Origin of the sequence: Thalassobius sp. Cn5-15, from assembly GCF_022347685.1 — a bacterium.
Classification (GTDB): domain Bacteria; phylum Pseudomonadota; class Alphaproteobacteria; order Rhodobacterales; family Rhodobacteraceae; genus Thalassobius.
Genome location: NZ_JAKRGF010000001.1, coordinates 56,962 through 112,804 on the forward strand (window position 1 = coordinate 56,962; position 55,843 = coordinate 112,804).

Annotated in this window: 53 protein-coding genes, 4 tRNA genes and 1 riboswitch (2 of these 58 running past the window's edge); of the genes, 31 read left to right on the forward strand and 26 right to left on the reverse strand. The window is 57.4% G+C overall.

What is annotated here, in order from left to right; all coding sequences use genetic code 11:
- The 3 genes in view from MHM86_RS00260 to MHM86_RS00270 are tightly spaced (at most 11 nt apart) and all read left to right on the forward strand, a layout consistent with a single transcriptional unit that may run on beyond the window.
- Nucleotides 1–666: the 3' end of a transcriptional regulator gene (locus tag MHM86_RS00260; RefSeq protein ID WP_239194561.1), read on the forward strand. It extends 1,059 nt beyond the left edge of the window; 666 of the gene's 1,725 nt are visible here — the last part of the coding sequence; its start codon lies beyond the left edge, outside the window; it ends in the stop codon at nt 664–666.
- A gap of 11 nt (nt 667–677) precedes the next feature.
- On the forward strand, nt 678–1,565 hold the full coding sequence (locus MHM86_RS00265; RefSeq protein ID WP_239194563.1) for a hypothetical protein: 888 nt from the start codon (nt 678–680) through the stop codon (nt 1,563–1,565).
- Nucleotides 1,565–2,965 carry a S8/S53 family peptidase gene (locus MHM86_RS00270; RefSeq protein ID WP_239194565.1) on the forward strand — a complete coding sequence of 467 codons (1,401 nt, stop codon included), beginning with the start codon at nt 1,565–1,567 and terminating at the stop codon, nt 2,963–2,965. Before MHM86_RS00265 ends, MHM86_RS00270 begins: the two co-directional genes overlap by 1 nt.
- A gap of 245 nt (nt 2,966–3,210) precedes the next feature.
- Here MHM86_RS00270 and hisA read toward each other — a convergent pair whose 3' ends face one another.
- On the reverse strand, nt 3,211–3,933 hold the full coding sequence (hisA, locus tag MHM86_RS00275; RefSeq protein ID WP_239194567.1) for a 1-(5-phosphoribosyl)-5-[(5-phosphoribosylamino)methylideneamino]imidazole-4-carboxamide isomerase: 723 nt from the start codon (nt 3,931–3,933) through the stop codon (nt 3,211–3,213).
- Between the two features lie 143 nt (nt 3,934–4,076).
- Between hisA and MHM86_RS00280 the strand changes: the two genes are divergently transcribed.
- Nucleotides 4,077–4,460: a DUF2147 domain-containing protein gene (locus MHM86_RS00280; protein WP_239194569.1), complete on the forward strand. Its 384-nt coding sequence runs from the start codon at nt 4,077–4,079 to the stop codon at nt 4,458–4,460.
- 88 nt (nt 4,461–4,548) lie between these two features.
- Here MHM86_RS00280 and hisH read toward each other — a convergent pair whose 3' ends face one another.
- From hisH to MHM86_RS00295, 3 genes are all read right to left on the reverse strand, one after another.
- Nucleotides 4,549–5,187 (reverse strand): imidazole glycerol phosphate synthase subunit HisH, encoded by a 639-nt coding sequence (hisH, locus tag MHM86_RS00285; protein ID WP_239194571.1) that lies wholly within the window; start codon nt 5,185–5,187, stop codon nt 4,549–4,551.
- A gap of 181 nt (nt 5,188–5,368) precedes the next feature.
- Entirely contained in the window at nt 5,369–5,956 is a 588-nt protein-coding gene (gene hisB, locus MHM86_RS00290; protein WP_239194574.1) for an imidazoleglycerol-phosphate dehydratase HisB, read from the reverse strand.
- Nucleotides 5,957–6,070: 114 nt separating this feature from the next.
- Nucleotides 6,071–8,767 carry an ATP-binding protein gene (locus MHM86_RS00295; RefSeq protein WP_239194577.1) on the reverse strand — a complete coding sequence of 899 codons (2,697 nt, stop codon included), beginning with the start codon at nt 8,765–8,767 and terminating at the stop codon, nt 6,071–6,073.
- 545 nt (nt 8,768–9,312) lie between these two features.
- Between MHM86_RS00295 and MHM86_RS00300 the strand changes: the two genes are divergently transcribed.
- The 5 genes from MHM86_RS00300 (at nt 9,313) to MHM86_RS00320 (ending at nt 14,198) form a co-directional block, all read left to right on the forward strand.
- A complete protein-coding gene (locus tag MHM86_RS00300) occupies nt 9,313–9,834 on the forward strand; it encodes a CoxG family protein (protein WP_239194580.1) in 522 nt (173 codons plus the stop codon).
- A 60-nt stretch (nt 9,835–9,894) separates the two neighbouring features.
- A complete protein-coding gene (locus MHM86_RS00305; protein WP_239194583.1) occupies nt 9,895–10,380 on the forward strand; it encodes a (2Fe-2S)-binding protein in 486 nt (161 codons plus the stop codon).
- Nucleotides 10,381–10,488: 108 nt separating this feature from the next.
- Complete coding sequence (locus tag MHM86_RS00310; RefSeq protein WP_239194586.1) at nt 10,489–12,864, forward strand: xanthine dehydrogenase family protein molybdopterin-binding subunit; 2,376 nt, start codon at nt 10,489–10,491, stop codon at nt 12,862–12,864.
- 15 nt (nt 12,865–12,879) lie between these two features.
- Entirely contained in the window at nt 12,880–13,665 is a 786-nt protein-coding gene (locus tag MHM86_RS00315; protein WP_239194589.1) for a xanthine dehydrogenase family protein subunit M, read from the forward strand.
- 143 nt (nt 13,666–13,808) lie between these two features.
- The gene (locus MHM86_RS00320; RefSeq protein ID WP_239194592.1) at nt 13,809–14,198 is read left to right on the forward strand and encodes a hypothetical protein; all 390 of its coding nucleotides are present in this window, start codon (nt 13,809–13,811) and stop codon (nt 14,196–14,198) included.
- 7 nt (nt 14,199–14,205) lie between these two features.
- Here MHM86_RS00320 and MHM86_RS00325 read toward each other — a convergent pair whose 3' ends face one another.
- Entirely contained in the window at nt 14,206–14,808 is a 603-nt protein-coding gene (locus MHM86_RS00325) for a cyclopropane-fatty-acyl-phospholipid synthase family protein (RefSeq protein WP_239194595.1), read from the reverse strand.
- A gap of 128 nt (nt 14,809–14,936) precedes the next feature.
- Complete coding sequence (gene infC, locus MHM86_RS00330) at nt 14,937–15,482, reverse strand: translation initiation factor IF-3 (protein ID WP_058317840.1); 546 nt, start codon at nt 15,480–15,482, stop codon at nt 14,937–14,939.
- Between the two features lie 194 nt (nt 15,483–15,676).
- Here infC and MHM86_RS00335 point away from each other — a divergent pair, with 194 nt between their 5' ends.
- Complete coding sequence (locus MHM86_RS00335) at nt 15,677–16,396, forward strand: hypothetical protein (RefSeq protein ID WP_239194598.1); 720 nt, start codon at nt 15,677–15,679, stop codon at nt 16,394–16,396.
- 163 nt (nt 16,397–16,559) lie between these two features.
- On the opposite strand, the gene MHM86_RS00340 is transcribed toward MHM86_RS00335, so the two are convergent.
- The 5 genes from MHM86_RS00340 to MHM86_RS00360 all read right to left on the reverse strand — a co-directional run bounded on the left by MHM86_RS00340 (nt 16,560) and on the right by MHM86_RS00360 (nt 20,675).
- Nucleotides 16,560–17,420 (reverse strand): ferredoxin--NADP reductase, encoded by an 861-nt coding sequence (locus MHM86_RS00340; protein ID WP_239194600.1) that lies wholly within the window; start codon nt 17,418–17,420, stop codon nt 16,560–16,562.
- A gap of 148 nt (nt 17,421–17,568) precedes the next feature.
- Nucleotides 17,569–17,976, reverse strand: coding sequence for a DUF934 domain-containing protein (locus MHM86_RS00345; RefSeq protein ID WP_239194602.1), 408 nt, complete (start codon nt 17,974–17,976; stop codon nt 17,569–17,571).
- Nucleotides 17,973–18,716 carry a phosphoadenylyl-sulfate reductase gene (locus MHM86_RS00350; protein ID WP_239194604.1) on the reverse strand — a complete coding sequence of 248 codons (744 nt, stop codon included), beginning with the start codon at nt 18,714–18,716 and terminating at the stop codon, nt 17,973–17,975. Before MHM86_RS00350 ends, MHM86_RS00345 begins: the two co-directional genes overlap by 4 nt.
- Nucleotides 18,706–20,373: a nitrite/sulfite reductase gene (locus MHM86_RS00355; protein ID WP_239194606.1), complete on the reverse strand. Its 1,668-nt coding sequence runs from the start codon at nt 20,371–20,373 to the stop codon at nt 18,706–18,708. Before MHM86_RS00355 ends, MHM86_RS00350 begins: the two co-directional genes overlap by 11 nt.
- Entirely contained in the window at nt 20,373–20,675 is a 303-nt protein-coding gene (locus MHM86_RS00360; protein ID WP_239194608.1) for a DUF2849 domain-containing protein, read from the reverse strand. Before MHM86_RS00360 ends, MHM86_RS00355 begins: the two co-directional genes overlap by 1 nt.
- Before the next feature lie 141 nt (nt 20,676–20,816).
- Here MHM86_RS00360 and MHM86_RS00365 point away from each other — a divergent pair, with 141 nt between their 5' ends.
- Both MHM86_RS00365 and MHM86_RS00370 read left to right on the forward strand, forming a co-directional pair.
- Nucleotides 20,817–21,278 carry an Lrp/AsnC family transcriptional regulator gene (locus MHM86_RS00365; RefSeq protein ID WP_239194610.1) on the forward strand — a complete coding sequence of 154 codons (462 nt, stop codon included), beginning with the start codon at nt 20,817–20,819 and terminating at the stop codon, nt 21,276–21,278.
- Nucleotides 21,275–21,556 (forward strand): SelT/SelW/SelH family protein, encoded by a 282-nt coding sequence (locus tag MHM86_RS00370; protein ID WP_239194612.1) that lies wholly within the window; start codon nt 21,275–21,277, stop codon nt 21,554–21,556. Before MHM86_RS00365 ends, MHM86_RS00370 begins: the two co-directional genes overlap by 4 nt.
- A 166-nt stretch (nt 21,557–21,722) precedes the next feature.
- Here MHM86_RS00370 and MHM86_RS00375 read toward each other — a convergent pair whose 3' ends face one another.
- Nucleotides 21,723–22,904: a cytochrome P450 gene (locus MHM86_RS00375; protein WP_239194614.1), complete on the reverse strand. Its 1,182-nt coding sequence runs from the start codon at nt 22,902–22,904 to the stop codon at nt 21,723–21,725.
- A gap of 60 nt (nt 22,905–22,964) precedes the next feature.
- Between MHM86_RS00375 and MHM86_RS00380 the strand changes: the two genes are divergently transcribed.
- The 6 genes from MHM86_RS00380 to MHM86_RS00405 all read left to right on the forward strand — a co-directional run bounded on the left by MHM86_RS00380 (nt 22,965) and on the right by MHM86_RS00405 (nt 30,456).
- On the forward strand, nt 22,965–24,764 hold the full coding sequence (locus MHM86_RS00380) for an ATP-binding protein (protein WP_239194616.1): 1,800 nt from the start codon (nt 22,965–22,967) through the stop codon (nt 24,762–24,764).
- The gene (locus MHM86_RS00385; protein WP_239194619.1) at nt 24,761–26,011 is read left to right on the forward strand and encodes a sigma-54 dependent transcriptional regulator; all 1,251 of its coding nucleotides are present in this window, start codon (nt 24,761–24,763) and stop codon (nt 26,009–26,011) included. The genes MHM86_RS00380 and MHM86_RS00385 overlap by 4 nt, the downstream gene beginning before the upstream one ends.
- A gap of 242 nt (nt 26,012–26,253) precedes the next feature.
- Nucleotides 26,254–27,051: a heparin lyase I family protein gene (locus tag MHM86_RS00390; protein ID WP_239194622.1), complete on the forward strand. Its 798-nt coding sequence runs from the start codon at nt 26,254–26,256 to the stop codon at nt 27,049–27,051.
- Nucleotides 27,052–27,302: 251 nt separating this feature from the next.
- Nucleotides 27,303–28,310 carry a DctP family TRAP transporter solute-binding subunit gene (locus MHM86_RS00395; RefSeq protein WP_239194625.1) on the forward strand — a complete coding sequence of 336 codons (1,008 nt, stop codon included), beginning with the start codon at nt 27,303–27,305 and terminating at the stop codon, nt 28,308–28,310.
- A gap of 83 nt (nt 28,311–28,393) precedes the next feature.
- Entirely contained in the window at nt 28,394–29,074 is a 681-nt protein-coding gene (locus MHM86_RS00400) for a TRAP transporter small permease (RefSeq protein ID WP_239194627.1), read from the forward strand.
- Nucleotides 29,075–29,079: 5 nt separating this feature from the next.
- Complete coding sequence (locus MHM86_RS00405; RefSeq protein WP_239194629.1) at nt 29,080–30,456, forward strand: TRAP transporter large permease; 1,377 nt, start codon at nt 29,080–29,082, stop codon at nt 30,454–30,456.
- A 104-nt stretch (nt 30,457–30,560) separates the two neighbouring features.
- On the opposite strand, the gene tpiA is transcribed toward MHM86_RS00405, so the two are convergent.
- The 7 genes from tpiA to MHM86_RS00440 form a co-directional block, all read right to left on the reverse strand.
- Entirely contained in the window at nt 30,561–31,310 is a 750-nt protein-coding gene (gene tpiA, locus MHM86_RS00410) for a triose-phosphate isomerase (protein ID WP_239194631.1), read from the reverse strand.
- Between the two features lie 143 nt (nt 31,311–31,453).
- Nucleotides 31,454–31,804: an iron-sulfur cluster assembly accessory protein gene (locus MHM86_RS00415; protein WP_239194633.1), complete on the reverse strand. Its 351-nt coding sequence runs from the start codon at nt 31,802–31,804 to the stop codon at nt 31,454–31,456.
- A gap of 85 nt (nt 31,805–31,889) precedes the next feature.
- Nucleotides 31,890–32,609, reverse strand: a complete 720-nt coding sequence (locus MHM86_RS00420) for a DUF3307 domain-containing protein (RefSeq protein WP_239194635.1) — start codon at nt 32,607–32,609, stop codon at nt 31,890–31,892.
- Nucleotides 32,602–33,297: a hypothetical protein gene (locus MHM86_RS00425; protein ID WP_239194637.1), complete on the reverse strand. Its 696-nt coding sequence runs from the start codon at nt 33,295–33,297 to the stop codon at nt 32,602–32,604. The genes MHM86_RS00420 and MHM86_RS00425 overlap by 8 nt, the downstream gene beginning before the upstream one ends.
- 99 nt (nt 33,298–33,396) lie before the next feature.
- Nucleotides 33,397–33,759, reverse strand: coding sequence for an SUF system Fe-S cluster assembly protein (locus MHM86_RS00430; RefSeq protein ID WP_239194639.1), 363 nt, complete (start codon nt 33,757–33,759; stop codon nt 33,397–33,399).
- A gap of 83 nt (nt 33,760–33,842) precedes the next feature.
- Nucleotides 33,843–34,109 carry an NfeD family protein gene (locus tag MHM86_RS00435; protein WP_239194641.1) on the reverse strand — a complete coding sequence of 89 codons (267 nt, stop codon included), beginning with the start codon at nt 34,107–34,109 and terminating at the stop codon, nt 33,843–33,845.
- Nucleotides 34,109–35,002 carry an SPFH domain-containing protein gene (locus MHM86_RS00440; RefSeq protein ID WP_239194642.1) on the reverse strand — a complete coding sequence of 298 codons (894 nt, stop codon included), beginning with the start codon at nt 35,000–35,002 and terminating at the stop codon, nt 34,109–34,111. The genes MHM86_RS00435 and MHM86_RS00440 overlap by 1 nt, the downstream gene beginning before the upstream one ends.
- Before the next feature lie 139 nt (nt 35,003–35,141).
- Between MHM86_RS00440 and tgt the strand changes: the two genes are divergently transcribed.
- The 5 genes from tgt to MHM86_RS00465 all read left to right on the forward strand — a co-directional run bounded on the left by tgt (nt 35,142) and on the right by MHM86_RS00465 (nt 41,377).
- Entirely contained in the window at nt 35,142–36,272 is a 1,131-nt protein-coding gene (tgt, locus tag MHM86_RS00445; protein WP_239194645.1) for a tRNA guanosine(34) transglycosylase Tgt, read from the forward strand.
- A gap of 360 nt (nt 36,273–36,632) precedes the next feature.
- Nucleotides 36,633–37,949, forward strand: coding sequence for a PAS domain-containing protein (locus MHM86_RS00450; protein WP_239194648.1), 1,317 nt, complete (start codon nt 36,633–36,635; stop codon nt 37,947–37,949).
- Nucleotides 37,950–38,208: 259 nt separating this feature from the next.
- Complete coding sequence (lon, locus tag MHM86_RS00455) at nt 38,209–40,611, forward strand: endopeptidase La (protein WP_239194650.1); 2,403 nt, start codon at nt 38,209–38,211, stop codon at nt 40,609–40,611.
- Between the two features lie 179 nt (nt 40,612–40,790).
- Entirely contained in the window at nt 40,791–41,282 is a 492-nt protein-coding gene (locus tag MHM86_RS00460) for an HU family DNA-binding protein (protein WP_239194652.1), read from the forward strand.
- A gap of 19 nt (nt 41,283–41,301) precedes the next feature.
- A tRNA-Val gene (locus MHM86_RS00465) sits at nt 41,302–41,377 on the forward strand.
- Between the two features lie 96 nt (nt 41,378–41,473).
- Here MHM86_RS00465 and MHM86_RS00470 read toward each other — a convergent pair.
- Genes MHM86_RS00470 through MHM86_RS00490 form a run of 5 tightly spaced genes read right to left on the reverse strand, consistent with a single transcriptional unit; the run spans nt 41,474 to nt 47,187 of the window.
- A complete protein-coding gene (locus MHM86_RS00470) occupies nt 41,474–42,937 on the reverse strand; it encodes an ABC transporter ATP-binding protein (protein ID WP_239194654.1) in 1,464 nt (487 codons plus the stop codon).
- Nucleotides 42,934–43,818, reverse strand: coding sequence for an ABC transporter permease (locus MHM86_RS00475; RefSeq protein ID WP_239194656.1), 885 nt, complete (start codon nt 43,816–43,818; stop codon nt 42,934–42,936). The genes MHM86_RS00470 and MHM86_RS00475 overlap by 4 nt, the downstream gene beginning before the upstream one ends.
- Entirely contained in the window at nt 43,815–44,810 is a 996-nt protein-coding gene (locus tag MHM86_RS00480; protein ID WP_239194658.1) for an ABC transporter permease, read from the reverse strand. The genes MHM86_RS00475 and MHM86_RS00480 overlap by 4 nt, the downstream gene beginning before the upstream one ends.
- Entirely contained in the window at nt 44,786–46,327 is a 1,542-nt protein-coding gene (locus tag MHM86_RS00485; protein WP_239194660.1) for an ABC transporter substrate-binding protein, read from the reverse strand. Before MHM86_RS00485 ends, MHM86_RS00480 begins: the two co-directional genes overlap by 25 nt.
- Nucleotides 46,324–47,187: a (2Fe-2S) ferredoxin domain-containing protein gene (locus MHM86_RS00490; protein WP_239194662.1), complete on the reverse strand. Its 864-nt coding sequence runs from the start codon at nt 47,185–47,187 to the stop codon at nt 46,324–46,326. The genes MHM86_RS00485 and MHM86_RS00490 overlap by 4 nt, the downstream gene beginning before the upstream one ends.
- 178 nt (nt 47,188–47,365) lie before the next feature.
- Nucleotides 47,366–47,582: riboswitch (cobalamin riboswitch) on the reverse strand.
- A 319-nt stretch (nt 47,583–47,901) separates the two neighbouring features.
- Between MHM86_RS00490 and MHM86_RS00495 the strand changes: the two genes are divergently transcribed.
- The 5 genes from MHM86_RS00495 to MHM86_RS00515 all read left to right on the forward strand — a co-directional run bounded on the left by MHM86_RS00495 (nt 47,902) and on the right by MHM86_RS00515 (nt 50,494).
- A tRNA-Val gene (locus MHM86_RS00495) sits at nt 47,902–47,977 on the forward strand.
- Nucleotides 47,978–48,256: 279 nt separating this feature from the next.
- Complete coding sequence (locus tag MHM86_RS00500; RefSeq protein WP_239194664.1) at nt 48,257–48,997, forward strand: hypothetical protein; 741 nt, start codon at nt 48,257–48,259, stop codon at nt 48,995–48,997.
- Nucleotides 48,998–49,187: 190 nt separating this feature from the next.
- The gene (locus tag MHM86_RS00505; RefSeq protein ID WP_239194667.1) at nt 49,188–50,126 is read left to right on the forward strand and encodes a pirin family protein; all 939 of its coding nucleotides are present in this window, start codon (nt 49,188–49,190) and stop codon (nt 50,124–50,126) included.
- Between the two features lie 182 nt (nt 50,127–50,308).
- Nucleotides 50,309–50,385 (forward strand) — tRNA-Asp (locus MHM86_RS00510).
- A gap of 32 nt (nt 50,386–50,417) precedes the next feature.
- Nucleotides 50,418–50,494 (forward strand) — tRNA-Asp (locus MHM86_RS00515).
- Between the two features lie 134 nt (nt 50,495–50,628).
- Here the strand turns inward: MHM86_RS00515 and MHM86_RS00520 are convergent.
- Nucleotides 50,629–51,402 (reverse strand): hypothetical protein, encoded by a 774-nt coding sequence (locus tag MHM86_RS00520; RefSeq protein WP_239194670.1) that lies wholly within the window; start codon nt 51,400–51,402, stop codon nt 50,629–50,631.
- A 142-nt stretch (nt 51,403–51,544) separates the two neighbouring features.
- Between MHM86_RS00520 and MHM86_RS00525 the strand changes: the two genes are divergently transcribed.
- Nucleotides 51,545–52,420 (forward strand): glycosyltransferase family 2 protein, encoded by an 876-nt coding sequence (locus MHM86_RS00525; RefSeq protein ID WP_239194673.1) that lies wholly within the window; start codon nt 51,545–51,547, stop codon nt 52,418–52,420.
- Nucleotides 52,421–52,498: 78 nt separating this feature from the next.
- Here MHM86_RS00525 and MHM86_RS00530 read toward each other — a convergent pair whose 3' ends face one another.
- Nucleotides 52,499–53,887, reverse strand: coding sequence for a M20/M25/M40 family metallo-hydrolase (locus MHM86_RS00530; protein WP_239194676.1), 1,389 nt, complete (start codon nt 53,885–53,887; stop codon nt 52,499–52,501).
- A gap of 262 nt (nt 53,888–54,149) precedes the next feature.
- Between MHM86_RS00530 and hemA the strand changes: the two genes are divergently transcribed.
- Both hemA and MHM86_RS00540 read left to right on the forward strand, forming a co-directional pair.
- Nucleotides 54,150–55,373: a 5-aminolevulinate synthase gene (gene hemA, locus MHM86_RS00535; RefSeq protein ID WP_239194679.1), complete on the forward strand. Its 1,224-nt coding sequence runs from the start codon at nt 54,150–54,152 to the stop codon at nt 55,371–55,373.
- 108 nt (nt 55,374–55,481) lie between these two features.
- Nucleotides 55,482–55,843, forward strand: partial view of a helix-turn-helix domain-containing protein gene (locus MHM86_RS00540; protein ID WP_239194682.1) — the start only. It continues 802 nt past the right edge of the window; 362 of the gene's 1,164 nt are visible here — the first part of the coding sequence; it begins with the start codon at nt 55,482–55,484; the stop codon falls past the right edge of the window.

A 55,843-nucleotide genomic window follows, 5' to 3' on the forward strand; every position in this document is an offset into this window, starting at 1 on the left:
AAACATCAAACGGGCGCTGATGAAGCCTTGTTTGCGGCGCTACAAACCTACGCCGCCTCTTTCAAGATCGGTGAAAACCTAGGGCATTTGGATTTAGCCACAGCGTCGGATACGGCGCAACTGGCACGCCATGCTTTGAATCAAAATCCATTCAACGCGATCTCTCTGGCCTGTTTGGGGCACACAATGGGCTATGTGTTTCAAGATCATGCACTAGGCGCCGAGCTTCTAGAGCGTGCGCTGAACTTGAACCCAAATCAGGCTTTTGTTTGGGACCATTATGCGCTCAATAAGCTGTATTCCGGGGATTATGATGCAGCACATGATGCGGCCAAGCGGGCGGTCTATTTGGGCAGTTTCAGCCCGATGTGCTTTAGCTATGAAACCACATTGGCGATGACGTCTACGATGCTGGGGCAGCATGGGCCAGCGATCCAGTCTAGTCGGAGTGCACTCCTCAAGCAGCCACGATTTGGGGCGGCGCTGCGGTATTTGCTCGTGAGTCTGACTGCGACGGGGCAAGACGAGGCGGCTGAGGGAACGTATAAAGACATTTTGAAATTTGATGCGGCCTTTGCCGATGATGAGATCCGTAAAGCGCGGTTCCGTATCGCGGACCCGAAATTGGAAACTCAAATTCTAAATAAAATAAGCAACTTCAAATAATAGGACACAATATGATTGACCACGATATCCTTTCCAAACATCGATTTACGGTCACGTCCACTGGATTGGTTTTGGATGATGAGGCGGAAAACCCTGTTGCGGACCCTGCGGTGGGTGCTGCGGCTGGGTCGGCGCTTTCGTTGAATCGGAATAGAAACCGAAATCGGAATCGCAACAGGAACCGCAACCGCAACAGGAACCGAAATCGCAACAGGAACCGCAATAGAAACCGCAACCGGTCCTTGGATGTGGTCGCCAGCGGTGGAATGCTGGAACCCTGGCGGGAGCGCGAGAAATTATACGCTCTGCTTGCGGAATGGAACAACCTGCCGGTACCTTTACCACCATCCCCTGAACAGCTCAGGATTGAGGCAGTCGAATTGCTGCGCAAGCAAGTGTTGCTGCAAACAACAGATCAAAGCCGCCGCATTGATGAAATTTTTCGGGAAGCTGATATTGAGCTTTCGGGGTATTTACGCCCTTTGGGCATTGAGTCTTTGGGTGGATACGAAGCTACGGAAAGTTTATTTTATCTGATCCTCGCGCTCACAGATGAGATCGGTTTGCGCTATAAAGCGCGCTACAATGTGTTGCGCCCAAATCAGGTAGAGCCACGGCTGAGACCTATTTTGGCCAACCCAGCACACCAATCTTATCCATCCAATCATGCGTTCCAATCATTTTCGATTGCCTTTTTGTTCTCGCGCATGCTTCCGGAACATCCGGGAAGCTCGGAACTGTTCAACAGCGCGCGACGCATTGCAGAGAACCGAGAATGGGCTGGATTGCATTATGCCTCTGATACTGAGGCGGGCTATCAACTGGCCCGGATGATTGCCCCTGTTTTGGAAAAAGTAATTAAAGATCAAATGCTTGCTGCTTTGGAGGAGTGGATTTAATGAATACAATTTCTGCAAACCTAACCGGTAACGCGCTTTACCCAAACTACGATGCGCTTTGGCACCTCCATGCAATGGGTATTCTTGATCAGGGCAACGAACCTAAAGGGTGGTCGCTCTCTAAGCCTCAGAAACCAACCCGCGTTGCGGTGATTGATACCTCTGCAGCGATTGAGCATCCTAATCTGCAAGAGGCTATCAACAAAGAATTATCGCTTGATTTGTTTTCAGCGCGTTTGGGGTCATTTCCGTATCGTGGTGAGGGCAAGACCCCGATCGATAATCTAGATCTAAATTGGTCAACGAATATAGCTGACGGCTTGCCGCGTACTGTTCGGCTTTTAGCCGAATTTGTTGATCGGCTCTCACATGGATCCCCGGCGCATTTCTCCGGTGTACAGCCCTGCACGGATCCTGCGTTTTCAAATCATGGCACGAGTATCGCCGGACTGGTTGGTGCACGCGCGTGTATGGCAGAGCAAAAATTGCCAAATGGTTCAACGGCGCCTCTGCCATTGCCGTATTGCGGAGTCGATCCGATGTGCGAAATCGTTCAGATTTCCACGAACTTCGATCCCGATCCGGAAAGCTTGCTGCTTGCTTTTCTCTATGCGGATTTGATCGACGCAGATGTGGTTCTGTTTCCTCGGAATATTGCCGATCCAACGCGTACCGTTCCAGAGCTTGGGGATGAACTTGTTTCAGGCGCGCCGCTTGGTGATGCAATACAACAGATTGCGCCACGGGCGGAGAAAGCCGAGCTTTGGTCTGAGCTTTCGGAGTTGATGGTCACCGTATCCCAGCATCGCCCCGTGGTCTGCGCCGCAGGGAATGCGAATGAAGACAATGCCATTTACCCAGCCAATCTGGCCAGTGAGCACAATGGGATTGTGTCCGTGGGTGCGTTGAATGCCAAGGGCGTGCGCTGCAGCTATTCTGTAAGCCGCAACGTAACGGTCCTGGCGCCAAGTGGCGATGCAGAAGTGTTTGACCGAACGCAGGTCCGGCTAGACGAACAGAACCCGAATTACGATCCGACTGGCGTGCCGACACCAAACGACAATCATCTGTATTCTAGCTTTGATTTGATCAGCACGGATGTACCGGGAAAAGCCGGGTATTCTGGCAGCCCCTTTGACAAGACGCCCACCGATGGCTCTCTGCGAGAGTTTGGTTCTTATTATTCGCGGTTTAGTGGGACCTCGGCGTCTTCTGCATTGGTTGCCGGTTTCCTTTCGTTGGCAAAATCGACCAATGCATTACAAGCAAAGAGTGGTATTGAGGCCAAGGCGTGGTTGCTTGCCAAGAGCGAGGAGATCACTGCGGATGGCGAAACGTTTTTGATGCCTGTTTGGTCGGGAGCGGCCGTTTTTCCAGATAGCTCAACTGAAGTATCTTAATTGGAAAAGCGACGTTGTCTGATTATTTCATTGCCAAAGTGCAAGATGATGAAAGCATTTGAGAAGCTGGTTCGTTCTGGCGTGCATTGAATGAGAACGTTCTCAGCAACTGGCTGGCTGGCATCATGCATGCCGCCAGCTTATCCACGACCTGCAAGGGGGCCTGATGGGCAAAGCCCTCCCTGAAGCAAAAACCGGCCCCCGAAGGCGCCGGTTTGTCACATCTTCTTAGCCTTAGGCGGGTCTCAGCCCTTCAGCACATTCAGTGCCTCGCCTAGATCAATCGCGCCATCATATAGCGCACGGCCAGAAATCGCACCGTCCAGCGCCGCGCCGCAGGCCTTCAGGTTGCGCAGATCGTCAAGCGAGCTGACCCCCCCCGAGGCAATCACCGGAATAGATACGGCGTTGGCCAGATCGGCCGTGGCCTGCACATTCGGGCCCTGCATAGCGCCGTCGCGGTTGATGTCGGTGTAGATGATCGCGGCCACACCTGCATCCTCGAAGGATTTTGCCAGATCTGTGACCATCACATCGGTCTCTTCCGCCCAGCCTTTGGTGGCGACACGGCCGTTGCGCGCATCAATGCCCACGGCGACCTTGCCCGGGAAAGCCTTGGCTGCTTCGCGGACCAGATCAGGGTTTTCTACTGCCACGGTGCCAAGGATCACGCGCGCCAGCCCCTTGTCCAGCCAGCGTTCAATGGTGGCCATATCGCGGGTGCCGCCGCCCAGTTGTGCGGGCACTTTGCACTGTTTCAGGATCTCCTCCACCGGTGCGGCGTTGACCGGCTCACCGGCGAAGGCGCCGTTCAGGTCCACAAGATGCAGCCATTCACAGCCAGCCTCGACAAATTCCAGCGCCTGTGCAGCGGGGTTGTCGTTGAACACGGTGGCTTGGTCCATTTCGCCTTTGTACAGGCGCACGGCATTGCCATCCTTGAGGTCGATCGCGGGGTAGAGGATCATCGGTGGTCCCTTTCAGAAATTGCCCCCGCCTTGTGCCCCCTGACCGGCGAAAAAGCAACGGCGCGCTGCCCCCTGACCCTATGTAAGTCTTGATCGGAATCGCGTCCCACGTTCACAGTGACCCTGTTTAGGGAGGAAACACGATGAAAAAGATGATTTTGGCCGCCGCTTTGACCATTGCGGGCGCGGCTGGGGCTTATGCTGATCCTGTTGAAGGCGTCTGGAAAACCGAGGAAGACGCAGGTGCTTACGCGCATGTGACCATGTCCAAATGCGGTGAGCAGATCTGTGGTGTGATCAGCAGCGCCTTCGATGCCAATGGCGCCGTCACCAGCCCTAATGTCGGCAAGAAGATTGTCTGGGACATGAACCCTGAAGGCAGCGGATCCTACAAAGGTGGCAAGATCTGGCAGCCGTCGACCGGCAAGATCTTCAAATCGAAAATGGCCCTGTCGGGGAACAGCCTGAAGGTTTCGGGCTGTGTTGGTCCGTTCTGCAAAAAACAAACCTGGAGCCGCGTGCAGTAATCACAGGCGTTAAGGTAAAAGAAACGCAGCATTCGTCACCGGATGCTGCGTTTTTGTTGGTCGAAAGGCCGGGCTGACCGAGTGACACTCAGGGTTTCCAGTTGAGGAAGTTCGCGATCAGACGCAGGCCAGTTTTCTGGCTTTTCTCAGGGTGAAACTGCATGCCCAACATGTTTTCGCGGCCCACAATTGCCGTGATCGGTCCGGCGTAATCCACATGGGCCAGCAGATGTGCAGGGTTGGCGACCTTCATGTGATAGCTGTGCACGAAATAGGCGTGATCGCCAGTCTTGATGCCATCAAACACCGGGTGGGGCGTGTCAATCACCAGATCGTTCCAGCCCATGTGTGGCACCTTCAGGCTGGGGTCAGCAGGGCTGATTTTGTCCACGTCGCCGCCGATCCAGTCAAAGCCTGCGGTTTCCTGATATTCCAGGCCACGCGTCGCCAGCATCTGCATGCCGATGCAAATGCCAAGGAAGGGTTGGCCGCCTTTGATCACCACCTCTTCCATTGCCTCAAACACACCGCGATGGTCAAAAAGCGCCTGACGGCAGGCCGGAAAGGCGCCGTCGCCGGGCAGAAGGATACGATCGGCTTTGCGGATCGTGTCAGGATCAGAGGTGACGACAACATCGCCCGCATTCGTTTCAGACGCCATGCGCTGAAAGGCCTTTTCGGCGGAATGCAGGTTGCCGCTTTCGTAATCTACAATCGCTGTCAGCATGGGGTAGGCCTTCTTTCGGGGAGCCAGAGGTCTGGCGAACTTAGATAGGTGGGGCAGGGGAAGGGGGCGCTGCCCCTTTTGGCTCATCAAAGATGCCCAAAGTATCCCCGGCACATTTTCAGACCAGTGAATATACGCACGGCACGAGGCCTTTCAATGATCCTCAAATACTCAAAACAGATCAAAGCGCGCCTTTGGTTGATGGGATCGCATCGGCCTTGCGCGGGTCGGTCTCTACAGCTGTGCGCAGGGCGCGGGCGACGGATTTGAAGGCGGCTTCGGCCACATGGTGGGCATTAAAGCCGTGGATCTGATCAACGTGCAGGGTGATGCCGCCATGAGTACTGAGCGCCTGAAAGAACTCGCGCACCAGTTCGGTGTCGAACGTGCCGATTTTCTGCGCTGCAAACGCGACGTTCCAGATCAAGTAGGGGCGTGCAGAGAGATCGAGCGCGCAGCGGACCTGAGCGTCGTCCATTGCCAGATGGCAATCTGCGTAGCGGTTAATGCCCTTTTTGTCGCCCAGTGCGGCGGTCAGTGCCTGACCGATGGCAATGCCGGTGTCCTCAACAGTGTGGTGGTCATCGATGTGGTAATCACCCTTGGCGCGCACAGTCATGTCGATCAGAGAGTGACGCGACAGCTGGTCCAGCATATGGTCAAAGAAACCCACGCCAGTCTGGTTGTCGTACTGGCCAGTGCCGTCGAGGTTGATCTTGACCGTGATTTCGGTTTCTGCCGTCTGGCGGGTGATGGTTGCGGTCCGCATCTGGGCCTCCGTTAGCTATCGCGCTGCTTATAAGTCGCGGCGCGGCGCAATGAAAGCCTGCTGCGACGGTGGGCGCCAACTTGGGGGCAACCGTTGCGCCTGAGACGCGTGCGCTCAACCGATTTTGTGTTTGGTGCCGCCGCCGTTCAGACGGTTAAGGGATTTTGCCATCAGGTCGGGCAGCTGTTCGATGCGACGGCTGACCTCCACCGTGTCTTTGCCTTTGGCTGCCAGTTCGATGTTGACCAGCATTTCTTGCAGTGGGATCGCACCAAAGACGGCCGCGCTGGAGGCAAACTTGTGACAACGCTCCGCCACCTCTGGCAGCGGCTGTTCATGCTCGACCAGCCATTCCAGCAGGTCCTGCAGCTCTTCGCGCATCTGGGTCAGCAGCATATCATAGGCTTCACCAACGCTTTCACGCAGGGCTTTGTTCACTTCCATGTCGACCAGTTGACGCATCCGGTTCAGCCGCAACAGCGTAGGGCAGGTGTCATTGTTCGCCGCCGCCGCATGGTCGCGGATGATCCGCTGCAGATCGGGACGGAGCAGTGGTTTGGGCAGCACATCCTGCATGCCAAGCCCCAGAAATTCGGTCACGTTTTCCGGCATTACGTGGGCGGTCAGCGCAACGATTGGGCTTTTGGCCGAGGGGCCCTGACCCGCGCGGATTGCACGTGTCGCTTCGCGCCCATCTAGGACCGGCATGGAGATGTCCATCAGGATGAGGTCAAACTCTTCCTCGCTGGCCTTTTCGACGCCGGATTGGCCATTGTGCGCCTCTTCGACCAGATGGCCTTCACGGATCAGCATGGCGCGGACCACATCGCGGTTGATCTGGTTGTCCTCGACCACCAGAACTTTCAGCATATCGGTGGTGTTCTGATCCACCGCATCCTCAACCTGTGGCGCGGGGGGCGTCTCGGCTTCGGGCGCGTCACACTGCAGCATGGGCAGACGAAGGGTGAAGGTGGTGCCTTCGCCAAGGGTGCTTTCAACGCTGATACTGCCGCCTAGCGCTTCGCTGATGCGGCGCACGATGCCGAGGCCCAGACCGGTGCCCTCGGTTTTGCGCGCGAAACTGTCGTCTTGGGTAAAGAAATCCTCGAACACGCGATCCAAAGCGGTTTCCGCAATGCCGATACCGTCGTCCTTGATGTGAATGACCACATCGTCCTGACCCGCCTTGCAGCGCACATCCACCACGATAGAGCCGTGTTCAGTGAATTTGGCCGCGTTCGACAACAAATTCAGCAGCATCTGCTGCACCCGGCCGGGATCGGTCTGCACCCAGCCCAGATCAGGGCCGGAATGGATCAGGGTCAGCGAATTGCCGTTGTCCTCCGCAGGTGGGCGCATGCTTTCGACCGCGCTGTCGATGATTTCGCGCAGGCGGGTCGGGCGGTATTGCACCAACGGTTTGCCGTCTTCGCAGCGGGCGATGTCTAGCACATCATTCACATGACCCAGGAGAATATCACTGGAGCTTTCCATATGTGTCAGATAGCCCTGCTGTTCCTCGGTCAGCTGGGTTTCGCGAAGGAGCGACATGTTGCCAAGGATGCCGTTCATCGGTGTGCGGATCTCATGGCTCATTACTGCCAGAAAGCGCGATTTTGCCTTCTCGCCAGCGCGGGCCTGATCGCGGGCCTCTATCAGGTCACGTTCGGCGCGCACGCGGTAAGAGATGTCGCGCACAAAGGCGATGTACATCAGGTGGCCATGCGTCTCGCTCTTTTGCAGGGCCATTTCAATCGGGAAGTGGCTGCCGTCGGCGCGCATCGCTTCCATCCGCACGCGGCCTTTGCCAACCATATGAAAGCCACCGCCATGGCTGACACGGTGCATGCCGCGATTGTGTGCGTCACGATGTTCTGGCGGCACCAAGAGGGTGGCAACATTTTGGCCCACGGCCTCTTGGTGGGAGAAGCCGAAGGTTTCGGTTGCGGCAGCGTTGAATTCTTCGATGACGCCGTCGGCGTCGCAGACGATCACCGCGTCAAGGGAACTGGCCATCACCGCATGCGTGCGTTCCCCTGCCGCGATCAGGGAAATGCGGCGCGCTTCAGATTGGCGGCGCAATTGATTGAAATAAAATGCTAAAAGAACCAGAGAGGTGGTCAAGATGAAGCCGATAACTCCCATGACCGTCAGTGTGGTCGATAGCGCCAGCTGGTCGTGATCCAGAAGAACGTCCAGATTGGTTTGACCTGCCGCTGCCATCGAACGCACATGCGGCGCCATTGCGACAGCGTGGTTTTCCATCTCGGGCAGGGCGGCGCGCAGGACGTTGTCGGGACTGCGCACGGCGGCGGCGCTGGCCCCAAGGTGGTTTGCCACCGCGTTGATTGCATCCTCAAATCCGGGGGCGGCGCGCAGGGGCTCATAGATCACGCCGTAGCGCAGATCGTCGATACGGTTTTGCAGAATGTCAAATTCGCGCCGCATGGTGACATAGTTGCTCCCAGATCCAAACGCGGCCTGCCGCACGGCGTATTGGTAGGACAGGAACTCCACCTCGGCCTCGTTCAGGGACCATTCTATGTCCTCGATGGTGGACTGGCGCAGCTGGCGGACGTCTTTGATTACCTTCAGCGTCAGCGCGGTCATCAAAATCAGCCCGATCAGCGACAAAAGCCCCAGCAAACGGGGATTGCCGATCACTCGCTGGGCGCTGGTGGGGCGTACGGCGTAAAGCTCTTCGTCGCTGAAATGTTTTGGCTTGGGGTTCGGTGGACCAAAGGCACGCGCCAGGCGGGCCAGCCAAGCAGGGCGGGGGACGGGTTTGGTGATATGCGGATCGATAGACACGGGCGCGACTTTCGCTGCAGTAGAACACAAACAAGTACAGATGGCTCCATTCGCAAAACCCGTGCCAAACGCCTGTGCTGCCCTCAGGCGGCCTGACGTCGAAACTGGAGTCAAACTGGACCCTGCGGCGATCCATGGTGCAGGTGCTCTCGGTGCCTTTGCAGACTACGGGGGGCTGTACCTGAATGCCGCAGGGTCAAGGATAGCCTGTTTTGCCCTTAATTTCTGCGCTGCAAAAGGCGGTCAGGGGGCGCATTTGGATGGATGTGACCTTACCAAGGCAGAAATTTGGGGGCGGTGGACCTCTTTGGTCTGGGTGCCCCCCAAAAAGAGAGCGGTGGTCAATGCTGCTGTGCAGCGGACGCAGAGGCTTGCCAAATTGCGACTCATCCTCCTAGGCTGACTGTACCGCAGGTTGTTGGTGACACGATCGGTTCCGCGTGTTCGGGGCTGGATTTTTTGGCACTGGTTCTTTCTTGGCGGTGACCTAGCTCAATACTCAGCCAGATGCAGCCTCTTGCTGCAGAAACGAAGGACATCACGACATGCAGCTTTCTGACACCCGCGAGATCAAGGCTGATCGCGAAACAGTTTGGACGGGGCTCTTGTCGGCGGAGGTGCTGGGCGCCTGTGTGCCCGGTTGCAAAGAGATGACCGGCAGCGCCGCTGATGGGTTTGAGGCCACAGTGGTGCAGAAGGTTGGGCCCGTGAAGGCAACCTTTAAGGGCGGCGTAACGCTGTCCGATATTGTCGAAGGTCAATCGCTCACTCTGACAGGTGAGGGCAAGGGAGGCGCCGCAGGCTTTGCCAAGGGTGCGGCAAAGGTTATGCTGGAGGATGGGCCAGACGGTGGAACCCGCCTGATCTATGAGGTCGAAGCCAAGGTGGGCGGTAAGCTGGCCCAACTGGGCAGTCGTATCATTGATGGATTTGCCAAAAAGATGGCGGATCAGTTTTTCCAGACCTTTCAGGAGGCGGTTGAAGAGCCTGAAGAAGGTGAGGATGCGGCGGAGGAGGTCGCAGAAGACACCCATAAGAAAGGGTGGTTCAAGAAAATGCTGGGCTAAAGCAGCCCGGTCATAACGCAAGTACCGAAATGCACATTGCAATGCTTTAGGGAGGGCACAATGACGAAACTGACGATGACCGTGAACGGTCGATCCGTGTCAGGAGAGGTTGAGGGCCGCACGCTCTTGTCCACGTTCCTGCGCGAAAATCTGGGGCTGACCGGCACCCATGTGGGGTGTGACACCAGCCAATGCGGCGCCTGCACGGTGCATGTGAACGGGCTGGCAGTGAAATCCTGCACCATGTTCGCACAAGAAGCCGCAGGCGCAGATGTCGCCACCATCGAAGGACAGGCCGCAGCAGACGGCACGCTGAACCGCATCCAACAGGCGTTTCAGGATTACCACGGTCTGCAATGCGGGTTCTGCACGCCCGGCATGGTGATGGCGGCAGCGGCGTTGTTGAAAGACACCCCCAAACCCACCGAGGCCGAGGTGCGCCACCATCTGGAAGGCAACATCTGCCGCTGCACCGGTTATCACAACATCGTCCGCGCCATTATGGCGGCCTCAGGCCAGGACGTGGCGCCGGTGGCGGCGGAATAACCCTAAAACCAAGATCCGCTGCGCCATGTGGCGCGGTTTCATTGAGTATTTTCAGATCATTGAAAGGGAAGGGCAGGAGGAGGCCCGACCGTTTCTAGGGAGGATAATATGCCAAAGGATCAAGGCATTGGCGCGAGCAGCAAGCGGCGCGAAGACGTCAGGTTTCTGACCGGAACCGGCAACTACACAGATGACATTAATCTGATGAACCAAACCTATGCGCATTTCCTGCGCTCTGATGTGGCGCATGGTGTGATCAACGGGATCGACACTGCGGCGGCAGAGGCGATGGAAGGTGTGGTTCGGGTCTTCACTGCGAAGGATTTCGAAGGCGTCGGCGGCATTCCCTGCGGCTGGCAGGTGACAGACCGTCATGGGGAGCCCATGCAAGAGCCGAAGCATCCGGTTCTGGCCGAGGGCAAGGTGCGTCATGTGGGCGATCCGATCGCGGTGGTTATCGCTGAGTCGCCGGAACTGGCCCGCGACGCTGCAGAGGCGATCGATGTTGACATCACCGAACTGCCCGCAGTGATCGATATGAAGGCAGCCGTGGCCGATGGTGCCACGAAGGTGCATGACGATCTGACCTCAAACCTTTGCTATGACTGGGGTTTTGTGGAGGAAAATCGCGAGGCGGTGGATCAGGCGATCCAAAATGCCGCCCATGTCACCACGCTGGAACTGGTGAACAACCGTCTGGTTGCCAACCCGATGGAGCCGCGTGTGGCGGTTGGCGATTACAACCGCGCCAATGATGAGCACACGCTTTACACCACCTCGCAAAACCCGCATGTGATCCGCCTGTTGATGGGGGCCTTTGTGCTGGGTATTCCTGAACACAAACTGCGCGTTGTGGCGCCTGATGTGGGCGGGGGCTTTGGGACCAAGATCTTCCACTACGCGGAAGAGGCCTTTGTTACCTTCGCAGCCAAGGCGATCAATCGTCCGGTCAAATGGACTGCCTCACGGTCGGAGGCGTTTATTTCCGATGCCCATGGCCGGGATCACGTGACCAAGATCGAACTGGCGCTGGATGCAGAGCATAAATTTGTCGCTCTGCGCACCGACACCTATGCCAATATGGGCGCGTATTTGTCGACTTTCGCACCTTCGGTCCCCACGTGGTTGCACGGCACCTTGATGGCGGGGAACTATATCACGCCTTTGGTTTATGTGAACGTGAAGGCGGTCTTTACCAACACCGTGCCAGTGGATGCCTATCGCGGTGCCGGTCGGCCTGAGGCGACGTTCCAATTGGAACGCGTTGTGGATAAGGCTGCGCGCGAATTGGGCATGGATCCGGCAGAGCTGCGGCGGCTGAACTTTATTAAACCCGAACAGTTCCCCTATGACACACCCGTTGCCGTCACCTATGACACCGGCAACTACCACGCGACGCTGGACAAGGCGCTGGCGCTGACTGATTACGCCAGTTTTGACGCCCGCGCGGCAGAGAGTAAGGCGCGCGGCAAGCTACGCGGCTTCGGCATTGCGCACTATATCGAAGCGTGCGGCATTGCGCCTTCTAACCTTGTTGGGCAGTTGGGTGCGCGTGCGGGTCTTTATGAATCGGCCACGGTACGGGTCAATGCCACCGGGTCCATCGCGGTGATGACCGGCAGCCACAGTCATGGGCAGGGGCATGAAACGACCTTTGCTCAGGTGGTGGCGGATATGATCGGCATTGACGAAGCCCAGGTTGATATCGTCCACGGCGATACTGCGCGAACCCCGATGGGCATGGGCACCTACGGCTCCCGCTCTATCGCGGTGGGCGGATCGGCGATGGTGCGTGCGGCTGAAAAGGTCATCAACAAGGCCAAGAAAATCGCCGCTCACCTGATGGAAGCCGCAGATGCGGATATTGAGCTGAAGGATGGACAGTTTTCGGTCGCGGGCACGGATAAATCCGTGGCCTGGGGCGACGTCTGTCTGGCCGCATACGTGCCGCACAACTACCCGCTGGAAGAGATCGAGCCGGGGCTTGAGGAAACCGCGTTCTATGATCCGGCAAACTTCACCTATCCCTCCGGTGCTTACTTCTGCGAGGTAGAGGTGGACCCCGGCACTGGCAAGGTAGAGATCGTGGGGTTCACCGCTGCAGATGATTTCGGCAATGTTATCAACCCAATGATCGTCGAAGGTCAGGTACATGGTGGTGTCGCTCAAGGTATCGGTCAGGCGATGCTGGAAAGCTGCGTCTATGACGACAACGGCCAGCTGCTCAGCGGGTCCTATATGGATTACGCCATGCCACGGGCCAGTGACCTGCCAATGTTTGAGGTGGATCATTCCTGTCAGACACCCTGTACGCACAACCCTCTTGGGGTGAAAGGCTGTGGTGAAGCAGGTGCAATCGGTTCGCCCCCCGCATTGGTCAACGCAGTGATCGATGCCCTGCACCGTGGTGGCTACCCTGTAGACCATATCGATATGCCGCTGTCGCCATCGCGTGTGTGGAACGCGATGCAGTCGGTCAAGTGAGAGAGGACAGTCAGAATGTATAACTTTGACTTTGAACAGCCTGCGAACATCGAAGAGGCGGTTGCCGCCCTGAAGGATGAAGACGCACTGGCATTGTCCGGTGGCCAAACTCTCATCCCGTCGATGAAACAACGCCTGAATGCGCCAACGAAACTGGTCAGCCTGACCGCGATTGATGCGCTGAAGGGTGTGTGCCCTGACGGCGGTCAAATCGCCATTGGTGCCGCAACAACCCACGCCACAGTCGCGGCAGAGGCGACGGATTATCCTGCGCTGGCCGCTCTGGCTGGTGGCATTGGCGATCCGGCGGTGCGCAACCGCGGTACCATTGGGGGATCACTGGCCAACAATGATCCGGCCGCGTGCTATCCGGCGGCGGTGTTGGCGTCAGGGGCAACCGTCGTAACCAACGCGCGCGAAATCGCGGCGGATGCATTTTTTGACGGCATGTTCACCACTGCGCTGCAGGAGGGGGAGATCATCACCGATGTCCGCTTTCCCATTCCCGAAAAGGCCAGCTATCAGAAGTTCGAACAACCCGCTTCGCGCTTCGCATTGACCGGTGTCTTTGTTGCCAAATATCGCGATGGCGTGCGTGTCGCAGTCACTGGCGCATCCGAGGATGGCGTGATGCGCTGGGCAGAGGCAGAGGCGGCGCTTGGGACGACCTTCTCCGCAGCGGCGCTGGATGATCTGTCTGTCAGTGCTGATGGGTTGATCCACGACCTGCATGGCACACCAGCGTATCGGGCCAATTTGATCAAGGTTTTGGCCCAGCGAGCGGTCGAGGCAGCCCTGTAAACACAACGCTGTAAATATGGCGATTTGATGAATCGGCCACACAGACGTAAAATTATTATCACAGGTTAACCCCCGGCTCTTGTCGCTGGGGGTTTTCATCTCCTAATCAGCGCGATCGTACACGCTATTTGGAGCACCAAACAATGATCATCGAAATCTGGCAGAGTTTCCGCCGCACCCCTCTGTGGGTTCAGATCTGGGTTGGCCTGATCCTGATACCTATGAACCTTCTGCCGCTGGCCTTTCTGGATCAACCGAACGCCGGCCTGATCGCAGCCCTGTCCATCGGTGGAATGCTGCCCAACATGCTGATTATGGCGCTGGATCGCGGTATCTCCAAGGCGATGTCTATCTCGCACCTGCTCTTCTGGATCCCACTTGTTGTGATCGTGTCCAAAGAGCTGGCCATGGGAGAGCTCACCCCAGTTTATACTGCATTTTTGGGCATTCTGCTGATGGTGGACCTGGTGTCGCTGGGGCTGGACATCCCTGAGAGTATTAAGTGGCTGCGTGGTGAGCGCGCGATCGCCTGAGGGCAGGTCAATCCACAGGTTTGCGGGCGATCAGGTCAATCAGCGCTGACATGCCGGAATGACCGCGCCCTTCCTGTACCTCACGCTCATAGTCGTTGAGTGTTACAATGTCCCAGCCTGCGAAGGCGGCGCGCAGCATTTCAGGCGTGTAGAGGTTTTCGACAAACGGCGGCCCGCCGGTGCCGTGTTCTAGCTGTTTCGGTGTGTAGCCGTGCAACATGACGATGCCACCGGGTTTGGTCGCCTCTTTCATGCGCTCGAGCTGCAGCGCGCGCTCCTCGGGGCCGACAAACTGGATAAAGATGCCCGCAACGATGTCAAACTGCGCCTCTGGCCAAGGGTCGCGCAAGATATCGCATTGTTGAAAGGTGACATCGACGGCACGCTCATCCGCCAGCATCTCTGCCCGAGCGATGGCAGTGGGGGCAAACTCCAGCGCCGTCACCTCAAGGCCGCGTTCCGCCATAAAGACCGAATTACGCCCCTCACCATCGGCGACAGCCAGTGCGGTCTGACCTGCGACCAGATGATCTAAATGATCGCGCAGAAACTGCGCCGGCGCGGTGCCGAATAGGTAATCGTTTGTGCCTGAGTAGCGTTGTTCCCACATGTGCCTCATCCTTTCGGTGCGTGGTCCTGATAAATGCGGTCGTGCGCAGGCAATCAAGGGGCCGCAATAAAAAACGCCCCCGCAACTGTGGCAGGGGCGTTTTTAAATGCGTCTGATCCGGATCAGGCTTACTTGTTCAGCGGGCCGATCATCATGATCATTTGGCGGCCTTCCATCTTGGGCATGTTTTCAACCTTGCCCAATTCTTTGATGTCTTCGGCAACTCGCAGTAGCAACTCACGGCCCAAGTTCTGGTGCGCCATTTCACGGCCACGGAAACGCAGGGTGACCTTCACCTTGTCGCCTTTTTCCAGGAACTTGATCACGTTACGCATCTTGACCTCATAGTCGTGCGTATCGGTGTTGGGGCGGAATTTCACCTCCTTCACCTCGATGATCTTCTGCTTTTTACGGGCCTCGGATTCCCGTTTCTGCTGTTCGTACTTGAACTTACCATAGTCCATGATTTTGCAGACGGGAGGCTTCGCGTTCGGCGAGATTTCCACCAGGTCTAGGCCTGCCTCTTCGGCCATTGCCATGGCTTTGGCGGGCGAGACAACGCCGACATTTTCACCTTCTGCTCCAATCAGGCGCACTTCGGTGGCGCGGATGCGCTCGTTGGTGCGTGGGCCGGTGTCGCGTGTCGGGGGCGCGTTATGAGGTCTGCGGGCTATGGGTTCAATCCTTCAATCGTTGGCAAATTTGCGGGAGCAAACTTATCCCCGTCGCGACCAGTCTTCAAGCGGCAATAATGAAACTAGGGGGCAAATCTGTGTCTTTTCCCCCTAGAATGTCCCCGGGCGATGCGCTTTTTACAGGGCAATTCACAGGGCGGGTCATGCCGCTGCATTATATAAGGATTGATGTGATGAAATTTGTGATTGGTGTGGTGGTTGCTGCGGTTGCAGTTGTTGCGGGGTATTTGGCGCTGACCAGCCCGAACGACGAACAGGTGGCCGAAGTGCCTTCAGCAGAAGAGATTGCCGTTGAGGTGCAGGAAATTGCTGAAGAGGCGCCGCAGACCGCAGTGGACGAGGCTGTAGAAGCGGTACAAACCGCCGCAGAAGACGCCGTAGAAGGTGCCGCAGAGGCCGTTCAAGAGGTGGCAGAGACCGCCGTAGAAGGCGCACAGGAAGCTGCAGAGGCAGTGGCGGAAACTGTGACCGAAACCGTGACAGAGACCGTGGGTGAGGTTGCAGGCGACGTTGCCAGCGCCGCTGGTGAAGCCGCGACCGATGCCGTCAGTGATAGCCTGGCCGCTGTGAAGGGTGTGGTTGAAGGCGCGGGTGAGGTTGCCAGCGATGTGGCTGGTGATGCTGTTGAAGCGGTAACTGAAAATGCTGTTGTTGATGCGGCTAAGGATATGACCGGTGCGGTGACAGAAAAAGCGGTTGCTGTTGGGTCCAGTGCGGCAGAATTGTTTACTGTCGAAGGTTTTGATTTCGATAAAGCATCCGATTTCATCGCTGACTCGGAACTGAATGCGCTGGCACAGGTTGCCCTGACCAAAGGTCTGGAAACGGCCCGCGACAACCCGGAAATGCTGTCGGTTGCGCTTGAAAAAGCACGCATGCAGCTGGGCCTGTAATACCGCAACCATTCTGTTCGGTATCAAATCGCTGCCGCGTCCCATTGGGGCGCGGTTTTTGTTTCACAATCCATCTGCGCACTGGATCAGCTGGCATCCCGCCAAAGAAAAACCGCACCCGAAAGGATGCGGTTTTCGATGTTGCAGCGATCCCGACAGGTGATCAGTCGAGGAAGGCTTTCTCAACCACGAAATGCGCAGGCTTGGAGTTGGCGCCTTCTTCCAGACCGTAGGTGTTTTCAAACAGGTCTTTCAGTTCCAGGTTAAACGCCAGATTGCCACAGATCATCGCGCGGTCGCTTTCAGGGTTCAGCGGCGGTACACCCAGATCGGCAAACGCTTCACCAGAACGCATCAGGTCGGTGATCCGGCCCATCTTGGCGCTCTCTTCGCGGGTTGTGGTGGGGTAGTATTTGATCTTCTTCCAGAAGCCTTCACCAATCACCTCGTTCAGCAGTTCGTCGTCCTTCAGGCCTTCGATCAGTTCACGACCATAGGTCAGCTCACCCGCTTCGCGGCAGGTGTGGGTGATGATCACCTCATCATAGTCCTCATAGGTCTGCGGTTCGCGCAGCAGCGAAGCGAAGGGCGCAAAGCCGGTGCCGGTGGCAAAGAACCAAATGCGTTTGCCGGGGAGCAGTGCGTCATGCACCAGCGTGCCGACTGGTTTCGGGCGCAGGATGATTTCGTCGCCCACTTTGATGTGCTGCAGCTTAGAGGTCAGCGGGCCGTCCTGTACCTTGATCGAGTAGAACTCCATCTCTTCATCCCACGACGGAGAGGCGATGGAATAGGCACGCAGCAGCGGCTTTTGTTTGCCAGTCTTGGGATTCACATCGCCCATCAGACCGATCATCACAAACTCACCAGATCGGAAGCGCAGTGACGCCGGGCGTGTGCAGCGGAAAGAGAACAGGCGGTCGGTCCAATGCTTGACCTCGGTTACAGTCTGGGCATCGGGGAGGGCGGGCGCCTTGGGCGCTTTTACGTCAGCAGCTTCGGTCACGGTTGATGTCTCTGTCATATGCGGTTTAGCCGATATTTAAACCGGCATCCTTTATCTATCTTTGATCCATGTCAGATGAAAGGCAGGATCAGATGGGGTCAGGCAACCGTCGCGGGCAGGGGCAGCATGCAGGTGACATGCGGCCAGCTGGCGGGTTGCCTGCTATTTAACCTGTGCGCAGGCGATTTTGGTAGTCGTTTGCCCGCCAGTCAGCGCGGAAGTTCCATTCGCCTTCGGGCTGACGCGCGGCCAGTTCGTCGCTGATTTCCACCTCGTCAAAGCCGCTGCGGCGGGCCATGGCGTATTGGTCGGAAATCACGTGACCTTTGGCACGCAGACGACCGGTGTAGCCCAGCAGGCGCAGGTGACGGGCGATGGTGAAACCGCGGCCATCAGCAAAGCTGGGGAAATCCACACGGACCAGCTGGATCGAATTCAGACGGTCCTGCAGCAGGGTGGGATCATCATCTGACGCCAGATCCACTGCAATTGCGTTTTCAGACTCTTCCAGTGCTGCAATCGGACCAACCCAGTCATCGTTGGCAAAGCCTTTATCGCTTACGATCACGCTCATTGTTGCGCTCCAATTCTTACCATTTTGCCGTCCACCATGTGGATTCCGCATTCTTCTTTTTCACTGCCGCGCCAGCGGCCTGCACGTTCATCTTCGCCCGGTTTCACCTTCGAGGTACAGGGCCGGCAGCCGATCGACGGGTAACCTTGGGCGATCAGCGGGTGCTTGGGCAGGCGGTTGTTGATCAGGTAGTCCTGAACGTCCTGCTTTTCCCAATGCGCCAGCGGGTTCACCTTGATACGCTTATCCTCTTCGTTCTCAAAGAACTCAAGGGCGGCGCGGCTGCCTGCCTGAAACCGTTTACGTCCTGTGATCCACGCGTCAAACCCGCCAAGAGCCTTTTCCAAAGGCCGGGTTTTACGCAGATCGCAGCACGCGTCAGTGTCGCGTAGGTGCAATGCGCCAAAAGGGTCCTGTTCGGCCACCTCCCCGGCGTCGGCGTGGATCACGCGCACATCGGTGAGGCCCAGTTTTTCTGCCACATCACGCTGATAGTCCAGCGTTTCAGGGAACAGCATCTGGGTGTCAATGAACAGCACCGGCGTGGTGGGGTCCACCATCGCCACAAGGTGCAGCAACACGACGCTTTCAGCGCCAAAAGACGAAACCATAGCGATGCGACCCACCTGCGGGTCTGTCATCGCCCGTTTTAACACCGCGCTGGCCGCATGGTGCTGATAGCGCTGGTTCAGGTGTTCAACCCGTTCCGAAACGCGTTGCAGGGGGGCCTCAAGCGGCATTTTTCTTCGCGGCCTCCGGATAGAGCGCGGCTTTAAACGGATCCGGACCCAGACGACGGTAGGCGTCGAGGAAGGTTTCGTTTTCATCTTCGCGCTGCGCGAGATAGGTGGTGATGATGGTCTCAATCGCCGTCACAACCTGATCATAGGCGAAACCGGGGCCGACACGCTGACCGATCACCGCATCCTCAGTGCCGTCACCACCCAGCGTGATCTGGTAGTTTTCGACGCCAGCACGGTCGAGGCCAAGGATACCGATGTGTCCCACGTGGTGATGACCACAGGCGTTGATGCAGCCCGAGATTTTGATCTTCAGCGGGCCGATCTCATGCTCCAGCTTCAGCTCCTCGAAGCGTTCTGCAATCTCTTGCGCAACGGGGATCGAGCGGGCGGTTGCCAGCGCGCAGTAATCCATGCCGGGGCAGGCGATGATATCGCTGATCAGACCGATGTTGGCGGTGGCCAGACCGGCCTCTTTCAGTGCGGCGTGTACGCGGGGCAGGTCTGCCTTGTGTACATGCGGCAGGATCACGTTCTGCTCGTGGCTGATACGCAGTTCGCCGTGACCGTATTTCTCGGCCAGATCGGCCATGACGCGCATCTGATCGCTGGTCGCGTCGCCGGGCGTTTGGCCATGCGCCTTGATCGAGATCGATGCGATGGCATAGCCGTCCGCTTTGTGTGCTGACAGGTTGGTGTCAGCCCAGGCGCGGAATACCGGATCGTTGGCGTAGGCCTGATCATAGGGTGCGACGTCTTTGCTGACAAACTCGGGCGCAGCAAAATGCGCCTCAATTGATTTCAGCATCTCTTGATCAACCCCCGCAAACAGCGGACGGATCGCGGCAAACCTTTCCTCAACACGGGCGCGCACCTCATCCAGACCGTTTTCATTCACGGTGATCTTGATGCGGGCCTTGTACTTGTTATCACGGCGTCCCAATGTGTTGTAGACCGACACAATCGCCTCGAGGTAGGGCAGCAGGTCCGCCTGCGGCAGGAACTCATTGATGACCTTGCCCACAACCGGCGTGCGGCCCAGACCGCCACCCACGATCACCTCATAGCCTGCAACACCGTCGCGCTCCACCATGCGCAGACCGATGTCATGGGCACGGGTCACAGCGCGGTCGTTTGGGGAACCGGTGATGGCGATTTTGAACTTACGCGGCAGGAACTGGAATTCCGGGTGATCGGTGGACCACTGACGGATCAGTTCAGCCACAGGACGCGGATCGGCGATTTCATCAGCAGCGGCACCGGCGAAATGGTCGGCGGTCACGTTGCGGATGGTGTTGCCCGAGGTTTGGATCGCGTGCAGGTTCACTTCTGCCAGACTGTCGAGGATATCCGGCACGTCCGGCAGTTTCGGCCAATTGTACTGGATATTCTGGCGGGTGGTGAAGTGGCCATAGCCCTTGTCCCACTTGTCCGCAACCAGTGCCAGCTGACGCATCTGGTCGCTGGACAGGGTGCCATAAGGGATCGCCACGCGCAGCATATAGGCGTGCAGCTGCAGATAAAGGCCGTTCATCAGGCGCAACGGTTTGAACTCATCCTCAGTGAGGGCGCCGGAGATGCGGCGTTCCACCTGTGCGCGAAACTGGGCGTTGCGCTGTGCCAGAAAGGCATCGTCGAAGTCGTTATAGCGATACATTAGTGCACCTCTGCCTGTTTGCCGTGAAAGTAGTTGGACGGGCCAGTACGGCGGAAGTCCTCACGGAAGTGGGTGGGTTCGGGGCCTTGTTCGCCCGGCTTTACGTCTGCCAGATAGGCACCGACGATGACGTCTTGTTGACGCGATGCTTCGATCAGACGGACCTCGGCATGGGCCTGGTCTTCCAGTACCTCAGCCTCACACATTTCGCGCGACCAGCTGTCCTGGGCGGTGAAATATACGACATCGCCTTCCAAAAGGGCGTTCGCGGTGATGACTTTGGGTGTGAAGGGACGGGGCATCTGCCTTCTCCTTAAGTTGACTTGGTCTGTATATAGAAAAAAATCCCCTCATTACGCTATTGGCCGGAACAAATAAGGACTTTATCCAGAGCGTCAGATCAAATACGAATACGCTGTTCTAAAAAATCAGGTGGGACCGAAATGACAGTTCGCTTGGATCAGACCGATCGCAAAATCCTGGCAGAGTTGCAGAGTGATGCAGGTCAATCGCTGGATGAAATCGCCCGTAAGGTGGGGTCTTCCAAGACGCCGGTGTGGAATCGCATTCGCAAGATGCGCGAAGCGGGCGTTCTGGGTCAGCAGACTGTGGTTCTGGATGCGGAAAAACTGGGTTTTGATGCCTGTTTCTTTGTGCTGATCCGTACCTCAGAACATGAGGCAGAATGGCAGCAGAAATTCCTGACCGCGCTGCAAAACCGCCCCGAGGTGCAGGAAGCGCACCGTCTGGCCGGTGACATCGACTATATCCTGAAGGTGCGGGTGCAGAACGCGCGGGCCTATGACGAATTTTATCAGGCGCTGATTTCCGAAGTGAAGGTGCATAACGTCACCGCGCTGTTGTCGATGGAAGAGATTAAATCAACGACGGAGTTGCCGCTGTGAGTGATGCGAAACCAGTCGTGACGATTGAGTACTGCACCGGCTGCAACTGGCTACTGCGCGCTGGCTGGATGGCGCAGGAGTTGTTGCAAAGCTTTGGTGAGGATCTGGGCGGCGTGACCTTGGTGCCGGGCTATGGTGGCACCTATGAGGTGCGGGTGGATGGGCATCTGCTTTGGGAACGCAAACGCGACGGCGGGTTTCCAGAGGCCAAGGAGCTGAAAAAGCGCCTGCGCGATCAGATCGACCCCGAACGGGATATGGGGCATCTGGATCGGTAACCTGTCGCCTGAGACACCGCGCTTACTATTAAGCGCCCGCCCAACAGGCACTGTTGGGCCGCGCCGAACCGCCCCCACGGGGCGGCGCGATTGCGCCTCCCCTCGGTTCGGGGCTAAGGTTCAAACCGTGGAATGTCTCAGGGTAGGAGGCAGTTCGTCTTTGGTTTCAATACGTCACCCGCAACCCGCTCAGCCCGTGAAAATGGTAGACATCCCCGTACTGTGGCGCACCGTCCAGTTTCAGACCAGGCAGCCGTTCAAACAGGATCGGCAGCGCGATCTTCAACTCCAGCCGTGCCAGTGGCGCGCCGACGCAGAAATGCACACCACTGCCGAAGGCCACATTGGTGGCGACGGGACGGGCAGGATTGAACACCTCTGGATCATCCCACTTACCCGGATCACGGTTTGCCGCCCCTAACAGAAGCGCCACCTGATCGCCGCGCTTAAACGTATGGCCTGCCACCTCTACCTCTTCATAGGCGTAGCGAGTGAACATATGTAACGGCGGATCGAAACGCAGCGATTCCTCGATGGTGCCGTCAATCGCCGCGTTCGATAGGACATCCAGCGGGGTTTTCTGTTCCAGCAGTGTCTTCACCGCGATGCCCAGCGAATGCACCGTCGCCTCATGGCCTGCATTCAACAGTAGAATACAGGTGGTGATCAGCTCATCCGTGCTCAGCTTCTCGCCACCTTCTTCGGCCTCAATCAGGCTGGTGATCAGATCATCACCCGGCTCACTGCGACGTTGGTCGATGTAGCGGATCATAAAGTTCCGAAACGCGGTCGAGGCGCGCATCGCCGCATCTTCAATCGCACGCGTGCGACGGGCCTGATACATCGCCACCATCGCATTGGACCACGCCAACAGATCATCCGCCATGGTCTCCGGCACGCCCAAGAGACGGCAGATCACCACGACCGGGACGCGGGTGCAATAAGCTTCCAGCAGGTCACATCCCTCCACAGGGAGGTCGTCAATCAATTGATGGCACAGCGCCTCAATCTCTGGCCCCATCGCTGCAATCCGGCGCGAGGTGAACGCGCGCAGCACCAGCGAACGCAGGCGTTTGTGGCGCGGTCCGTCCAGCTCCAGCATCGAATGCGCCTCAATATCATAGAAAGGACGCAGACGATCGGGGATTTCGGAGGCAAATTCTGGCGGGCATTCGCGACCGAACCGGCGATCCTTGAACAGCATCATCACCACCGCATAGGACGTTGCGCAGATCAGGTTATAATCCTCCCAGAAGACCAGCGGCCCTGCATCACGGGCGCGGTCATAAAAAGGGTAGGGGTTTTGCACAAAGTCGGGATCGGTTGGCGATTGGCTGATGTGTTTCATGACGTGTTGCTAGTCCAAGCCCTCTGGCCTTTGCAAGCCTGTGCGGGCTAAGTTCGCCGCATGAAACTGATTTCCAATCCTTTCGCCCTGCGCCGGTGGCTGATCATTGTGTTGTTCCTGCTGGCTGTCGTGGCCATTTCGGGTGGGGTTTGGCGCTATGGCTATGTGCAGGCGTTGGGGCAATTGGCGCAGCGCGGGCGTGTCGATCTGGCGCTGGCGACGGACCGGTTGACGGGGCAGTTGCAGCAATACCAACAGCTGGCCGTCCTGACCGCCGATCATCCGGTGGTGCGCGATGTGCTGGCTGGCGCGGGGCCTGAACGGGCAGAACAGCTGTTGTTGAAAGCGGCCGATAAAACCGCCGCGCTGGATCTGGTGGTGGTGGATCCGAACGGCTTTGTGATCGTTTCTGCCAACAATTTAACTGCACGTAATTTGTCGGATCGCGCCCACTGGCGCCGAGCGCTTCAGGGGGCGATGGGCGAAGAACACGGTGTCATCAACGCCACCGGCCAGCGTACTTATTCGTTTGCTGCGCCTGTTTTCAGTGCGGATAATGCGGACAAGGGCAAGGTGCAGGGCGCTCTTATCGTGGTCGCTAACATTGATCGGATCGAGGAAGAATGGCGGGGGGCGCGGCCTTCTATCTTTTTCACCAATACGGGTACAGACACAGGCGCAGGTACAGGCGGCGAGGTTTTTATCACCAACCGCTCTGAACTTCTTTACTGGCGGCGGCAGGCGGATGGGCAATTGATCCCCAACACTGGCGTCAGCACCTCTTTCGGGGCGCGCAACGTCGGCGGGTATGAATTGTGGTTGACCGATTGGTCGGCCTATGTGCCCGCGCGTGGCCTGCATCTGGAACAGGATCTGCCTGCGATTGCTATGCGGGCGGAGGCCTTGATTGATGTGGATCCTGCCCGCCGTCTGGCAGGGTTGCAGGCGGCGGTGGTGGCGGCGGTTTTTCTGACCTTCGGGGCGCTGACGTTGATTGCCACCACACGGCGCGATGCGCTGGCGCAGGCCAACGCTGTCTTGGAAGATCGCGTTGCTGCCCGCACCAAAGAATTGTCGCAAGCCAATGACAGCCTGCGCGGTGAAGTGTCCGAACGGATCGCGGCAGAAGGGGCGTTGAAAAAGGCGCAGGATGATCTGGTGCAGGCGGGTAAATTGTCGGCGCTGGGCCAGATGTCCGCAGGGATCAGTCATGAGCTGAACCAGCCCTTGATGGCCATCCGTCAATATGCCGAAAACGGCAGTGCCTTTATGGAACGTGGTCGGCCGGAGCGGGCGGAGGAAAACCTGTCGCGCATTGCCGACATGGCCGCGCGCATGGCGCGGATCATCAAAAACCTGCGCGCCTTTGCCCGCAATGAGAGTGAACCTGTCGGGCAGATCGATTTGCTGCACGTGGTGAACACTGCAGTAGAGTTGACAGAGGCGCGGCTGAAGGCGGATGAGGTGACGCTCAACTGGGATGCAGGCGCTACGGACAGCCCTCTGTGGGTCCGCGCCGGTGATGTACGGCTGACGCAGGTACTGGTGAACCTGATCAACAATGCCGCCGATGCGATGCTGGATCAGTCCGAGCGGCGGGTGGATATCGAAATCACAGCACAGCCGCGCCCAACCATTACGGTGCGCGATATCGGTCCCGGACTGAAAGAGCCTGACAAAGTTTTTGAGCCGTTTTATTCCACCAAAACGGTCGGCAGTTCCGAAGGGATGGGGCTGGGGCTGTCGATCTCTTATGGTTTGGTGCAAAGCTTTGGCGGCAGGATCCGGGGCAGCAATGGCGCAACGGGGGCGATGTTCACGGTAGAGCTGGAGCCGTGGGGTGAAGGGAATACAGGATGACAGAAGCCACAACCATTCGCCGCGTACTGGTGGTCGACGACGATGCTGCGGTGCGCGATGCACTGGCACAAACGCTGGAACTGGCAGATCTGGACCCGCTGCCGGTGGGGTCCTTTATCGAGGCGAAAGATCACATCGCCGCCGATTTTGCCGGTGTGGTGTTGTCGGACATCCGCATGCCGGGGCGTGACGGGTTTCACCTGTTGACGCACACCCAGACGATTGATGCGGAATTGCCGGTGATCTTGCTGACGGGCGAAGGCGATATTCCGATGGCGGTGCAGGCGATGCGGCAGGGGGCATTTGGTTTTCTGGAAAAACCCTGCGCCACCGCCGATCTGTTGGCGGCATTGGAGCGGGCGTTAAAAACCCGTGAAATGGTACTGGAAAACCGCCGGATGAAGGCGCAGTTGGAAACCGGTGATGCGGCGGCGCGGATGATCTACGGTCAATCCGATCTGTCAGAGGGCTTGCGCAACCGTGCCCGTCTGGCAGCACGGGCTGGCACGGATGTGCTGGTCAGCGGAGCGCCGGGGTCAGGTATCTATAAGGTGGCAGAGGTCATTCACCTGACCTCCGCGCAGGCCAAAGGCCCGTTTGTGAAACGTGCAGCCCCCACGCTGGACCGTGCAGCGTTGAGTGATGTGGTGGCGGCGGCGCAGGGCGGGACATTGTTCCTTGATGATTTGGGCGGTCTGGCGCTGGACGTGCAAAGCGCCCTGATCGAGGCGCTGGAGGAGGGCGATTTGCGCCTCATTGGCGGCACCACGCAGGATCTGAGCGCCGCGGTAGAGGCGGGTCATCTATTGGCGGATCTCTATTACCGGATTGAGGTGATGAAAGTGCGGGTGCCGTCGCTGAAGGAAAGGCCCGAAGATATTCCAGTGCTGTTTAGACGTTACGTGGCACAGGCGGCGGAACAATCGGGATTACTGGCGCCTGAAGTGTCCTCAGACCTTTTGGCGGATTTGATGGCCCGCGATTGGCCCGGCAATGCCCGCGCATTGATGAGTGCTGCGATGCGTTTTGTCCTTGGGGAGGAAACCGGCACAGGCGAGGACAGTGTCGATCTGGGGCTGGCCGAACAGATGGCGCGGGTGGAACGATCGCTGTTGATCGCCGCCCTGCGTCGGGCGGAGGGACGCGCCAGCGCGGCGGCCAAGGCGTTGAAGCTACCGCGCAAGACTTTCTATGACAAACTGGCCCGATACGGCCTGAAACCGGAACAGTTTCGCGCCGAGGGCTAATCAGCCTGACAGTCAGCATACAGTCACCATAAATTTCGATCATCCCAAGGGTGTGTCGGGCTTTGTCTCTGTCTATCGGCGGTTTTCTTCCTATCTGTGTTACAGTGCCATAATCATCTTTGTGATTTCGCTGTCATCCGTGATGTTGGCGCTCTTTCCGACTGCAACGCTTTTCACTGGCGCGCTGTGCCCGTGCCGTATGCTTGCAGGCGGAGGGGCGTAAATGTGAGAGAGGTGAGCAAATGAAACAAATGATAAAAACAGCAGCGTTGTCCGGCGGTATTATCCTGGCAGCGACCTTGACGGCAGCTGTCGGCGTTCAGGCTGAATGGGCAAAGCCCAAGGTTTTTTCTAGTGGATCCCAATTGGTGTTTTCGGATTCACAATGGGAGAATATCCGTATTTATGACAACTGCAGCATGAAGCGTAAAATCCGGATGTCCAAACGTCTGGAGAAAGCAGAGCAAGCAGATGGCCGCCGCTATCTACGCTTTACTTTGCGCGATGGGGACAAGGGCGCCTGCGGCGCAGATAATAAGCCCAATGATATGTCGCCGTTCCGTGAGCGGGTGGAGTTGAAGCAAAAGGAAATCCTTGCCCGCAATGCCCGGTATAGCGCCAGCTTTGATGTGCGCTTTATGGACGGATTTGATGGTCATCGCGAAACCTTTTGGCAGCTGCACAGTTGGGATAGATCATGCAAATCGAAACCGCCGATGCGGTTCATGTTCCGCGACGGTTTGTTGTCGATGCAGCCACTATTGGATGGCAAATACAAAGCACCGGCGCCAACAGCCATTCATCTGGACGAGTTGAAGGGCCGTTGGCAGCGGTTCCGGGTGGAGTTTGACACCGCTGACAGGGGGATGATGCAGCTGTTTGTCAATGATACATTGGTTGCGGACACGCCCTTTGAAATGGCCGACTGCGCTGTGCCGCATATGAAGTTCGGCATCTACCGTCATGCAGCCGCAGAGGGGACAGAGAACCCGACATCGGTTGTTGATTTCTCCTATCTCAAGGTGCAGCGGTTGAAGTAATACCAACGGATCTGTGCGGATTTTCGCACAAACACGGATTAAGGCTGTGCGGGAAACCGCACAGCTTTTTTGTTTTTGGGGTATTCGGCGGCTGCGCGGGAATAAAAAGCCGTTTTTTGACAGTACTTTGAACGAAAATATCCCGCCCCGCTCACTTTTCCTTGAGACAAGACTGTCGATTGGAAATTCTAGCCCCGTCGCACCCGGAGGGGGTGCTTACGACTTCAGATGATCTCTCGGGAGGAGATACAATGAAATATTTTACCACCGCTGCGGCCGCGCTGGCCCTGTCTGTTTCTGCTTCGGCTGTGTTTGCAGCAGGCGCCTGTGATGACGGTGAAATCGTCATCAAGTTCAGCCACGTCACCAACACCGACAAGCACCCCAAAGGCATCGCGGCATCGCTGCTTGAAAAGCGTGTGAACGAGGAAATGAACGGCAAGGCCTGCCTTGAAGTGTTCCCGAACTCGACCCTTTACAACGACAACCAGGTTCTGGAAGCCATGCTGCAGGGCGACGTGCAGCTGGCCGCGCCGTCGCTGTCGAAGTTCGAGCAGTTCACCAAACAATTCCGCATTTTCGATCTGCCGTTCATGTTTAAGAACGTCGACGCAGTTGATGAATTCCAGAACTCCGCCAACGGTCAGGCGATGAAGGAATCGATGACACGTCGTGGTCTGCTGGGTCTGGCGTTCTGGCACAACGGCATGAAGCAGATGTCGGCGAACAAGCCGCTGGAACTGCCCACCGATGCATCTGGCCTGAAATTCCGCGTTCAGAACTCCGAAGTGCTGAAAGCGCAGATGGCGGCGCTGGGCGGCAGCCCGCAGCCGATGGCCTTCTCCGAAGTATACGGCGCGCTGCAAACCGGCGTTGTGGACGGTCAGGAAAACACCTGGTCCAACATCTACGGCAAGAAGTTCTTCGAGGTGCAGGACGGCGTGACCGAAACCAACCACGGCATTCTGGACTATCTGGTTGTGACCTCGACCGATTTCTGGGACTCGCTGCCGGATGATGTGCGCGACCAGCTGGCCACCATCATCTCTGAGGTGACCGAGGTACGTAACGCAGAATCCACCGTTGTGAACGCAGCGGCGAAACAGTCGGTGATTGACGCAGGCGGCACCGTGCGTGCGCTGAGCGATGACCAGCGCGCTGTTTGGGTCGAAGCGATGAAGCCGGTTTGGGAACAGTTCAAAGGTGACGTTGGCGAAGACAACATCGCAGCAGCCCAAGCGATCAACGCCAAACACTAAGCGTTAGCAACAATCTGAAAACCCGGTCCGCAGGTATCGGGCCGGGTTTTCTATATCCGAAATTCCGAAGGAAGGGGCGGGACATGTCGGGACATTACACACCCAAATCCGCATTTTCGCGGTTTGTGCACGAGTTTGAGGAAACCTTTATCGCGATCATTCTGGGGCTGATGACCATCATCACCTTTATCAACGTGATCCTGCGCTATGGGTTTAACACCGGTTTGATCTGGGGGCTGGAGGCAACGGCGTTTTTGTTTGCCTGGCTGGTTCTCTTTGGCATGAGCTACGCGGTGAAAGTGACCGCGCATCTTGGCGTGGATGCGGTGCTGAATGCAGTGCCGTCGCGCGTGCGCCGTATTATGGGGCTGATCACTGTGGCGATCTGCATCGCCTATGCGTTCCTGCTGCTGAAAGGCGCATGGGACTATTGGGCACCGTTTGCGGGCTTTGATGCCACCACGGGGCGCTGGTTTCCTACCGGTTTTGCCAACAGCCGTGATCAGGCCTGGTATGAGGTCGGCGACATCTACATGGTCGACTGGCTGCGCTTTATCGAGCCGATTTTCAACGCGGGCGAAGCTTATGAGAAGCTGCCGCGTTTCATTCCCTACGTGATGCTGCCCATTGGTGCTGCGCTGTTGTTTTTCCGTGTGCTTCAGGCCTCTTGGCGCCTGATCAGCGGTCAGCAGGACAGCCTGATCGTCAGCCACGAAGCCGAAGACGCGGTCGAAGATGTCCGCCACCACAACGCTGAGGACTGAGTCAGATGGAAGTTCTTGTTCTCTTTTCTATGATCGTCGGCCTGTTGCTGATCGGTGTTCCGATCGCCATTTCGCTGGGTTTTTCGTCGATCATTTTCTTGCTGGTTCTGTCCGACACCTCACTGGCGTCAATCGCACAGACCATGTTTCAGGCGATGGCGGGGCATTATACCCTGCTGGCGATCCCGTTCTTCATCCTTGCCTCCAGCTTTATGTCGACCGGTGGCGTGGCGAAACGGATCATCCGCTTTTCGATCGCCATTGTCGGCCACTTCCCCGGTGGTCTGGCCATTGCGGGCGTCTTTGCCTGTATGCTGTTTGCAGCGCTGTCGGGGTCGTCGCCTGCAACGGTTGTCGCGATCGGGTCGATCGTAATCGCGGGCATGCGTCAGGTTGGCTATTCCAAAGACTTCGCCGCTGGTGTGATTGCCAACGCGGGCACGCTGGGCATCCTGATCCCGCCGTCCATCGTGATGGTTGTTTACGCTTCGGCGGTTGAGGTGTCCGTTGGCCGGATGTTCCTTGCAGGTGTGATCCCCGGTCTGATGGCAGGGTCGATGTTGATGATCACCATCTATGTGATCGCCCGTATCCGCAACCTGCCCAAAGGTGACTGGCAGGGCTGGGGTGAGGTCTTTGCCTCTGGCATGGACGCGATCTGGGGGCTGTTCCTGATCGTAATCATTCTGGGCGGCATCTACGGTGGTATCTTCACCCCGACCGAAGCGGCTGCTGTGGCCGCGGTCTATGCCTTCCTGATCTCCAGCTTTGTTTACCGCGACATGGGACCGCTCAGCCGTCCTGAGGGGCAGGCAAACCTGACGCTGTTGCAGAAACCGCTTGCGCTGATTACCGCGTTTTTCCACCGCGACACCAAGAACACCCTGTTCGAGGCAGGCAAGCTGACAGTCACGCTGATGTTTATCATCGCCAATGCGCTGATCCTGAAGCACGTGCTGACCGATGAACAGATCCCGCAGCAGCTGGCCAGCGCTATGCTGGACGCAGGTCTGGGGCCGGTGATGTTCCTGGTGATCGTGAACGTGATCCTGCTGATCGGCGGTCAGTTTATGGAGCCATCGGGCCTCTTGGTCATCGTGGCACCGCTGGTGTTCCCGATCGCGATTGAACTGGGCATCGACCCGATTCATCTGGGCATCATCATGGTGGTGAACATGGAAATCGGTATGATCACCCCGCCGGTTGGTCTGAACCTCTTCGTCACCTCTGGCGTTGCTGGCATGCCGATGATGCGGGTGGTGAAGGCGGCGCTGCCGTTCCTTGCGGTGCTCTTCGTCTTCCTGATTATGGTGACCTATATCCCTGCGATCTCGACCTTCCTGCCCAACCATTTCATGGGACCGGAAATCATTACCAAATGATCTTGGTCGATATGACAGAAACGAAAACGGCGCCCTGTGTGGCGCCGTTTTTATTAAGTCGTTGGGGATCATTGAAAGGACGGTTGTTGCCTTTCTCAGGCCGTTCAACTGGCCTCTAGCGCGGTGATAATGCCGCTGAAATCCTCAGCCTTCAGGCTGGCGCCACCAACCAGTGCGCCGTCGACGTTGGAAACGGCAAAAATCTCTTCGGCGTTCGTCGGCTTCACCGAACCACCGTAAAGCAGGCGGATTTTATCGGCGAAATCGGCGCCGAAGCGGGCGGTCAGCTCAGCACGGATGAAATCATGGACTTCCGCTATTTCTGCCAGCGTGGGAATCTTGCCAGTGCCGATGGCCCAAACTGGCTCATAGGCGACAACCAGCGTGTCAGCCGCCGCGTCAGCGGGGATGGAGCCGGCGAGCTGTGCTTTGATCACGTTGAGGGTTTCGCCACCCTCGCGCTGTGCCAGCGTTTCGCCGATGCAGACCACGGCGATCAGGCCTGCGGCCTGCACGGTTGTGGTTTTGGCGGCAACCAGCGCGTCCTCTTCGCCGTGGTCCTCGCGCCGTTCAGAATGGCCAAGGATCACCGCACCGGCACCCGAGTCTCCCAGCATTTCAGCAGAAATATCACCGGTGTGGGCGCCAGAGGTTGCCGTGTGGCAATCCTGGCCGCCAATCATCAGGGGGGTGCCGGCGGTTGCGGTTGCAGCCGCGCCAACCAGCGTGGCGGGGGGGCAGATCAGCAGATCAACGGTCGGGGCAGGGTGGCGGTTGATCAGATCGTTCAATACCTCGATCTGGGCAGAAAGCCCGTTCATTTTCCAGTTCCCGGCAGCCAGTTTGCGACGCATAGATATTCCCCTCAACAACAGTTTCTTTTGGTTCACCACGCGTTTTTCACAGGCGCGTGAACAGTGCTGTCAGTTGCACCAACTGGCAGGTCCAAGGCAAGGGCCGAGGGCGCTAACAATGGGGTATTTCTATAGGGACTGCGTTACATCCCGGCAAATTTGATGGATTCGCCGCAGCCACAGGCCTCTGTTACATTGGGGTTATTGAATTTGAACCCCGCTTCCAGCAGCGAAACCTCATAGTCGATCTCGGTCCCGAAGAGGAACATCTGCGCCATCGGCGCGATCATCACGCGGGCGCCGTCCTGTTCGACGATCTCATCGTTGGGGTCGATGGTTTCGGCGTAATCCATGGTGTATTCCATGCCTGCACAACCGCCCTTTTTGACGCCGATGCGCAGCCCCTGATGGCCGTCTTTTTCCATCAGTTTGGCGATCTGTGCCGCCGCTTTCGGGGTCAGGGTGACAGCCTGTTTGCCGGGGATCGAGAACATGGATGGGGTCCTTCGGGGTGGTTCGCGCGTTTATCTGATCTTTATGTAGGTGGAATGATCTGCGATCTCAAGCATCTCGGCCAGATCAGAGCTGGCTGAGCAATGCTTTCACCGCAATTGCGACCACCAGCGCCCAGCCGAAACTGAACAATGTGCCGATGATCACATATTCTGTTGCCTTGCGATCACCAGACACGGTGCCAAAGCGCAGGATGGACTTTGCTGCCACCAGAAAGCCGATGCCGCCCAGTTCTCCAAGCAGCACAAGCAGGTAAATCAGCCCCCGTTCCAACACCCCGATGCGTTGACCGGCTCCGGGCAGGCCGCTCTCTGCTGTTTGGCTCATTGCGGTATCATAGGGTTTCATCATCAGCGCGGTGGCAAAGCCGCCAGCGCGGGTGGCCAACACGGCGCCTGCGATCAGGATCATGGTAGATGGCAGGGTATTAGGGGCGGGGAGGGGCGGTGCCTGCATCGCCCAAAAGCCAGTTTGCCACAAATCCGGTGCAATCCATGCCACGGTGGCCAGTATGATGAGGTGTGCGCCCTGATCGGTCAGAAAGCCCGCCAGCCCGCTGAAGTCGCCATAGGTTTTGATCGCGTCGATGGCGAAATGCGTTGCTGCCAGTGCCAAAAGAGGCCATGCGGTGACGTGCCCGAGACAGAGCTGTGCGGTGATCAGCACCACCAGCCCATGCAGTATCAGCACAGGGAACTGCCGTTTTCGTGCTGCCATCCAATTGGTCTGCAATACAAAATCCGCCAGAACATGGGCCAGCAGCAGGGCGGCGAAGGTTTCAATCATCTGCGCGCTCCGCGTGTTCAGCCTGTTTAACGAGGGGGAGAGTTTCAATCATCTGCAACGCCTCTGACAAGGTGGGATACCCCGCGGCCCAGAGCGCTTTGTTCACCGACTGCCGGCTGACACCCAGCGTTGCGGCAATATCAGCACGCTTGGGGGCATGGGGCGGCAGTTGCAGACACAGGCTGCGGGCCTGTGCAACTGTCCAGCTTTGGACAATGTGATCGGCCAGCACTGTTGCGGCGCCCAATGCGCCGCCGCCCCAATGCAGAGTGCTGTCGCCTTTCATGGCCTCCAACTGGCGCCCAGAGGTGACATAGACCGGGCCGCGCGAGGTGTTGGGGTTATCATCCTGCGGCCAGTCATCTGTTCCCGCAGCAATGGCAATGCGGCTGTCATGTGATTTGCCCAGCGCGCGCAGCGCGGCGCGCAGCATCAGCGCTGCACGTAATCCCAGCGGGGCAGGGGACAGCGCCATTTGCCAGCCATCGCCACCGCGTACGGCAAAGCTGACGCGGCAGTTGGGCCAGTTTGCGATTTGTTGCGCGGTCTCTTCCAGACACGCCATCGCCGCCTGCTGTTGATCCGTACTGAGCGTGGTGGAGGCGATTAGGTCGCCGGTTAGAACGGCAATTTCTGGTCTCTCGGTTTGCATGTGTTCAAAGAAGCTATATTTGACTTCTTTTGTCAATAGAACCTTATTGGGGGTTCTTTGTGAAGGGGAGGGATGGCGTAAATGCAAAAGGCAGACGCTGTGGCCTGCCTTCTCATGCTATAATGTCGATGTGGTTTACATAAAGCCCAGCTCAAGGCGGGCTTCATCGCTCATCATTTCCATACCCCACGGCGGTTCCCACGTCAGGTCTACCTCAACATGCTGAATGCCATCAAGCGGTTCAATCGCGTCTACAATCCAGCCGGGCATGTCGCCCGCCACCGGACATCCCGGCGCGGTCAGTGTCATGATTACCGAAACGCGGTTATCATCGGAAATCTGGATCGTATAGATCAAACCCAGGTCGTAGATGTTCACCGGAATTTCGGGGTCATACACGGTGCGGCAGGCCTCTACGACCTTGTCATACATCGGGTGAGAGACGCTGGAAGGCGCGATCAGCGGGGTGCCTTCAAGCGGTTCAGCATTATCGTTCATGGCGTTCGTCCATTTTAACCTGAGCGAAGATATAAGGTTTGCCGCCCCCAAGGTCCAGTGCCAAGGCGGCGGCACTATATCGGTTAGTCGTTGATGTCGTGATCAAAGACTTTGGCTTTCGCACCGCGAAAGCCAAAAACGCGGCGCATGAAGAACCAGCTAATCAGCGACAACACTGCAAAAGCGACCGCCAGTTGTGGCACGCTCAGGCTGGTCCATGCCGCCAAGGGCGCGGTCAGCGCCGCGCCTGCGGCGAAGCCGACAAAGATCGAGCCGGGCAAGAACACCTCTGCCGTCGCCAACGCAAGCCCGAGTATCAGCCAGACCCACCAGATGCTGAACAGATCCATCACTTGCCCCCTTTCAGCAGTTTGAAGGCATCGCCAAACGCCTCCACCGCGTGGGCGGGCAACACGATGGTTTGTTTGCCCTCACCGGCACCAAGCGCATTGAGCGCCTCCACCTGTTTCAGCGCCACCTGATACTGCGCAGCCTCCAGCCCGTTTTCGGCAATCGCTTTGGCGACCACACCGGTTGCATAGGCCTCGGCGTCGGCCTGAATGCGGCGGGCTTTGGCGCTTTGCTCGGCTGCATACAGCTCGGCATCGGCGGAGAGTTCTACAGCGCGCTTTTCCCCCTCTGCCTCGGTCACTTGGGCGCGGCGGGCGCGTTCGGCGTTCAGCTGTTGCAGCATTGCGTCGCGGGTCGCTTGATCAAGGTTCACGTCCAGAATTTCGGCGCGTGTCACTTCGATCCCCCAGTCATCCACGGCATCCTCTACCAGCGATTGGATTTGGTTGATCAACTGGGCGCGGTTCGATTGCACCTCGTCCAGATCCATCTTGCCGATTTCGGCCCGCACGATACCGGCCACAGTGGTGGAAATGGCGCCATCGACATCGCGGATGCGGTAGACAGTCTTTTCCGGTTCCAGAATGCGGTAAAAGACCGAGGTGTCGATTTGCACCAGCACGTTGTCTTTGGTGATCGCATCTTGGCTGGCGTTCGGCAATTGTCGTTCAAGAATCGAGATTTGATGCGCCACCTTATCCAGAAACGGCACGATCAAGTTGATGCCCGGCCCAAGCACCGCGTGCAGGCGGCCGAAGCGTTCCACGACGAATTTCTGCGATTGAGGGACTATGCGTACCCCTTTGAAAATGATCGAGATAATGAATCCAGCGATCAGCAGCCAGATGATGGTCATTGGATTGTTGGCCAGAATATCAAAGAAAATGTCCATATTTACTGTCCCAAACTATGTTTAACAGATTTTTTGTGCCCTCTAGATAGGCATTTCGGCCTTTGCCTTCTAGTGGCAAAGGAGTAAGCAACGCCGGATGCGCCGGTATCGGCAGGATGCGCAAGAGATGAGATGTGGTATGGAAAAGACGTTTTCTTTTGAAAAGCTGGGTCAGGATGGCAAGGCCCGTACCGGGGTCATTCATACAACGCGCGGGGATATTCGCACGCCCGCCTTTATGCCGGTGGGCACCGCCGCCACGGTGAAGGCCATGATGCCAGAAAGCGTTGCAGCCACTGGCGCCGATATTCTGTTGGGCAACACCTACCACCTGATGCTGCGTCCCACGGCCGAACGCATTGACCGGCTGGGTGGCCTGCACAAGTTTATGAACTGGGACAAACCGATCCTGACCGACTCGGGCGGGTTTCAGGTGATGTCGTTGTCCGATTTGCGCAAGCTGACGGAAAAAGGCGTGACCTTTAAATCCCACATCGACGGGTCCCGTCATGAGCTGACGCCGGAACGGTCGATGGAAATCCAGCGCCTGCTGGGATCCGACATTGTGATGTGTTTTGACGAATGCCCCGCACTGCCTGCGGATCGTGATGCAATTGCCAAATCCATGCGTTTGTCGATGCGGTGGGCCGATCGGTCGCGTGAGGCGTTTGGGGATCGTCCGGGGCATGCGTTGTTCGGCATTCAGCAGGGCGGTTTGGAACAGGATTTCCGTCAGGAAAGCGCTGAAGCACTGCGTAACATTGGTTTTGATGGTTACGCGGTGGGCGGTCTGGCTGTGGGCGAGGGGCAGGAGGCGATGTTTGGCTGCCTGGATTTCGCGCCCGACATGTTGCCAGAGGACAAGCCGCGCTACCTGATGGGGGTAGGCAAGCCTGACGATATCGTCGGCGCCGTGGCGCGTGGTATTGATATGATGGATTGCGTTCTACCCTCACGCTCTGGCCGCACGGGGCAGGCGTTTACCCGTCATGGCGTGGTCAATATCAAGAACGTCCGCCACAAGGACGACCCGCGCCCGCTGGATGAAAACTGCACCTGTCCGGCCTGTAGCAACTACTCTCGCGCCTATCTGCATCATGTCTATCGCAGTCAGGAAATGATTTCCGGCATGCTGCTGACCTGGCACAATCTGCATTACTTCCAAGAGTTGATGCAGGGCATGCGTGATGCGATTGCCGCGGGCCGTTTTGAGGCGTTCCAGAAAACCTTCCACGAAACACGCGCAAATGGGGATATCGAACGCCTTTGATCGCGCGATGCATGTGAACATGTTGAACAGCCGTCTGTCCACGCAGGCGGCTGTTTTTTGTGAAAGAGAAGTGGCGCGCAAAATGTCGCAGCCCCTATAAGGTGTATTTGGGAGTCAAATTCCAACCCGCTGAAAAGCATAAGGTTTTTTGCATATCTTTGGATCATCCAACTGATGCCAAAGAACTTTTTTCCGAAATGCCGTATTTTTCCGTCTAAAAGCCGACCCCAAGCCGCCGTTTTCGAGACTGAGAATAACAGTTGTCCTGATGGCAGGTTTGGTCGCCCGCTGCCGGAAGACGCGCCACCCGATCGGGTGCACGAAGGACCCCCTACAGCGGCCGATAGAATGGAAAAACCCATGAACCGGATTCCAACCGACCCTTTCACCGTGGACCATGATGAAATTAAACCTGTTGAGCAAAAGGCCGCCAAACCCGCGACAGGTCTGCGTTCGGTGCCTGAGGTCAACGTAGAAGAACCCTTTGCCATCGAAGACTTGTTCTTCTCGCGCACAGACAAGCGCGGGGTGATTGAGGCTTATAACGAGGTCTTCGTGCGCATCGCCGGTTTCGGTGGCAGTGAACTGCAGGGTGCGCCCCACAACATCATCCGCCATTCTGACATGCCGAAGGCGGTGTTCTGGTTGCTGTGGAACGGATTGAAAAACGGCACTCCTGTTGGCGCCTATGTGAAAAACAAGACCAAATCAGGCAAATACTACTGGGTTTTCGCTATTGCCTCGCCACTTGGTAACGGTGATTTCCTGTCGGTGCGTTTGAAACCGACGAGCCCGCTTTTGGGGGTTGTATCTGACCTTTACGGTGAAATTCTGCACGCCGAAAAGTCAGAGGCCCTCAGCCCTGAAGACAGCGCCAATCGCATGATGGGCCGCATTCAGGAACTGGGGTTCCAGACCTATGCGATGTTCCAGGCTCACGCCCTGTTCGAAGAGTTCGAAGCGCGTCGCAAGACCATGGGCACAAAACAGTTTTCCGATTTGTCCAACATCCACACGATTTCGGAAAACGCATCGCACTTGCGCCATGAGATTGCTTTGCTGTCGACCCGTTTCGACGAGGCCGCGTTGCTGATCGCCAACATGAAGATCTTTGCTGCCAAGCTGCCCGAAGGTCGTTCCACCATCAACGAGATCGCCAAAAATTATGATCTGATGCTGCGTGATATTCGTAATCACTTGAAAACACTAGATATCCAAGAAAGCTTCGACGGCATCTGGGAAGCGTCGCGCGATCAGAATTCTTTCTTCATGCTGTGCACCTCGCACCTGCTCGAAGAGATGTGCAAAAACTTCAAGGATGAGGGCTGTCTGGGTGGTAAAACCAGCAAAGAGGATGAGACCCATGTCCTCAACAAGTTGCGCAACACGTATAACACCAAATCCATTTCGGCCGTGGTGCACGGCATACAGTCGACAATGGTGATCCAGCGCCGCGTAGATTTCCTGCGGCGGATGATCCTTGGTCTGTCGACCATCCGTATTGCCTGTCGGGTCGAAGCAGGGACGCTGCGCGATACGGCCAAGGGCCTAGATAACATTGTGGCGCGTCTTGATGACTTCCACGATGAGATCGAAGAGCAGCTGGAAAAAATCCAAGGCGCGGTCAACGCCATTCTGAAAGGGGTGGACCGGTCTATCTTGGGCGAATCTGAATAATTGCGGTCCTGCACCCCCTAGAATTTTAGGGGAATGACCATGTTTGGCCCAAAAATTGCGCCTGTGTTTCGAACAAATCGGGGCACAGGCGATTTCGCGCCTTGCTCATCCCTGCCGCTCACGGCACATTGAATTTTCGGGAAGTGACCATGCGGTTGAAATCGGGGTTTCACCCCCCACATTGAATCGCAGGAAACGGAGAAGGCCGAGGCTGCCAAAAATGGGGCCAGCGCCTTCTTGCTAAGAACAAGGAAACCCTATGCAAGAGCCACTCAACGCATCCTATCCAGTCCTGCCGCTGCGCGACATCGTGGTATTTCCCCACATGATCGTGCCGCTGTTTGTCGGCCGTGAAAAATCGGTCCGCGCGCTGGAAGAGGTGATGCAGGACGATAAGCAGATTCTGCTGTCCAGTCAGGTTGATCCCGCAGAGGACGATCCCCAGACCGATGGCATCTATGAAAATGGCGTGCTGGCCAATGTGCTGCAGCTGCTGAAGCTGCCCGATGGCACCGTGAAGGTGCTTGTCGAAGGTCAGGCACGTGTGAAAATCACCGAATACCTTGAAAACGATGACTTCTTTGAGGCCAGCGCGGAATACCTCGAAGAGGCTCTCGGTGACGAGGCCACGATTGAGGCGCTGCTGCGCACCGTCGGCGCGGAGTTTGAGCGTTACGCCAAGGTCAAGAAAAACATCCCCGAAGAGGCGCTGGTCACCGTGTCGGAAACTTCCGATCCTGCGAAGCTTGCCGATTTGGTTGCCGGTCATCTGGGCATTGAGGTGGCGCAGAAACAGGAACTGCTGGAGACCCTGTCTGTCAGCGAACGCCTGGAGAAGGTCTACGGGTTGATGCAGGGCGAAATGTCCGTTCTGCAGGTCGAGAAGAAGATCAAAACCCGCGTGAAATCCCAGATGGAGCGCACCCAGCGTGAATACTACCTGAATGAGCAGATGAAAGCCATTCAGAAAGAGCTGGGCGATGGTGAAGACGGGTCCAACGAAATCAGCGAACTGGAAGAGAAAATCTCCAAGCTGAAGCTGTCCAAAGAGGCCAAAGAAAAGGTCGATGGCGAGCTGAAGAAACTGAAATCAATGTCCCCGATGAGCGCCGAGGCGACCGTTGTGCGCAACTACCTTGACTGGATCCTGTCGATCCCGTGGGGCGTGAAATCGCGCGTCAAAAAGGATCTGGGTCGCGCACAGGACATTCTGGACAAGGATCACTATGGCCTTGAAAAGGTCAAAGAGCGGATTGTTGAATATCTGGCGGTGCAACAGCGTAGCCAGAAGCTGAAAGGTCCGATCCTGTGTCTTGTTGGGCCTCCGGGCGTTGGTAAAACCTCGCTTGGAAAATCTGTGGCCAAGGCGACGGGCCGTGAATTTATCCGCATCTCCCTTGGTGGTGTGCGGGACGAATCCGAAATCCGTGGCCACCGTCGCACTTACATCGGCTCCATGCCGGGTAAAATTATTCAGGCGCTGAAAAAGGCGAAAACCACCAACCCGCTGATCCTGTTGGATGAGATCGACAAAATGGGTCAGGACTTCCGTGGTGATCCGGCATCTGCGATGCTGGAAGTGCTGGACCCTGAACAGAACGGTACGTTCGTGGACCACTATCTTGAGGTGGAATATGACCTGTCGAACGTCATGTTCCTGACCACCTCGAACAGTTACAACATGCCAGGGCCGCTTTTGGACCGGATGGAGATTATTCCGCTGGCAGGCTATACTGAAGACGAAAAGCTGGAGATCGCCAAACAGCATCTGGTGCCCAAGCAGATCAAAAACCACGGTCTGAAAAAGGGCGAATTCGAGGTCGCTGACAGCGCCCTGACCGAAGTTGTGCGTCACTACACCCGCGAAGCGGGTGTGCGGAACATGGAACGCGAGGTTGGCAAGATCGCCCGTAAAGCGATCACCAAGATCGTGAAGGGGGAAGCAGAAACCATCAAGGTGGATGCAGACAACATCGATGATTTCCTCGGCGTGAAAAAATTCCGCTACGGTCTGGCCGAGAAAGAGGATCAAATCGGTGTTGTGACTGGTCTGGCCTATACCTCGGTCGGTGGTGACTTGCTGCACATCGAAGCGCTGAAATTGCCAGGCAAGGGGCGGATGAAGACCACAGGCAAGCTGGGCGACGTGATGAAGGAATCCATCGATGCGGCGTCCTCTTACGTGCGTTCGGTCGCACCTCAGATCGGGGTGAAGCCGCCGCAATTTGAAAAGTGGGACATTCACGTCCACGTTCCCGATGGTGCCACGCCCAAAGACGGCCCCTCGGCGGGCTTGGCAATGGTGACCTCCATCGTGTCCGTGCTGACAGGTATTCCGGTGCGCAAGGACATTGCGATGACCGGTGAGGTTTCTTTGCGCGGCAACGCCATGCCGATTGGCGGGTTGAAGGAAAAACTGCTGGCCGCGCTGCGTGGCGGGATCAAAACTGTTCTCATTCCCGAAGAGAACGAAAAAGATCTGGCAGATATTCCCGACAACGTGAAGGCAGGTCTGGACATCATCCCGGTCACCCATGTGACCGAGGTGTTGAAGCTGGCGCTGACCGACACGCCCGAGGCCATCGAATGGGACGAAGCCGCGGAAGAGGCCGCCGCAGCGGCGTTGAAAGCGTCCAGCGGGGCAGGGGCCACCGCGCATTAACCATCCACAATAGATTACACGCAAACACCCCCGGATCCGTCCGGGGGTGTTTGTTTATAGGCACATGGTTTTGGAATTATTGCCGTTTTCGACCCAAATCCGGCGGGTGCACTGGATTAATGGCGTGATTTGTTGCTATTATCGAAACAATAACACTCATAAATGGGGCGCAGGAACACATGGCACGTAGTACGACCACCAAAACGACTACCCGCAAAACCGCCGCGAAACCCGCCAGCACACCGGCGAAAACCGCAGCCAAATCCACCACCAAATCCACCACCAAAGCAACCGCAAAGGTACCGTTGCCGCGCACCCGTAAAAAGGCGACGCCAGCAACCGCAGCGGCTGATGCGCCGGAAGCCGTCGTGGTTACGGAAACCAAACCCGTTTCCAGTCAGGAAGAGATGAAAAAGCCTGAGCTGATCGACATGATTGTCGAAAAAACGGGTGTTAAAAAGCGTGACGTCAAACCGGCCATCGAAGCGGCGCTGGATATTCTGGGCGAAGCACTGGCAGAGGGGCGCGAGTTGAACCTGCAACCCTTCGGCAAGGTGCGCATTAACCGCCTGAAAGAGCTGTCTGGCGCCCGCGTTATGAACCTGAAGGTGCGGCAGAAAATAAAGATTGAAGAAGATGTAAAAGACCCCCTTGCGGAACCCGCCGAGTGAGTCTAAAAGCCGCTCTACCGGGTGATTAGCTCAGTTGGTAGAGCGCTTCGTTTACACCGAAGATGTCGGGAGTTCGAGTCTCTCATCACCCACCATTTTTCCCTTAAATCTCTGATCTGGCGCAAATAATTTTCTGCGAATTGGGCTGCCTTTTTGTCCGGTCGCGCGTCGGGGCGGGGATGGCTGCTGGGTCAGTCTTGTGTGTGCCCTGATGTAGTGGCCTGTAAATTTTTCGCGTCCAAAGTGACCGTGCGATCTGCCAATCGGGCCAGCAACCCCTGATCATGGCTGACCACCAGCAGGGCTGCGCCGTGATCGGCGGCCTGTCGCAGCAGCGTGCTGACATGCTGGATTGAAGGGCTGTCCAGCGCACTGGTGGGTTCGTCGGCGACGATCAAGGCGGGTCGGGTGATGGTGGCGCGGGCAATGGCGACGCGCTGGCATTGACCAAGTGATAATTCCGCAGGACGGGCATGGGGGTCTACCAGCTCCAGTCCAACCGACTGCATCGCTTCTGCCGCGCGGGCTTTTAGTTGCTGTTTACTCAGCCTTGGCTGGCCGCGGGCGGTGAGCGGTTCACTGATGGACCGCCAGATCGGCCAATGGGGCACCAGACTGGCAAGTGGGCCCTGAAAGACCGGTAGAATGGCGCCGGGGCGCTGCAGAATAGGATCCCGCCAGATGGTGCCGGTGCTGGGGGTCTCCAACCCCATGACCAGTCGTAGCAAGGTGGATTTTCCCGACCCTGACGGGCCTTGCAGTCCGACAATTTCGCCTGCGCCGATGCTGAGGTTTGTTGCCGGTAACGCCTGAATGCGACCACGTTTGTAGCTGACACCTGCGGCCTCCAGCCGGATCAACGGTGAGGGGGAGGTGGCTTTGCGGCGGGGGGGCAACGGAGCGAGGGCCGCGAGCAATCGCTTGGTCGCCGGATGGCGGGGGCGGCTGCGCAGGTCTGATGGCGTGGCGACCTCAACCAGTTCGCCCTGATCCAGCACCCCGATACGATCCGCGTTTCGCAGAACCAGATCTATGTCATGGCTGATCAGTAGGATGGCCGACCCGGCGCTTTTTAGCGCCTGAATCACCGATTGGGCGCGGTCTGCATCCAATGCGCTGGTAGGTTCATCGGCAACCAGAATAGGCGGTGTGAGCGCAGTTGCGGCGCTGATTGCGGCGCGTTGCAGCATGCCACCGCTCCAGGTGTGGGGAGGGGCATGGATCCGCACGGCCGCCTCCGGCACGCCAAGGCGGTCAAGCCGCGCGACAATCTCTGCCCAACGGACGGGCAGGCCGTGGCAGCGCCAGGCTTCGGCTACATGATCTCCTACGGGGCGCAGGGGATCGCAGCTGACCCAAGGATTCTGCGCCACAAACCCGATCTTGTGACCGCGTATGCGGCGCCAATCCGCCTTGCTGGCTTGTGCCATATCGACGCCATCCAGTTGCAGGCTGCCGCCAATTCTGCTGCCTCCGCCGTGCAGTCCCAGAAGGGCACGGGCGATGGTGGATTTTCCGGTGCCAGAGCCGCCCAAAAGTGCAAAGCATTCTCCCGCGGCTACCGAAAAGCTGACGTTGCGCACCGGCATGCTGCCGTTGGGATAGCGAACCGAAAGCCCGCTGCACGACAGGGCGGGTTTTGCGAGCGATGTCATGACTGTTCGTCCTTTGCGCCTGCGACGTCGCGCAGGGCATTGCCGATCAGGTTGGCGCTCAACACAGACAGGAAGATCAAGCCCGCCGGCGCGATGAGCAGCCAGAGTGCCACGGTAAAGTATAGCCGTGCCTCAGATAGCATAGCCCCCCATTCCGCGTGTGGCGGCTGTACCCCCAGTCCAAGAAAAGAAAACCCAGAGATCGCGCCGATCATCCCGCCAAGCGCCAGACTGGCAACAATGCCCAGCTGCAGGGCCACATCCGGCAGAATATGGCCGCAAATGATACGCCAGTTCGGCACACCGGCAAGGCGGGCGGCGATCACATGTGGCTGATGGCGCGCGTTCAGCGAAAGCGATCGCGCGAGCCGTGCATACCACGCCCAATCGGCGATGATCAGCGCCAGCAGCAGATTCAGGAAACCCGGCCCCAGAATGCCTAAAACGGCAAAGGCCAGCACCAGTCCCGGCAGGGTCATCGCGATATCGGCGGTGCGCATCAGCACGGTGTCAACAACGCCGCCCAGCAGCCCGGCGGTGGTGCCGATGAGCAGCCCGATCACAAACACCGCCGCCAGGACCAGTGTCGCCGCGCCCAGTGATCTGTGGGCGGCGTCCAGACTGCGGCTGAACATATCGCGCCCCGTTGCATCGGTGCCAAAGGGATGGGCCAACTGTGGTGGTTTCAGCGCGTTGATGTAGTTTGGCTGGTTGGGATCCGCTGGAGTCCAGACCGCGCCGACCATCGCAAAGAGGCACAGCGCAAGGCCAAGGATCAGCCCCAGCCGCCCACTGCGGTGGTGCCACAGTTTCGCCAGCAGGCGCCGCGGCACTTGGCGGGGCAGGGGGGCGGGGCGGGTTAAGGTGAACGAGGTGGTCATTTCGATGGGTCCCTCAATCGCGGGTCCAGCAGGATGGCCGCCAGATCAACCAGTAGGGCGGCGGCCACATATGACAGGGCTGCGATCAGCACATAGGCCTGAATCACTGGATAGTTGCGGGCTGAGAGTGCTTCGAGAACGTAGGCACCAAGGCCCGGCCAGGTAAAAATCGCTTCGATCAACGGGGCGCCGCCAATCAGCGCGCCGATGCTGACGCCAATGGCAGTCAGAAAGGGGAGGATCGCATTGGGCAGCGCATGGCGCAGCAGGATGCGCCCTTCTGATGCACCACGGGTGCGGGCCACGTCGGCATAGCCGCTGGCCATCGCCTGCAGCAGACCTGCGCGCAACAGTTGCGTCCAGCTGGCGGCACGGTCCAGCCCGATGATAAAGGCAGGGATCAGCGCCGCCTGCCATGTCACATCTGCCAGAACCTGCCCCATCTGAAAGCCGACAATCAGAAAAGTCAGGGCCAGTAGCGCAAACACAAAGGTTGGGAAGGCCGCACCGATCTGGGTGTAGATGCGGATCAGGTGATCCGGCCAGCGATCACGAAATCCGGCGGCGATCAGTGCAAAGCTTAGCGAAAACACAATCGAAAACCCCAGCGCCAATCCCAGTAGGATCAGCGTTGCGGGCAAACGTTCCAAAATTTCCTGTGTGACAGAGGCCTGACTGGTAAAGCTGAGGCCGAAGTCGCCCTGCATTACATTGCCAAGCCAGTTGATAAACTGCACCGGCATCGGATCATAAAGGCCCAGTTCCACCCGGGTGGCCTCAATCTCGGCCGGCGTGGGCGTTTCGACGCCCCGCGCCAACAGAACGCGGTTCGCAGGATCGCCCGGTGCAAGTGGCAACAGGGCAAAGACGATGACACAGGCCGCCAGTGCGGTCAGCGCAGCCTGTCCCAGCCGTATCAACGCGGCGAACATCAGTCCGCCGCGCCGTTTTATTTGATCAGAACTGATCACTTGTTCGGGGCCGTGTCCCATTTGATGTGGTTCCAGGCCACAGCGGGGACGTAGTTGGACCATGCGTCGCTGACCAGCGCACGTTCTTTCAGGATGGTCAGGTTGAAGATGTAGGGATCGTCTTCGGCCACGATCATCTGGATTTTGCGCAGCATCTCGTTGCGGGCCTCTTCGTCCACGGTGACGTCCAGTTTTTCGATCAGCGCCTGCGCCTCTGCGTTGCAGTAGCCGCCGTAGTTGCGATCCCCCCCACAGGCCACATAGCGGTTCAGGAAACCACTGACCGATCCGACGGTGGCGGTGCCGGTGGCCGACAGGGCAATGTCCCATTCCACCAGATCGTTCATCGCCGCCTCACGTACACTGTCGACGGATACCACTTCGGAAGCGATGCCAACTGCGGATAGATAGGTCTGCATCGCGCTGGACAGCGGCGCCAAATCGGGCTGCTGCGGATAGATCATGATGGTGACCGAAAGGGTTTCACCGTCCTTGGTACGGGTGTCGCCCGATCGGACCCAACCAGCATCGTCCAGCAGCGTGTTCGCGGCGGCCATATCATATTTGTAGTTCTTCAGCGCGTAGGCGAAGTTGGGGTTATAAAGGCCGGTCGCCGGTGCCTTGGCGCCATGAAAGACGGAATTGGCAATCTCTTCATAGTTCATCGCCAGCATGGCTGCGCGGCGTACTGCTTTTTCCTCAAACGTCCCGTTGGTCACATCCATAAAGCCGACAAAACCACCGGTGGACAGCGGTCCCAGTGCCAGATTGAGGTTCGGCGTTGCTTTGAACACTGGCGCGGCGGCGATGGGCGGGTAAAGGGCAATGTCCACCTCACCGTTCTGCACCGCGAGGATGCGGGCATTGGCGTCAGAGACAAAGCGCAGCTCAACCCCTTCCATCACCGGTTTACCCTGCCAGTAGTCCTCATAGCGTTCGGCGATCATTTTCTGATCGTCGAGGCTGATCAGTTTGAACGGACCGGTGTGAATGCCCGCGCCTTCCAGTTTCTCAAAGTCATCGCCCGCGGCCAGAACCGTTTCGACGTCGATGATCATCAGGCGGCTTTCATGGGCCAGAATGTTGGGCAGTTCGGGGGTTGGAACGCCGGTGTTCACGGTGATCTCACGCGGGCCAGTCTTTTCAAACGTGGCCTCGGCTGGCACCACCGCCTGTGTGCCAGAGCTGTTTTCGCGGAAATAGGCGATGGAGGCCAGCACCGCGTCCACATCCATCGCTTTGCCGTTCTGGAAGGTGACGCCATCGCGGATGGTGATCACCCAGGTGGTGTCATCTTTGCGGGTCAGACTCTCGGCCAGCCAGGGCGTGATGTCGCCGTTGGGCTGGAATTTCATCAGCAATTCACCTTGACCAAATTCCTGCATCCAGAAACCTTGCTTGACCGGATCCATGCTGCGGATCTGAAAGCTGGTGGCCATGTTGATGATCTTGTCCTCTGCCAATGCAGGGGCGGCGGTCAGGGCAGGCAGTGCGGCCATTACCAGAGCGCTGGACAGCATCAGTGATTTCAATGTCATACGAGTAACTCCTTTTGGGATTTGGGTATTTGAGGGGAAGGGGCGTGGTCTGAAACGGTGTTTTCTGTTGCGGTCTCTGCTGCGTCGCGCACGGCGCGCGCGGTGTGAAAACGCAGGTCATCGGCGCTGCCGCCTGCAACCAGCACTTCACGGACAAAGCGGCGAGTGGCGGCCACGTCAGGCAAGCGGTACCAATGCCCTTGCGGGTATAGCGCCAGCACGGGACCTTTGTTGCAGGGGTAAATGCAGCCGGTGCGGGTGGTCAGGCAACGGTCCGAAACACCTGCCGCGACCAGTTCCTCTTTCAGCATATGGGTGAAAGAGGCGGCGCCGTGAACCGCGCAGCGCGGGCCAGTGCAGACCAGCAGATGAAAATCGAAGTCCGGCGGCATGTTCCAGCCGGGTTTGCCCAGTCGTGGCTTAACCGTTGCGATCGGTTTTGCTGTGTCTGGCTGGGCCAGCAGGCTGGCGGCATGGGCCATCAGGGCGGCGGGATCGCGGGCAGGGTCGGGCCCCATGGCCAGATGGGTGTCTGCGTTTTCGCCCCGCGTGCGCCAATCCGCCAGGACGCCGGGGATCCATGTCAGCAGGCTTTCAGGGAAGGGATAGCCAAAGGGCTGCACCTTGATCCGGCGATGCCCTTCGGCACGCATCTCATCAAGCGCGTTGATCAGGCTGGGTCCTGTTTCTTCCAGCCGGATCAGTCGCGTCGGCTGTGAGGTTGCGGCGGCCACCGCGTCCTGCATGCGTGTCAGCGCACCCTTGCTGAGCGTATAGGCCGAAACAACAAACAGGACCGCCCCGGCGGCGGATGTGTCTGCGGTGTCTATCTGGTGTGTTTGGGTGTCATCTGTCTGCATCGTCCCCTCCGCACTAACGCGTGCGGGTGTGCAGGAACGGTCATGTTACAGGCCAGCCCTAAGACTGTTTCACAAACTGGATCACAGATTGCACTATGGGTCTCACATAGGGACCTTGCCAGTATTACCATCATCATTTCCCCCCGGAACACCCCGCCCGGATCAGTTTCAACATCAGCGCTGAAGCGCCTTTGATGGCAGGTCTCCTGACTTGCGGGTCAACATGGATCTGCGCCTTCCCGGATCAGTTGATCCAGTGGCCTCTGGCAGTCCACTACCGCTTACAGTTGCGGGGGCAGTCACGGAATTGGCGCCTCTAGGCTTTTCCTCACCGTGTTCCCTATTAAGCCTCAGAGAATGCAGATCCCTAAGGCACCATCTGGGGCTGTGTTTGCAGAAAGTAGAATTAAACCGCAAGTGTTTTTTGTCATGTGTACATTGGGCATGACAGTGGTGCGCCGCGTTTCAGCCCGGATCCGGCGGTGTGGTTGGTTGTGTGCTCAGGCAGGCGAAACCGTTCTCCCGACCGATGTTCAGTGGTGTCTTGGTCCAGGCTAAGGCATTGGAAGTATGATCAAAACGGGCGGCTGTTTTTGTGATCTATGTAGTGTAACATCCGGAAACTGGGGCAAAAACCTACGGACTCATTTTTTGTCACGAAAATGCAAAACACCTCTTGCACCTCTCATGGGCATTATATAAACTCCGCCTCACGGGTGATTAGCTCAGTTGGTAGAGCGCTTCGTTTACACCGAAGATGTCGGGAGTTCGAGTCTCTCATCACCCACCATCCTTCCTCAAAATATGTTAAAAGCACCCCCACCTCTCACGGCTATCGCGGTTAGATCTTCGCGGTCTTTTGCGCTATGGCGGGCTGACGGCGGATTGCTATGAGCATGATCGTTGCGGCGCGTGGACTGAATGCGCGAATGCTGACTGATAACGCCTAGGCGCTAACTTTAATGTGATCTTTCGTTCTATGGTGTTGCATGCTACTGCAAAGTGCAGTGTGAAAAGGCGATTGAGGCCATCCGCACGCGCATCGATACTCAAAAACGCGAAAGATCCAATGAATAAAATTCTGGCCGCTTTTCTGGCCCTTTCAACCGTCGCGCAGCCCCTCTATGCCAACACCAGCGCGGCGGAGATTCCGTCGGGTGACGCTCTGGTGGAACTGGTTTTGGGCAAGCATGTTTCCCCCGAAAACGGGCCCAAGGGCCAGATCGCGTCGTTCCTTGAAGGCGGCGTATTCAAGCAGCGTTCCCCCAGCGGATCAGCGCGCGAGTTCAACTGGCGCGTTGATGGTCGCCAGATCTGTCTGGGCGTGGGTGATCAGGGCGAGTGCTTTGAGGTTATCTCGGCCGGTGGGGACCACATCACGTTGAAGGCGTTGGTTGGTAACCGTAAGGAAAACATCAAGAAAATGATGTTTGTGACCGCTGACGGGGAGCCGATCGGCAAAGTGGTTGTGCCGAACACTGGCGCTGCGCTCAACTTGGTTGGGCGTGTGATCACGGTCGAAGAGGTCAACGCACCCTCCAGCATGAAAGGCAACAAAACTGTATTTGCCTTCACCTCCGCGGACGAAGTGGATATGTCCTTCGTTGATGCCAGCGGCGATCCGGTTCTGGGTGGGGGGCTGGACGATGTGTTGCCCTATACAACAAGCGGCGACACTCTGTGTCTGGTGATCGGCGAAAACCGTGAACGCTGCGTTCAGATGATGATCAAAGGAAGTGATGTGCGTCTGGTTCCGATCAAAAAGGGCGTTCTGCAAGAAGATGACGCCATGATTGGCATGATCAAGTAAATGCTGTTTTCGGTATTTAGGCCCGCATCTTTTTAGTTCGGGTGAAGCGCCTCGGATCGCATATGATCCGGGGCGTTTTTATTTGGTGATTTGGCGCCACCTCTGCATTCCTGCACACCCCCTGTCATCCGCATGGCATTTATGAATCGATTGGATCGCTTATCTTTCCTTCATCAGGAGGTGCTACAAGATGAGCTGGAATCCCTTATTCGACACAACCGTTCCCATTGGTGATCAGGTTGATCAACTGGAGACGCTGATTGTTCCCCGCGCGCGCGACCTTGGTGGCTTTGAGGTGCGTCGCGCTCTGCCGCACGCACGGCGGCAAATGGTCGGGCCGTTCATCTTTTTTGACCAGATGGGACCGGCTGAATTTCTGACAGGGCAGGGCGTTGATGTGCGCCCACACCCTCATATTGGTCTCGGCACGGTGACCTACCTTTATCAGGGGCGACTGCACCATCGGGATTCGCTAGGCACCGATCAGTGGATTGAACCTGGTGCCGTGAACTGGATGAAGGCGGGCTATGGCATCACCCATTCCGAACGCACCGATGAGGGGATGCGCGATGTGCCCTTCAATATGTTCGGTATCCAGACATGGCTGGCCCTGCCAGAGGGGCATGAAGATGACGCGCCGCTGTTTCATCATAGTCCAAAAGCGGATCTGCCCATTCTGGAAGGTGAGGGTAAGAAAATGCGCCTGATTTTGGGCCGCGCCTACGGCGTCGAGGCGCCCGTGCCGATGCCGTTTGAGGTGTTTTATGGCGATGCTAAACTGGAAGCGGGCGCGCAGATGCCATTACCGGATGATCATGAGGATCGCGCGGTCTATGTAATTGATGGCAGCGTTTCGCAAGGCGGGCAAAGCTACGAGGCGGGTCAAATGCTGATCTTCCGCCCTGGTGACGCGATTTCGATAAAGGCAGGGGAGGCCGGTGCACGGATCCTGATTCTGGGCGGTGAAACCCTGTCTGGCCCGCGTCATATCTGGTGGAATTTCGTTGCCTCCAGCAAGGAAAGGATTGAGGCCGCAAAAGAAGCCTGGCGGGCAGGGGACTGGGCGCATGGGCGATTCCAGTTGCCTGCGGGCGACGACCGCGAATTTATCCCATTGCCTGCGCGCTAACCGCTGTCCCTGACAGGTAAATAACTGATGGGGCGAAAGTTTTTTCCGCCCCATTTCCCAATGAAAAAAGGCGCTGCAGTGGGTGCGCGAAACTTTTGTGTTTTTTGTGTCATGATCCGCTTGACCTCCCCCGTGGCTCAGCATAAACACCCCACACGCTCAAGACGATGAGCGAACAGTGAGCGGTTGTAGCTCAGTTGGTTAGAGTACCGGCCTGTCACGCCGGGGGTCGCGGGTTCGAGTCCCGTCAACCGCGCCACCACTGTTCAATTCGTCGGAGTGCCAGATTGCGCGGTTGTAGCTCAGTTGGTTAGAGTACCGGCCTGTCACGCCGGGGGTCGCGGGTTCGAGCCCCGTCAACCGCGCCACTTCTCCTTCGGGAGAAACAAAACACCCTTCGGGGTGTTTTTGTGTTCTTAGGGCTCTCTCCATGTGGTGGGACATGAACGTGGTGGGGTATTAAATGGGCCTGTTACCCCGGCCCTGTCTGCTGCCGAACTGCTTAGGATTTATCGTAATGATATCCTAGGCTTGCCTCTTGCTCTAGATCCAGCTTCGACAGCATATAGGCGCGGTCCTCTGGTGACAGGACGACTGGCGTTTCGCCACGTTCTTCTAATGACACAGACAAGTTGAACCGGTTGCCAAGGCGGCGATTGACTGGTTTGAAGAACGGGCGCCGCATCGACAGATCAAGGTTGGTTTTCACCCACTCGATGAAGGCTTCGGGGTCGTTCTGCACCGTTTCCGCACGCACCAGCAGTATGTTGCAATCGCGGTTCAGCATGCCCAGCAGCGTGGCCATTTTCACGTTGCGCAGATCAAACAGGTTCTCAAACGCGCGGCCAGTGATGGGGTGGCGGTCAAATTGTAATTCCAGCCCCTCAGTCTGGCCTGTCATCTCGCCCACCACTTCTTCGAAATCCGCTTCGCGGTCGACGATCCCGCGCCACTGAGAGCGCAGGAAGGTACCGAAAGTGTAGGCTTGGTTCTGCGGGTCCAGATGCCATGGACGTTTGTGCATCGACAGCGCCCAGGGTTCGGCATTGCGCACCACGGCGACCATCAGAAAATCGCGCGGGATCGCCACCATATGAGGTGCGGCATGTTTCCAGCCCAGCGATTCCGTGCGCACGATGTTGAGGTTTTTGTCGATCAACTTGCGCACCAGATTGGTTGCTGACGCGCGTTCGCCAAAGACCTGAAAATGCGTCAGTGGCACGTCATGTGCGCGTTGGAAAAACAGGCCGGTTTCCCGAAAGCTATCAGGGATCATCTGCGCAAACTCCTCAATCAAATCAGGGCTGTGCGTCGCCCTGTTGCGGTGATCATATTTTATTTCTCAAATTGCATCAAACGGGTTAGACCTTGGGGTCATAAAGGTCGCGCCTGTGCGGCAAATATATCGGGTAGAGAGTATGCAATCGACAGCCGCCATCGTCACCATGGTGCGGGACGACCATTTTTTTCTGAAAGCATGGCTGCGCCACTACGGCCCAATTTTTGGCCGCGAAAACCTATACATCATCAATCACGGCCGTGGTCGCGGGGTGGAAGAGCTGGCCGAAGGCTGCAACATCATCGGTATTCCGGGTGACCCTCATAAAAACTTCGATATGAAGCGTTGGCGGCTGCTCAATAACCTCGTGATGGGCCTGCGCAGCTACTACAATCATGTGATCGTCGGCGATGTGGACGAACTGGTGGTGATTGATCCCGAAGAGGGTAAAAATCTGCTGGAGTATCTGGAAGAGCAACCGATCCGGCGTGTGTTGACGCCGCTAGGGTTGGAGGTGATCCACCGCATTGATGAAGAACCGGACGCGATCACCGATAAAATCCTCGGTCCCCGCCGCCACGTCCGTCTGGCGCCGCATTATTCCAAACCTTGTGTGATCTCCGCCGGGACTAAAATCGCCCGTGGGGGACATTTCACTCAGTACGGTAAACTGTTTACGCCCGACTGCCTTTACCTGATGCACCTGAAGTTCTGCGACTTCCCCGAATACTCGGCGGCGATGGATCGTCGCAATGCCGTGACGGGTGAGATCGGTGATGATGTGAAAGAGATTTCCATCGGCCGCCACTGGTTCGCCGAAGCCCGTGGCGAGGATCGTGCAACCTTTGAGGCATTTGCAGATCTGGAAATGGTCGATGGGTTCGATATGCGCCTTTACCGGCGCAAGATGCAGCGCACGTTCGGTCCGCGTGGCGACACTGGTTTTTACAACTTCGCCCGTCCAGATTATCAGCTGCAATTCAAACTGCCAGAACGCTTTTCCGGTATTTTCTAGGCGTTCCGCGTGCTGCAGGGCGGCGACGAAGGGGCAGTTATGAAGGGGGCAGCGCCCCCTTCCTTTCGTTTCGGAGGATTATTTTGCCAGTGCATCCATAATCCGGGCCCAGCTGCGGATGCCTTTGTGAAAGCTTTTCATGTCATACTTCTCATTAGGGGAGTGGATGGCATCATCGTCGTTGGCGTAGCCCACCAGCATAGAATCAAGACCCAGCACGCTGTTGAAGTAGCCCACCACCGGGATCGATCCGCCCATGCCGGTGAATACCGCTTCGCGTTCCCACTCATCCGACAGGGCGCCGCGGGCAGCCTCGAACTCTGGCCGGTCGAGGTTCATCACTGAGGCAGGCGAGCCTTCCATATCGTTGTCCCAGGTGACGGTGATGTCGGTGGACAGCCGCTCCTCGACGTGCTTGCGGATTTTGTCGCGCAGCGCGTCGGGGTCCATATCGCCAACCAGTCGACAGGTGATTTTACAGTGGGCTTTCGACGGCAGAACGGTTTTTGAACCGACACCGTTATAGCCCCCCCACAGACCGTTCACTTCCAGCGTCGGGCGCGACCATTGTTGTTCCAGCGTTGAATAGGCCTTTTCGCCATGCGCCTTGCTATAGCCGACGGAGTTCAGATATTCGGCCTCATCAAAACCGCAGTTTTCCCATTGGCGCAGCTGGTCGGCGGGCACTTCGTGCACACCTTCATAGAAGCCATCCACAGCCACTGCGCCGGTTTCATCGTCGTAGAAGCTGGCGATGATGCGGGACATTTCCCGCAAGGGGTTCAGGCCGGGGCCGCCGTAGTGGCCGGAATGCAGGTCGATGCGTGGGCCGGTCAGGGTGAACTCATCTTTTAGCATGCCGCGCAGTTGCGACGCGATCGACGGCACGCCACGCGACACCATAGAGGTGTCACAAACCAGCGCCAGATCCGCCTGTAGCTCTTCTTTGTTTGCCTCAAGGAAAGGGATCAGCGAGGGGGATCCGCTTTCTTCCTCACCTTCAAAGAAGAAGGTGATGCGGCAGGGCAGGGTGCCATGCACCGATTTCCATGCCCGACACGCCTCAACAAATGTCATCAACTGGCCCTTGTCGTCCGACGATCCGCGGCCGCGGATCACGGTGCCATTCGGTGTCTCTTCCAGACGCGGCTCAAACGGCGGGGTGTCCCACAGGTCCAATGGGTCCACCGGCTGCACGTCATAGTGGCCATAAAACAGCACATGTGGCGCCCCTTCGGGGGCGTCGTTGATATGACCCACCACCATCGGGTGGCCGGGGGTGGCACGTTTTTCGGCGTCAACGCCCAGCGATTTCAGGTCGGCAACCAGCCAGTCGGCAGCGCTGTCACAGTCCGCCTTATAGGCCGGATCGGTGGAGATGGAGGGGATTCGCAACAGCGCCATCAGGCGGTCGGTTGCGGTTGTGATCTCTGCGTCGATCTTCTCCAGAACGGGGGTAAGGGCCATTCCAGCGTCTCCTTTTCTTGGTATTTTGTGGCTGTGTCAGTGCCGAATTCGTTTGTGGGCAAGGTAACAGCGCATTTGGGCTTGTCCACCTAGATGCTTGATGCAAATCAAAGATAAAAGGAGCGTCAATTTGTTACCTTTTATGAAGATCGCCGCTGCAGTATGTGCTACTGCACTTTTAAATATGTTCAGAAACTGGTCGTTGGTGATGAAAACCTAGGCCTGTTATACGAACCGCCGAGCCAGAATAAGGACGAGCCAAGTGGACTATACTGCGAAACTTGATGACGCGCTGAACAAGCTGCACGAAGAAGGTCGTTATCGGACGTTCATTGATATTGAACGTGAGAAGGGTAATTTCCCGCATGCAGTCTGGACCCGTCCTGATGGCGAAAAGCAGCCCGTCACCGTCTGGTGTGGCAATGACTATCTGGGCATGGGGCAGCATCCGGTTGTTCTAAACGCAATGCATGAGGCGATTGATGCCACCGGCGCAGGCTCTGGCGGCACCCGCAACATTTCTGGCACCACGGTTTATCACAAACGGCTGGAGGCCGAACTGGCGGATCTGCATGGCAAAGAGGCGGCACTTTTGTTCACCTCTGCCTACATCGCCAATGATGCGACCCTGTCGACACTGCCGAAACTGTTCCCGGGTCTGATCATCTATTCGGATGAGTTGAACCACGCCTCGATGATCGAAGGTGTGCGCCGTAATGGCGGGGCCAAACGCGTGTTCCGTCACAATGACGTGGCGCACCTGCGTGAATTGCTGGCAGCTGATGATCCTGCCGCGCCGAAGCTGATTGCCTTCGAATCGGTGTATTCGATGGACGGCGATTTCGGCCCGATCGAAGACATCTGCGATCTGGCAGATGAATTCGGCGCCCTGACCTATATTGATGAGGTGCACGCCGTGGGCATGTACGGCCCCCGGGGGGGCGGTGTGACCGAACGTGATAATCTGGCGCATCGCATCGACATCATCAACGGCACACTGGCCAAGGCTTATGGCGTGATGGGCGGCTATATCGCAGCTTCGGAAAAGATGTGTGATGCGATCCGCTCCTACGCGCCGGGCTTTATCTTTACCACCTCGCTGCCGCCTGCGGTTGCTGCGGGCGCTGCGGCATCGGTTGCCTTCCTGAAGGAAGATCAGGCGTTGCGTGAACAGCACCAGACCCAAGCAAAGATCCTGAAGCTGCGTCTGAAGGGCATGGGGCTGCCGATCATTGACCACGGCAGTCACATTGTGCCGGTCATTGTCGGCAATCCGGTGCATACCAAGAAAATGAGCGACATGCTGCTGGAAGAGTTTGGCATCTATGTACAGCCGATCAACTATCCCACTGTACCGCGTGGCACAGAACGCCTGAGATTCACTCCCTCGCCGGTGCATGGCCGGAAGGAAATGGACAAGCTGGTGCGCGCAATGGACGAACTTTGGTCGCACTGTGCGCTGAATCGTGCCGATCTGAGTGCCTAATTCTATATCTGGTGGTTTAATCCTTGCCATGTGCTAGGCTGAGAGAAACAAAGAGCACGGGTCGAATCGTGACATATCTTAGGGCGAATCGCTGATAGGGCAGTGGGGATGATCAGGCGGAAAGCACCAAAAACACCGGCGCAGGATGTCGAACAGCCGAAAGGCTTCGACGATTTTGAGCGCAAGCTTGGCGACATGATGCGTGGCGAACGTGCCACCATGGGTAAGTCGCTGCTTGATGTGCAACAAGAGCTGCGCATCAAGGCCTGTTATATTTCCGCTATCGAAAACTGCGATCCGTCGTCGTTTGACACGCCCGGTTTCATCGCGGGCTACGTTCGTTCTTATGCGCGTTACCTCGGCCTTGATCCCGACGAGACCTTTGCAATGTTCTGTGCCGAAAGCGGCTTCAGCACCGCCCACGGCATGTCCGCTGCCGCCTCCGGTCTGCCGCGCAGAGAAGCGTCGGC

Bases quoted from the DNA above. Each gene is read 5' to 3' on its own strand.
- MHM86_RS00265 (WP_239194563.1), top strand. From the start codon at position 678: ATGATTGACCACGATATCCTTTCCAAACATCGATTTACGGTCACGTCC.
- MHM86_RS00270 (WP_239194565.1), top strand. From the start codon at position 1,565: ATGAATACAATTTCTGCAAACCTAACCGGTAACGCGCTTTACCCAAAC.
- hisA (WP_239194567.1), bottom strand. From the start codon at position 3,933: ATGATCCTCTACCCCGCGATCGACCTCAAGGATGGCAATGCCGTGCGC.
- MHM86_RS00280 (WP_239194569.1), top strand. From the start codon at position 4,077: ATGAAAAAGATGATTTTGGCCGCCGCTTTGACCATTGCGGGCGCGGCT.
- hisH (WP_239194571.1), bottom strand. From the start codon at position 5,187: ATGCTGACAGCGATTGTAGATTACGAAAGCGGCAACCTGCATTCCGCC.
- hisB (WP_239194574.1), bottom strand. From the start codon at position 5,956: ATGCGGACCGCAACCATCACCCGCCAGACGGCAGAAACCGAAATCACG.
- MHM86_RS00300 (WP_239194580.1), top strand. From the start codon at position 9,313: ATGCAGCTTTCTGACACCCGCGAGATCAAGGCTGATCGCGAAACAGTT.
- MHM86_RS00305 (WP_239194583.1), top strand. From the start codon at position 9,895: ATGACGAAACTGACGATGACCGTGAACGGTCGATCCGTGTCAGGAGAG.
- MHM86_RS00310 (WP_239194586.1), top strand. From the start codon at position 10,489: ATGCCAAAGGATCAAGGCATTGGCGCGAGCAGCAAGCGGCGCGAAGAC.
- MHM86_RS00315 (WP_239194589.1), top strand. From the start codon at position 12,880: ATGTATAACTTTGACTTTGAACAGCCTGCGAACATCGAAGAGGCGGTT.
- MHM86_RS00320 (WP_239194592.1), top strand. From the start codon at position 13,809: ATGATCATCGAAATCTGGCAGAGTTTCCGCCGCACCCCTCTGTGGGTT.
- MHM86_RS00325 (WP_239194595.1), bottom strand. From the start codon at position 14,808: ATGTGGGAACAACGCTACTCAGGCACAAACGATTACCTATTCGGCACC.
- MHM86_RS00335 (WP_239194598.1), top strand. From the start codon at position 15,677: ATGAAATTTGTGATTGGTGTGGTGGTTGCTGCGGTTGCAGTTGTTGCG.
- MHM86_RS00340 (WP_239194600.1), bottom strand. From the start codon at position 17,420: ATGACAGAGACATCAACCGTGACCGAAGCTGCTGACGTAAAAGCGCCC.
- MHM86_RS00345 (WP_239194602.1), bottom strand. From the start codon at position 17,976: ATGAGCGTGATCGTAAGCGATAAAGGCTTTGCCAACGATGACTGGGTT.
- MHM86_RS00350 (WP_239194604.1), bottom strand. From the start codon at position 18,716: ATGCCGCTTGAGGCCCCCCTGCAACGCGTTTCGGAACGGGTTGAACAC.
- MHM86_RS00355 (WP_239194606.1), bottom strand. From the start codon at position 20,373: ATGTATCGCTATAACGACTTCGACGATGCCTTTCTGGCACAGCGCAAC.
- MHM86_RS00360 (WP_239194608.1), bottom strand. From the start codon at position 20,675: ATGCCCCGTCCCTTCACACCCAAAGTCATCACCGCGAACGCCCTTTTG.
- MHM86_RS00365 (WP_239194610.1), top strand. From the start codon at position 20,817: ATGACAGTTCGCTTGGATCAGACCGATCGCAAAATCCTGGCAGAGTTG.
- MHM86_RS00375 (WP_239194614.1), bottom strand. From the start codon at position 22,904: ATGAAACACATCAGCCAATCGCCAACCGATCCCGACTTTGTGCAAAAC.
- MHM86_RS00380 (WP_239194616.1), top strand. From the start codon at position 22,965: ATGAAACTGATTTCCAATCCTTTCGCCCTGCGCCGGTGGCTGATCATT.
- MHM86_RS00385 (WP_239194619.1), top strand. From the start codon at position 24,761: ATGACAGAAGCCACAACCATTCGCCGCGTACTGGTGGTCGACGACGAT.
- MHM86_RS00390 (WP_239194622.1), top strand. From the start codon at position 26,254: ATGAAACAAATGATAAAAACAGCAGCGTTGTCCGGCGGTATTATCCTG.
- MHM86_RS00395 (WP_239194625.1), top strand. From the start codon at position 27,303: ATGAAATATTTTACCACCGCTGCGGCCGCGCTGGCCCTGTCTGTTTCT.
- MHM86_RS00400 (WP_239194627.1), top strand. From the start codon at position 28,394: ATGTCGGGACATTACACACCCAAATCCGCATTTTCGCGGTTTGTGCAC.
- MHM86_RS00405 (WP_239194629.1), top strand. From the start codon at position 29,080: ATGGAAGTTCTTGTTCTCTTTTCTATGATCGTCGGCCTGTTGCTGATC.
- tpiA (WP_239194631.1), bottom strand. From the start codon at position 31,310: ATGCGTCGCAAACTGGCTGCCGGGAACTGGAAAATGAACGGGCTTTCT.
- MHM86_RS00415 (WP_239194633.1), bottom strand. From the start codon at position 31,804: ATGTTCTCGATCCCCGGCAAACAGGCTGTCACCCTGACCCCGAAAGCG.
- MHM86_RS00420 (WP_239194635.1), bottom strand. From the start codon at position 32,609: ATGATTGAAACCTTCGCCGCCCTGCTGCTGGCCCATGTTCTGGCGGAT.
- MHM86_RS00430 (WP_239194639.1), bottom strand. From the start codon at position 33,759: ATGAACGATAATGCTGAACCGCTTGAAGGCACCCCGCTGATCGCGCCT.
- MHM86_RS00435 (WP_239194641.1), bottom strand. From the start codon at position 34,109: ATGGATCTGTTCAGCATCTGGTGGGTCTGGCTGATACTCGGGCTTGCG.
- MHM86_RS00440 (WP_239194642.1), bottom strand. From the start codon at position 35,002: ATGGACATTTTCTTTGATATTCTGGCCAACAATCCAATGACCATCATC.
- tgt (WP_239194645.1), top strand. From the start codon at position 35,142: ATGGAAAAGACGTTTTCTTTTGAAAAGCTGGGTCAGGATGGCAAGGCC.
- MHM86_RS00450 (WP_239194648.1), top strand. From the start codon at position 36,633: ATGAACCGGATTCCAACCGACCCTTTCACCGTGGACCATGATGAAATT.
- lon (WP_239194650.1), top strand. From the start codon at position 38,209: ATGCAAGAGCCACTCAACGCATCCTATCCAGTCCTGCCGCTGCGCGAC.
- MHM86_RS00460 (WP_239194652.1), top strand. From the start codon at position 40,791: ATGGCACGTAGTACGACCACCAAAACGACTACCCGCAAAACCGCCGCG.
- MHM86_RS00470 (WP_239194654.1), bottom strand. From the start codon at position 42,937: ATGACATCGCTCGCAAAACCCGCCCTGTCGTGCAGCGGGCTTTCGGTT.
- MHM86_RS00475 (WP_239194656.1), bottom strand. From the start codon at position 43,818: ATGACCACCTCGTTCACCTTAACCCGCCCCGCCCCCCTGCCCCGCCAA.
- MHM86_RS00480 (WP_239194658.1), bottom strand. From the start codon at position 44,810: ATGGGACACGGCCCCGAACAAGTGATCAGTTCTGATCAAATAAAACGG.
- MHM86_RS00485 (WP_239194660.1), bottom strand. From the start codon at position 46,327: ATGACATTGAAATCACTGATGCTGTCCAGCGCTCTGGTAATGGCCGCA.
- MHM86_RS00490 (WP_239194662.1), bottom strand. From the start codon at position 47,187: ATGCAGACAGATGACACCCAAACACACCAGATAGACACCGCAGACACA.
- MHM86_RS00500 (WP_239194664.1), top strand. From the start codon at position 48,257: ATGAATAAAATTCTGGCCGCTTTTCTGGCCCTTTCAACCGTCGCGCAG.
- MHM86_RS00505 (WP_239194667.1), top strand. From the start codon at position 49,188: ATGAGCTGGAATCCCTTATTCGACACAACCGTTCCCATTGGTGATCAG.
- MHM86_RS00520 (WP_239194670.1), bottom strand. From the start codon at position 51,402: ATGATCCCTGATAGCTTTCGGGAAACCGGCCTGTTTTTCCAACGCGCA.
- MHM86_RS00525 (WP_239194673.1), top strand. From the start codon at position 51,545: ATGCAATCGACAGCCGCCATCGTCACCATGGTGCGGGACGACCATTTT.
- MHM86_RS00530 (WP_239194676.1), bottom strand. From the start codon at position 53,887: ATGGCCCTTACCCCCGTTCTGGAGAAGATCGACGCAGAGATCACAACC.